General features: G+C 39.1%; 58 protein-coding genes, 5 tRNA genes and 1 pseudogene (2 of these 64 cut by a window edge). 34 read left to right on the top strand and 30 right to left on the bottom strand.

The features are described 5' to 3' along the window. A protein-coding gene (locus ACHJH3_RS03305) for a TonB-dependent siderophore receptor (RefSeq protein WP_407063565.1) crosses the window boundary here: on the bottom strand, nucleotides 1-940 show its beginning. The gene continues 1,265 nt to the left of window position 1, outside the view; only the first 940 of its 2,205 coding nucleotides appear in the window; it begins with the start codon at nucleotides 938-940; its stop codon lies beyond the left edge, outside the window. 184 nt (nucleotides 941-1,124) lie between these two features. On the opposite strand from ACHJH3_RS03305, the gene ACHJH3_RS03300 reads away from it, so the two are divergent. The 10 genes from ACHJH3_RS03300 to ACHJH3_RS03255 all read left to right on the top strand — a co-directional run bounded on the left by ACHJH3_RS03300 (nucleotide 1,125) and on the right by ACHJH3_RS03255 (nucleotide 6,807). Beyond that, on the top strand, nucleotides 1,125-2,159 hold the full coding sequence (locus ACHJH3_RS03300) for a threonine aldolase family protein (RefSeq protein ID WP_407063564.1): 1,035 nt from the start codon (nucleotides 1,125-1,127) through the stop codon (nucleotides 2,157-2,159). 79 nt (nucleotides 2,160-2,238) lie between these two features. Continuing rightward, nucleotides 2,239-2,979, top strand: a complete 741-nt coding sequence (locus tag ACHJH3_RS03295) for a TerC family protein (protein WP_169942988.1) — start codon at nucleotides 2,239-2,241, stop codon at nucleotides 2,977-2,979. Nucleotides 2,980-3,398: 419 nt separating this feature from the next. Then, nucleotides 3,399-4,739: an MATE family efflux transporter gene (locus ACHJH3_RS03290; protein WP_407063563.1), complete on the top strand. Its 1,341-nt coding sequence runs from the start codon at nucleotides 3,399-3,401 to the stop codon at nucleotides 4,737-4,739. Beyond that, entirely contained in the window at nucleotides 4,729-5,397 is a 669-nt protein-coding gene (locus tag ACHJH3_RS03285; RefSeq protein ID WP_407063562.1) for a DNA alkylation repair protein, read from the top strand. Before ACHJH3_RS03290 ends, ACHJH3_RS03285 begins: the two co-directional genes overlap by 11 nt. 155 nt (nucleotides 5,398-5,552) lie before the next feature. After that, a tRNA-Pro gene (locus ACHJH3_RS03280) sits at nucleotides 5,553-5,630 on the top strand. A gap of 8 nt (nucleotides 5,631-5,638) precedes the next feature. Continuing rightward, a tRNA-His gene (locus ACHJH3_RS03275) sits at nucleotides 5,639-5,715 on the top strand. A 5-nt stretch (nucleotides 5,716-5,720) separates the two neighbouring features. Continuing rightward, a tRNA-Arg gene (locus ACHJH3_RS03270) sits at nucleotides 5,721-5,797 on the top strand. Between the two features lie 12 nt (nucleotides 5,798-5,809). Then, nucleotides 5,810-5,886: transfer RNA gene (locus ACHJH3_RS03265), tRNA-Arg, on the top strand. Nucleotides 5,887-5,935: 49 nt separating this feature from the next. Further along, nucleotides 5,936-6,020 (top strand) — tRNA-Leu (locus ACHJH3_RS03260). 151 nt (nucleotides 6,021-6,171) lie between these two features. Then, nucleotides 6,172-6,807, top strand: a complete 636-nt coding sequence (locus tag ACHJH3_RS03255; protein ID WP_407063561.1) for a LysE family transporter — start codon at nucleotides 6,172-6,174, stop codon at nucleotides 6,805-6,807. 208 nt (nucleotides 6,808-7,015) lie between these two features. On the opposite strand, the gene bcp is transcribed toward ACHJH3_RS03255, so the two are convergent. Together bcp and ACHJH3_RS03245 are read right to left on the bottom strand one after the other, a co-directional pair. Next, nucleotides 7,016-7,552, bottom strand: a complete 537-nt coding sequence (gene bcp, locus ACHJH3_RS03250) for a thioredoxin-dependent thiol peroxidase (RefSeq protein ID WP_407063560.1) — start codon at nucleotides 7,550-7,552, stop codon at nucleotides 7,016-7,018. Continuing rightward, the gene (locus tag ACHJH3_RS03245; RefSeq protein WP_169943029.1) at nucleotides 7,549-7,749 is read right to left on the bottom strand and encodes a tautomerase family protein; all 201 of its coding nucleotides are present in this window, start codon (nucleotides 7,747-7,749) and stop codon (nucleotides 7,549-7,551) included. The genes bcp and ACHJH3_RS03245 overlap by 4 nt, the downstream gene beginning before the upstream one ends. Nucleotides 7,750-8,109: 360 nt before the next feature. On the opposite strand from ACHJH3_RS03245, the gene ACHJH3_RS03240 reads away from it, so the two are divergent. From ACHJH3_RS03240 to ACHJH3_RS03210, 7 genes are all read left to right on the top strand, one after another. Beyond that, on the top strand, nucleotides 8,110-9,669 hold the full coding sequence (locus ACHJH3_RS03240) for a flavocytochrome c (RefSeq protein ID WP_407063559.1): 1,560 nt from the start codon (nucleotides 8,110-8,112) through the stop codon (nucleotides 9,667-9,669). A gap of 18 nt (nucleotides 9,670-9,687) precedes the next feature. Next, on the top strand, nucleotides 9,688-10,125 hold the full coding sequence (locus ACHJH3_RS03235; protein WP_169943031.1) for a cytochrome c3 family protein: 438 nt from the start codon (nucleotides 9,688-9,690) through the stop codon (nucleotides 10,123-10,125). After that, nucleotides 10,122-10,733: a cytochrome c3 family protein gene (locus ACHJH3_RS03230; protein WP_169943032.1), complete on the top strand. Its 612-nt coding sequence runs from the start codon at nucleotides 10,122-10,124 to the stop codon at nucleotides 10,731-10,733. The genes ACHJH3_RS03235 and ACHJH3_RS03230 overlap by 4 nt, the downstream gene beginning before the upstream one ends. 126 nt (nucleotides 10,734-10,859) lie before the next feature. Further along, nucleotides 10,860-11,798: a DUF3137 domain-containing protein gene (locus ACHJH3_RS03225; RefSeq protein ID WP_407063558.1), complete on the top strand. Its 939-nt coding sequence runs from the start codon at nucleotides 10,860-10,862 to the stop codon at nucleotides 11,796-11,798. A gap of 15 nt (nucleotides 11,799-11,813) precedes the next feature. Next, entirely contained in the window at nucleotides 11,814-12,833 is a 1,020-nt protein-coding gene (locus ACHJH3_RS03220; RefSeq protein WP_407063557.1) for a DUF1176 domain-containing protein, read from the top strand. A 60-nt stretch (nucleotides 12,834-12,893) separates the two neighbouring features. Next, complete coding sequence (locus ACHJH3_RS03215; protein ID WP_169943035.1) at nucleotides 12,894-13,538, top strand: thiol:disulfide interchange protein DsbA/DsbL; 645 nt, start codon at nucleotides 12,894-12,896, stop codon at nucleotides 13,536-13,538. Nucleotides 13,539-13,547: 9 nt separating this feature from the next. Beyond that, entirely contained in the window at nucleotides 13,548-14,072 is a 525-nt protein-coding gene (locus tag ACHJH3_RS03210; protein WP_407063556.1) for a disulfide oxidoreductase, read from the top strand. A 116-nt stretch (nucleotides 14,073-14,188) separates the two neighbouring features. Here ACHJH3_RS03210 and ACHJH3_RS03205 read toward each other — a convergent pair whose 3' ends face one another. The 4 genes from ACHJH3_RS03205 to ACHJH3_RS03190 all read right to left on the bottom strand — a co-directional run bounded on the left by ACHJH3_RS03205 (nucleotide 14,189) and on the right by ACHJH3_RS03190 (nucleotide 17,899). After that, nucleotides 14,189-14,878, bottom strand: coding sequence for a response regulator transcription factor (locus ACHJH3_RS03205; protein ID WP_407063555.1), 690 nt, complete (start codon nucleotides 14,876-14,878; stop codon nucleotides 14,189-14,191). After that, a complete protein-coding gene (locus ACHJH3_RS03200; protein ID WP_407063554.1) occupies nucleotides 14,875-16,533 on the bottom strand; it encodes a sensor histidine kinase in 1,659 nt (552 codons plus the stop codon). Before ACHJH3_RS03200 ends, ACHJH3_RS03205 begins: the two co-directional genes overlap by 4 nt. 67 nt (nucleotides 16,534-16,600) lie before the next feature. Then, nucleotides 16,601-17,230 (bottom strand): protein-disulfide oxidoreductase DsbI, encoded by a 630-nt coding sequence (dsbI, locus tag ACHJH3_RS03195; RefSeq protein WP_170018808.1) that lies wholly within the window; start codon nucleotides 17,228-17,230, stop codon nucleotides 16,601-16,603. Nucleotides 17,231-17,239: 9 nt separating this feature from the next. Next, nucleotides 17,240-17,899, bottom strand: coding sequence for a thiol:disulfide interchange protein DsbA/DsbL (locus tag ACHJH3_RS03190; RefSeq protein WP_170018809.1), 660 nt, complete (start codon nucleotides 17,897-17,899; stop codon nucleotides 17,240-17,242). A gap of 804 nt (nucleotides 17,900-18,703) precedes the next feature. On the opposite strand from ACHJH3_RS03190, the gene ACHJH3_RS03185 reads away from it, so the two are divergent. The 7 genes and pseudogenes from ACHJH3_RS03185 (at nucleotide 18,704) to ACHJH3_RS03155 (ending at nucleotide 26,411) form a co-directional block, all read left to right on the top strand. Continuing rightward, complete coding sequence (locus ACHJH3_RS03185) at nucleotides 18,704-20,581, top strand: aryl-sulfate sulfotransferase (RefSeq protein ID WP_172197440.1); 1,878 nt, start codon at nucleotides 18,704-18,706, stop codon at nucleotides 20,579-20,581. A 74-nt stretch (nucleotides 20,582-20,655) separates the two neighbouring features. Further along, nucleotides 20,656-22,096, top strand: a pseudogene (locus ACHJH3_RS03180) (aryl-sulfate sulfotransferase); the annotation flags it as partial. A 272-nt stretch (nucleotides 22,097-22,368) separates the two neighbouring features. After that, a complete protein-coding gene (locus tag ACHJH3_RS03175) occupies nucleotides 22,369-23,283 on the top strand; it encodes a branched-chain amino acid transaminase (RefSeq protein WP_407063553.1) in 915 nt (304 codons plus the stop codon). Nucleotides 23,284-23,303: 20 nt separating this feature from the next. Further along, nucleotides 23,304-24,404: a prohibitin family protein gene (locus ACHJH3_RS03170; protein ID WP_407063552.1), complete on the top strand. Its 1,101-nt coding sequence runs from the start codon at nucleotides 23,304-23,306 to the stop codon at nucleotides 24,402-24,404. Between the two features lie 120 nt (nucleotides 24,405-24,524). Beyond that, nucleotides 24,525-25,340 (top strand): bifunctional phosphoribosyl-AMP cyclohydrolase/phosphoribosyl-ATP diphosphatase HisIE, encoded by an 816-nt coding sequence (gene hisIE, locus ACHJH3_RS03165; protein ID WP_407063551.1) that lies wholly within the window; start codon nucleotides 24,525-24,527, stop codon nucleotides 25,338-25,340. After that, a complete protein-coding gene (locus ACHJH3_RS03160) occupies nucleotides 25,330-25,857 on the top strand; it encodes a DUF2393 family protein (protein ID WP_407063550.1) in 528 nt (175 codons plus the stop codon). The genes hisIE and ACHJH3_RS03160 overlap by 11 nt, the downstream gene beginning before the upstream one ends. Further along, entirely contained in the window at nucleotides 25,857-26,411 is a 555-nt protein-coding gene (locus ACHJH3_RS03155; protein WP_407063549.1) for a DUF2393 family protein, read from the top strand. The genes ACHJH3_RS03160 and ACHJH3_RS03155 overlap by 1 nt, the downstream gene beginning before the upstream one ends. Nucleotides 26,412-26,458: 47 nt before the next feature. On the opposite strand, the gene purF is transcribed toward ACHJH3_RS03155, so the two are convergent. From purF to dapB, 3 genes are read right to left on the bottom strand one after another with little or no spacing between them, the layout of a single operon-like run. Beyond that, on the bottom strand, nucleotides 26,459-27,796 hold the full coding sequence (purF, locus tag ACHJH3_RS03150) for an amidophosphoribosyltransferase (protein ID WP_407063548.1): 1,338 nt from the start codon (nucleotides 27,794-27,796) through the stop codon (nucleotides 26,459-26,461). A gap of 20 nt (nucleotides 27,797-27,816) precedes the next feature. Next, a complete protein-coding gene (locus ACHJH3_RS03145; protein WP_407063547.1) occupies nucleotides 27,817-28,116 on the bottom strand; it encodes a DUF2314 domain-containing protein in 300 nt (99 codons plus the stop codon). Nucleotides 28,117-28,118: 2 nt separating this feature from the next. After that, the gene (gene dapB, locus ACHJH3_RS03140; protein WP_407063546.1) at nucleotides 28,119-28,886 is read right to left on the bottom strand and encodes a 4-hydroxy-tetrahydrodipicolinate reductase; all 768 of its coding nucleotides are present in this window, start codon (nucleotides 28,884-28,886) and stop codon (nucleotides 28,119-28,121) included. Between the two features lie 146 nt (nucleotides 28,887-29,032). Between dapB and ACHJH3_RS03135 the strand changes: the two genes are divergently transcribed. Next, complete coding sequence (locus ACHJH3_RS03135) at nucleotides 29,033-31,768, top strand: M16 family metallopeptidase (RefSeq protein ID WP_407063545.1); 2,736 nt, start codon at nucleotides 29,033-29,035, stop codon at nucleotides 31,766-31,768. Nucleotides 31,769-32,113: 345 nt separating this feature from the next. On the opposite strand, the gene ACHJH3_RS03130 is transcribed toward ACHJH3_RS03135, so the two are convergent. The 20 genes from ACHJH3_RS03130 to mqnP form a co-directional block, all read right to left on the bottom strand. Next, the gene (locus ACHJH3_RS03130; protein WP_407063544.1) at nucleotides 32,114-33,052 is read right to left on the bottom strand and encodes an NAD(P)/FAD-dependent oxidoreductase; all 939 of its coding nucleotides are present in this window, start codon (nucleotides 33,050-33,052) and stop codon (nucleotides 32,114-32,116) included. Nucleotides 33,053-33,061: 9 nt separating this feature from the next. Then, nucleotides 33,062-33,490, bottom strand: coding sequence for a hypothetical protein (locus ACHJH3_RS03125; protein WP_349644345.1), 429 nt, complete (start codon nucleotides 33,488-33,490; stop codon nucleotides 33,062-33,064). 20 nt (nucleotides 33,491-33,510) lie between these two features. Then, on the bottom strand, nucleotides 33,511-33,825 hold the full coding sequence (gene trxA, locus ACHJH3_RS03120; RefSeq protein WP_169943053.1) for a thioredoxin: 315 nt from the start codon (nucleotides 33,823-33,825) through the stop codon (nucleotides 33,511-33,513). A 69-nt stretch (nucleotides 33,826-33,894) separates the two neighbouring features. Beyond that, nucleotides 33,895-34,233: a YraN family protein gene (locus tag ACHJH3_RS03115; RefSeq protein ID WP_407063543.1), complete on the bottom strand. Its 339-nt coding sequence runs from the start codon at nucleotides 34,231-34,233 to the stop codon at nucleotides 33,895-33,897. Continuing rightward, nucleotides 34,234-35,499, bottom strand: coding sequence for a homoserine dehydrogenase (locus ACHJH3_RS03110; RefSeq protein WP_173031690.1), 1,266 nt, complete (start codon nucleotides 35,497-35,499; stop codon nucleotides 34,234-34,236). Continuing rightward, complete coding sequence (locus ACHJH3_RS03105) at nucleotides 35,499-36,704, bottom strand: LL-diaminopimelate aminotransferase (RefSeq protein WP_173031689.1); 1,206 nt, start codon at nucleotides 36,702-36,704, stop codon at nucleotides 35,499-35,501. Before ACHJH3_RS03105 ends, ACHJH3_RS03110 begins: the two co-directional genes overlap by 1 nt. 12 nt (nucleotides 36,705-36,716) lie before the next feature. After that, nucleotides 36,717-37,514 carry a hypothetical protein gene (locus tag ACHJH3_RS03100; protein ID WP_172197476.1) on the bottom strand — a complete coding sequence of 266 codons (798 nt, stop codon included), beginning with the start codon at nucleotides 37,512-37,514 and terminating at the stop codon, nucleotides 36,717-36,719. Next, nucleotides 37,508-38,554, bottom strand: a complete 1,047-nt coding sequence (locus ACHJH3_RS03095) for a phosphatidylglycerophosphate synthase (RefSeq protein WP_407063542.1) — start codon at nucleotides 38,552-38,554, stop codon at nucleotides 37,508-37,510. The genes ACHJH3_RS03100 and ACHJH3_RS03095 overlap by 7 nt, the downstream gene beginning before the upstream one ends. Next, nucleotides 38,547-39,227: a 23S rRNA (guanosine(2251)-2'-O)-methyltransferase RlmB gene (rlmB, locus tag ACHJH3_RS03090; RefSeq protein WP_407063541.1), complete on the bottom strand. Its 681-nt coding sequence runs from the start codon at nucleotides 39,225-39,227 to the stop codon at nucleotides 38,547-38,549. The genes ACHJH3_RS03095 and rlmB overlap by 8 nt, the downstream gene beginning before the upstream one ends. 35 nt (nucleotides 39,228-39,262) lie before the next feature. Continuing rightward, entirely contained in the window at nucleotides 39,263-40,075 is an 813-nt protein-coding gene (rsmI, locus tag ACHJH3_RS03085; protein ID WP_407063540.1) for a 16S rRNA (cytidine(1402)-2'-O)-methyltransferase, read from the bottom strand. Nucleotides 40,076-40,079: 4 nt separating this feature from the next. Further along, a complete protein-coding gene (gene rpmE / locus ACHJH3_RS03080) occupies nucleotides 40,080-40,280 on the bottom strand; it encodes a 50S ribosomal protein L31 (protein ID WP_169943174.1) in 201 nt (66 codons plus the stop codon). An 88-nt stretch (nucleotides 40,281-40,368) separates the two neighbouring features. Beyond that, nucleotides 40,369-41,025 carry a 16S rRNA (uracil(1498)-N(3))-methyltransferase gene (locus tag ACHJH3_RS03075; protein ID WP_407063539.1) on the bottom strand — a complete coding sequence of 219 codons (657 nt, stop codon included), beginning with the start codon at nucleotides 41,023-41,025 and terminating at the stop codon, nucleotides 40,369-40,371. Beyond that, complete coding sequence (locus ACHJH3_RS03070) at nucleotides 41,022-41,435, bottom strand: hypothetical protein (protein ID WP_407063538.1); 414 nt, start codon at nucleotides 41,433-41,435, stop codon at nucleotides 41,022-41,024. Before ACHJH3_RS03070 ends, ACHJH3_RS03075 begins: the two co-directional genes overlap by 4 nt. Next, entirely contained in the window at nucleotides 41,435-41,623 is a 189-nt protein-coding gene (locus tag ACHJH3_RS03065) for a hypothetical protein (protein WP_169943177.1), read from the bottom strand. Before ACHJH3_RS03065 ends, ACHJH3_RS03070 begins: the two co-directional genes overlap by 1 nt. Then, nucleotides 41,623-42,204: a 6-pyruvoyl trahydropterin synthase family protein gene (locus ACHJH3_RS03060; protein WP_407063537.1), complete on the bottom strand. Its 582-nt coding sequence runs from the start codon at nucleotides 42,202-42,204 to the stop codon at nucleotides 41,623-41,625. Before ACHJH3_RS03060 ends, ACHJH3_RS03065 begins: the two co-directional genes overlap by 1 nt. Further along, complete coding sequence (locus tag ACHJH3_RS03055) at nucleotides 42,205-42,966, bottom strand: 7-carboxy-7-deazaguanine synthase QueE (protein ID WP_407063536.1); 762 nt, start codon at nucleotides 42,964-42,966, stop codon at nucleotides 42,205-42,207. A 37-nt stretch (nucleotides 42,967-43,003) separates the two neighbouring features. Then, complete coding sequence (gene moaA, locus ACHJH3_RS03050) at nucleotides 43,004-43,972, bottom strand: GTP 3',8-cyclase MoaA (protein WP_170018830.1); 969 nt, start codon at nucleotides 43,970-43,972, stop codon at nucleotides 43,004-43,006. A 139-nt stretch (nucleotides 43,973-44,111) separates the two neighbouring features. Next, the gene (locus ACHJH3_RS03045; RefSeq protein WP_407063535.1) at nucleotides 44,112-44,624 is read right to left on the bottom strand and encodes a DUF6115 domain-containing protein; all 513 of its coding nucleotides are present in this window, start codon (nucleotides 44,622-44,624) and stop codon (nucleotides 44,112-44,114) included. Then, on the bottom strand, nucleotides 44,617-45,132 hold the full coding sequence (locus ACHJH3_RS03040; protein WP_407063534.1) for a hypothetical protein: 516 nt from the start codon (nucleotides 45,130-45,132) through the stop codon (nucleotides 44,617-44,619). The genes ACHJH3_RS03045 and ACHJH3_RS03040 overlap by 8 nt, the downstream gene beginning before the upstream one ends. After that, entirely contained in the window at nucleotides 45,129-45,995 is an 867-nt protein-coding gene (gene mqnP, locus ACHJH3_RS03035) for a menaquinone biosynthesis prenyltransferase MqnP (protein WP_407063533.1), read from the bottom strand. The genes ACHJH3_RS03040 and mqnP overlap by 4 nt, the downstream gene beginning before the upstream one ends. Before the next feature lie 94 nt (nucleotides 45,996-46,089). Between mqnP and ACHJH3_RS03030 the strand changes: the two genes are divergently transcribed. From ACHJH3_RS03030 to carB, 9 genes are all read left to right on the top strand, one after another. Then, entirely contained in the window at nucleotides 46,090-47,292 is a 1,203-nt protein-coding gene (locus ACHJH3_RS03030) for an NAD(P)/FAD-dependent oxidoreductase (protein WP_407063532.1), read from the top strand. Beyond that, on the top strand, nucleotides 47,289-48,245 hold the full coding sequence (locus ACHJH3_RS03025; protein ID WP_407063531.1) for a tRNA (adenosine(37)-N6)-dimethylallyltransferase: 957 nt from the start codon (nucleotides 47,289-47,291) through the stop codon (nucleotides 48,243-48,245). Before ACHJH3_RS03030 ends, ACHJH3_RS03025 begins: the two co-directional genes overlap by 4 nt. A 54-nt stretch (nucleotides 48,246-48,299) precedes the next feature. Beyond that, nucleotides 48,300-49,373, top strand: coding sequence for an epoxyqueuosine reductase QueH (locus ACHJH3_RS03020; protein WP_407063530.1), 1,074 nt, complete (start codon nucleotides 48,300-48,302; stop codon nucleotides 49,371-49,373). Between the two features lie 122 nt (nucleotides 49,374-49,495). Beyond that, the gene (gene fabZ / locus ACHJH3_RS03015; protein ID WP_172129404.1) at nucleotides 49,496-49,942 is read left to right on the top strand and encodes a 3-hydroxyacyl-ACP dehydratase FabZ; all 447 of its coding nucleotides are present in this window, start codon (nucleotides 49,496-49,498) and stop codon (nucleotides 49,940-49,942) included. Nucleotides 49,943-49,969: 27 nt separating this feature from the next. Then, a complete protein-coding gene (lpxA, locus tag ACHJH3_RS03010) occupies nucleotides 49,970-50,758 on the top strand; it encodes an acyl-ACP--UDP-N-acetylglucosamine O-acyltransferase (protein WP_407063529.1) in 789 nt (262 codons plus the stop codon). After that, entirely contained in the window at nucleotides 50,758-51,990 is a 1,233-nt protein-coding gene (gene clpX, locus ACHJH3_RS03005; RefSeq protein WP_407063528.1) for an ATP-dependent Clp protease ATP-binding subunit ClpX, read from the top strand. Before lpxA ends, clpX begins: the two co-directional genes overlap by 1 nt. A 15-nt stretch (nucleotides 51,991-52,005) precedes the next feature. Then, nucleotides 52,006-53,043: a rod shape-determining protein gene (locus tag ACHJH3_RS03000; RefSeq protein ID WP_169943190.1), complete on the top strand. Its 1,038-nt coding sequence runs from the start codon at nucleotides 52,006-52,008 to the stop codon at nucleotides 53,041-53,043. Continuing rightward, nucleotides 53,033-53,788, top strand: a complete 756-nt coding sequence (gene mreC / locus ACHJH3_RS02995; protein WP_173031671.1) for a rod shape-determining protein MreC — start codon at nucleotides 53,033-53,035, stop codon at nucleotides 53,786-53,788. Before ACHJH3_RS03000 ends, mreC begins: the two co-directional genes overlap by 11 nt. After that, nucleotides 53,788-56,698, top strand: the 5' portion of a protein-coding gene (carB, locus tag ACHJH3_RS02990; RefSeq protein WP_407063527.1) for a carbamoyl-phosphate synthase large subunit. 365 nt of this gene lie beyond the right edge of the window; 2,911 of the gene's 3,276 nt are visible here — the first part of the coding sequence; its start codon is at nucleotides 53,788-53,790; its stop codon lies beyond the right edge, outside the window. The genes mreC and carB overlap by 1 nt, the downstream gene beginning before the upstream one ends.

The following is a 56,698-nucleotide window of genomic DNA, read 5'->3' as shown; positions in this document are numbered from 1 at the left end:
AATCGTCACTAAAAAAATGAGTTAAATCCGCAAAAGTATTTATTTTTTGATATTTGTCTTGGCTCCAATCGGCTCCAAAATAAGATTTTCTGTCTAAATTTAATAAATTTCCGTTGCTGTCAACTGAAGGAATTCCATAAACGTCATACACTCCGGTTGTTTTTTGATATATAGTGCCGGCATTTAATACGCTATTGTCGCCTATATCAAAGCCAAGCATTACTCCCGCAGCCTCTTTTTGTCCCGAGCCCGAGATAGTATCTTTAAAAGATCCTGTTTTGTTTAAACTTCCTATAAATCTAGCCCTTATAGTCTTGCTTGAATTTAGGCTGTCCGAAATATCGAAATTTCCTCCATAGTTACTCCAGCTTGCAGCGCTTAAGCTGCCTGATGCCTGAAATTCTTTCGTAGGTTTTTTGCGTATTAGATTTATAGTTCCGCTTGGCTCCGAATTTGATTGAGTAAGACCCGCTACGCCCCTTAAAACCTCGATTCTGTCGTAAAATATAAGAGAACTCATCTCTTTTGAGTAACCAAGATCTCCTTGGAGTGAAGTTGCGACTGAAGATGCGACTCCGTCTTCTTGAACATTGTCTATATTAAAGCCTCGAATTTGCATGTTTTTTCTGCCCAGTTCGGAATTTACATAAACTCCCGTTGAGTATCCAAGAGCATCGCTTACTTCGTTTAAAGCCAAATCTTTTATAAGCTTATTGCTTACTACGCTTACCGATTGAGGGGTTTGTCTTATGGATAACTCAAGTCCTGTTGCGGTAGTCATTTGGGATGTTGTGTATGAGCCGGTTTTTTCGGTGATATCTAAATCAGCCACCTCTTCAATCTTGGATGTTTTTAAATTTACCGGCGAATTTTGATCGTTATTTGCCGATAATATAATCGGACAAACCAGTAAAATAGATAAAGCCATAGATACTTTCATTTTTTTTTTTTTTGCCTTAGTATAGATTTTAATAATCGTTGTTATTTTAGTTAATGAATTAATAAAAAAAGCTTAATGAGAATTAAATAAATGTCAAAAAATTTAATTTGATTAATTAAATTCGAAGCCTTAAAAATAATTTTGTTGTATAATTCGGGCTTGAATAAAATAACAAAGAGGAAATATGATACATTTTCAGTGCGATTATGCAAGCGGAGTTCATCCAAAAATACTTGAAAAATTTGCTTTAACCAACGATGATCAAACTCTGGGATACGGCGATGATAGATACTGCAAAAGCGCAGCGGACAAGATAAGAGCAGCTTGCGGTACGCCTAATGCGGATGTGCATTTTTTAGTAGGCGGCACACAGACTAATTCAGTCGTTATAGCTTCTATATTGCGACCTCATCAAGGCGTGCTCTCTCCTGATAGCGGACACATCGCCGTACACGAAACGGGAGCGATAGAAGCCGGCGGGCATAAGGTTTTGATCCTGCCTTCAATAGACGGCAAGATAAGTGCCGCTCAGGTTGAGGAGTATTGCGAGCTTTATGAAAACGATCCCGTAAGATGTCACACCGTAGCTCCTGGGATGGTTTATATCTCTCTTCCTACAGAAAGCGGCACGCTTTATTCTAAGGCGGAGCTTAGCGAGCTAAGTAAGGTTTGCAAGCAAAGAAATTTACCTCTTTTTGTAGATGGCGCGCGTCTTGGGTATGCACTTACTAGCAAGCATTGCGATCTAAATTTAAACGATGTCGCAACACTTAGCGATGTTTTTTATATAGGAGGCACGAAGTGCGGAGCGATGTTTGGCGAAGCTGTTGTCATCACAAATGACGCTCTTAAAAGAGATTTTAGGCATATTATGAAGCAGCGAGGAGCGCTTTTAGCCAAAGGAAGGATGCTTGGGCTTCAGTTTGACGTACTTTTTAGTGATAATTTATACTTTGAAATTTGCAAAAATGCAGTCTCTTACGCACTTAAGATAAGAGAAGCTTTTGAGGCAAAAGGCATAAAGGCTCAGGCGAATTCTTATACAAATCAGCAGTTTTTTGTCCTAACCGATGTGCAGCTTGAAAAGCTGAGTAAAAAATATCTGTTTGCAAATTTTTACAAGACGAAAGACGGGGGAAATTTTATCAGAGTATGCACAAGCTGGTCCAGCTCAAAAGAGGATGTGGAAGCTCTTGTGAGAGATATTAAGGCGCTTTGATTTAATAATAAAATTTCATAAAGTTTAAACCAAATTTTACATATAATCAAATTTAAATTTCTACAAAGGATATATCGGAATGTTTGAATGGATCAGCTCTCCTGAAGCTTGGCTATCGCTAGTTACGCTTACCGGACTTGAGATAGTTTTGGGTATCGATAACATCATATTTATAGCGATTTTAGTCGGCAAGCTCCCTCCTCATCAGCGCGATAAGGCTAGACTGATGGGGCTAAGTTTTGCGATGATTACTCGTATATTGTTGTTGCTTTCGCTATTTTGGATCATGAAGCTTACAAAACCGCTTTTTAGCGTATTTGATTTTACGATTACGGGGCGTGATTTGGTGCTTATTTTAGGAGGACTTTTCCTCATTGCAAAATCCACTCTTGAGATACACTCAAACGTAACCGGCGAGCACGGCGAATCGCACAAAGAGACGGCGAAAAAGGCAAATTTCTTAGTTATCATCACTGAAATCGCTATCCTTGATATAGTCTTTTCGCTTGATAGCGTTATAACGGCGGTTGGTATGGCAGACCATATTGAGATTATGATTTTAGCTGTTATCATCGCGGTTGGCGTGATGATGTTTGCTTCAAAATCGATATCAAATTTCGTGGACAACAACCCTACGATCAAAATTCTCGCTCTTGCCTTCCTTATCCTGATCGGATTTGCTCTTGTGGGCGAAGGACTTGGCTTGCACGTGCCTAAGGCTTATATCTACTTTGCGATGGGATTTTCGCTTGCGGTCGAGCTTTTAAATATCTATGCTCGCAAAAAAGCAAAACGACTTGAAGACGAAAGTAAAGCCTAAAATTTAAAAATCAAATTTTGCTCGCTCGCTTTTATGCGTGCGACAAATTTGAAATCTATAAAATACAAATCCGCCTTTATCTTATAGTGGTATAGCGCTTAGAAACCTACATCCGCACGGCTTAAAGCTGTATTGTCATCAAATTTAAACTATTTGCCTTATGAGTAAGACTTGATCTTTATAATCGTAAATTCGCTAGTTTTTCGCAATGATTTTTTGCAGAGTAGCTTGCTTACCGATAAATTGCAAATAGCTAAAAATGAAATCTTTATAACGCATTATTTGTGGAATTTATAAAGTCATACAGGCTTCGATTAAATTCGTTTTTAATCAAAAGACCTATATAAATTTAGAAATTTAACCCTATGGTCTGAATAAATTTGCTAAAATTTGTCCGCAACTAAGCAAAAAGGCAAAATTTGAACCTCGTAAAAGACCCGATTCGTCCGCTTATCATCGCTATAGCTACGCCTGCCGGGCTTGCCATGATGTTTAACACTCTTTATAACGTTACGGGAACTTACTTTGCTTCTACGATCTCAACGACTGCGGTTGCGGGCATGTCGATGAGCTTTTTGCTTTATCTTAGCGTCGTCGGTATCGGGCTTGGATTTGGCTCGGCTCTTACTGCGCTGATTGGTAATTCACTTGGGCAAAGAAGGGAATTTTTAGCTAAAATTTACGCTCAAAAGGGCGTTGTTTTCGTGCTTCTTTTTGCTATTTCAATGGGAATTTTAGGCTATCTTATCACGCCTAGATTGCTAATTTTCTTAGGTGCAAACGATGAGTTTTTAAGCGAAGCGCTTGAGTATATAAGAGTGATTTTTCTAGCTTCGCCGTTTTTCTTGGCTATTAAGGGATTAAACGGCGTTTTAGTCGCGCTTGGGGATACAAAAACGCTTAGAAATTGGCTGTTTGTGGGGCTTTTTATCAATGCTCTTTTTTGCTATGTCTATGTATATATTTTTGATCTTGGAGTGGGTGGGATAGCCTTTGCGACGGCAAGCGTGCAGTTTTTAGGCACTCTTTATCTGTCTAAAAAAGTTCGCGAAACGGGCATGATTGATTTTCAAAATCCGGCTATGTTTTTGCCCGACTGGCGAATTTACTCTAAGATTTTAAGGCAAGCCGTGCCTGCATGCTTAAACTATCTTTCCATGTCGCTTGGCGGACTGATACTGCTAAAATTTATAAGCCATTACGGCACAAACGCGGTTGCAGGATATGGTATCGCGCTTAGGATAGAGCAGATCGTCGCCCTGCCTACTATCGGTATAGCCGCCGCCGTTCTTAGCATCATATCTCGAAATTTCGGCGCTAAAGAGTATGAGCGTGTGATAGAGTGCTATAAATGCGCGCTTAAAATTTTACTTTATTTTTGTTTGTTTGCCTGCGCTTTTTGCGTGTTTTGCGGCACTTATATCATCTCGCTTTTTGATACAAATGCCGAGGTTTTAAGTGCGGGACAAAGCTACCTTCTTATAAATTCTTTCGCATTTTTCGGATACGGAGTCATAAATATCTCAGGCAGCGCCCTGCAAGCGATAAAAAAACCTACAATGGCGTTTGTGCTAAACGCTATGCGACTGATCGTGCTTCAAATTTGCATATTTTCGTTCGTAGTTTATGTGCTACAAGGGGTGCTTGTAGATATTTGGATCGGCATGTTTTTCAACGTCTATTTTACGGCGGGATGTTTTTTGATTTATATGTATTTTAAGCTTAAAAAATTGCTCAAAAAGGATAGCGGTGGAGTTTAAGGATAGTTTATTTGAAATTTTACAAACTCATAAGGAAGAAAAAATTAGGATTTTTTCGCAAAAATTAATATCTCAGCCTGAAATTTTGGGTGTGAGAACGCCTATGCTTAAAAAGATAGCCAAAGATTTTTCACTCAAGTTAGACGTAGAAGAAATTCGTCTTTTTAAGCCTGCTTTTCATGAGGAATTTGCGATAAAAGCGTTTTTAATCATCAATCTAAAAGATGACGAGAGTAAATTTGCTCTTGCAAGCGAATTTGTAAAAACTATGCCAAATTGGGCGATCTGCGATCAGTTTGACGCGATAAAATTTAAAGGTAGTAGATTTGTAAATTTGCTTCTTTCGCAGTGTCTTAGCTCAAATTTGGAGTATGAAAAGCGCTTTTTCTATGTCTATTTTATGAGGAATTTAGAGGCATTTGAACTTAATAAATTTTTTGAAATTTGCATAAACGAAAAAGACGAGAGATACTATGTCAAAATGGCTATGTCGTGGGCTTTGGCTGAAATTTTTATCAAATTTAAAGAGCCTGTTTTAAATTTACTTGAGAGTAAAAGGCTTGACAAATTTGTGCAAAACAAAACTATTTCAAAGATAAGAGATAGTTTTCGGGTGCAAAAGAGCGTCAAAGATGAGCTCGTAAAACTTAGAATTTGATATGTAAATTTTTGCTAATTTAGTTAAATTTGGTTGTTTTTAAGAGTTAAATTAAGATATATGGCTAAAAAATAAATTTTAATCTAAAATTTATTGACATTGAGCCGAATTTTGGTTAAAATGCGCTTTTTCAATGAAGTAGGGCACACATACTTCGGGGTGTAGCGCAGGCTGGTTAGCGCACTTGGTTTGGGACCAAGGGGCCGAAGGTTCGAATCCTTTCACCCCGACCATCTATGTGGTGAGTGTAGCTCAGTCGGTTAGAGCATCAGATTGTGGTCCTGAGGGTCGTGGGTTCAATTCCCATCACTCACCCCACTTTGGCGCTCGTAGCTCAATTGGATAGAGCGACAGACTTCGGATCTGTAGGTTATGGGTTCGACTCCTATCGGGCGCGCCACTTTGTTGTTATGCGCTCATAGCTCAGCTGGATAGAGCAACGGCCTTCTAAGCCGTAGGCCAGAGGTTCGAATCCTCTTGGGCGTACCATTTGGTTTATTTAATATTTTTTAGATAAACTTCCATTATTTATACACGTGCGGATGTGGTGAAATTGGCAGACACGCCAGACTTAGGATCTGGTGCCTCACGGCGTGAAGGTTCAAGTCCTTTCATCCGCACCATCTTCAATATACACAAACTTTCCGATACAAATATAAAACATTAATAAAAACAAATCTTTCAGCAGAAATTTAATTTTATGCCTTTATATAATATTTCATAATTTTTTTGTAATATTTTATTCGAATTTGAAGTGGTAAAGGAGTAAAATTTATGGATATTTTTAGTTATGCAAGCCAGTTTTCAGCGCTTATATTTATAATTTTTGTCATCACCGTTAGCCCCGGACCTGATTTTGTAATAACGGTTAGAAATTCTATCATGCACGGAAGAAAGGCTGGGATTTACTCGGCTTTTGGCATAGCTACTTCGATCTGGGTTCACGTAGGATACTTTATCGCGGGGCTTGCTCTCATTATATCCCAGTCTATCACGCTTTTTTCTATCATTAAATATTTGGGTGCCGCATATCTTATCTATATCGGCTATAAAACTTTTACTTCTAAATCTCTTGTTGATATTGATGCAGGCTGTGTAGAAAATGAGAAATTTTCCGCGTTTGAGGCTTTTAAAATGGGCTTTGCTTCCAATGTCTTAAATCCCAAAACGACTATTTTATTTTTTAGCATTTTCACTCAGCTTATCACTGCAAATACCCCTATCTGGGTGCAGCTTAGCTTTGGGGCTTTGATATCTTTAGTGCATTTGGTTTGGTTTGTGGCGGTTGGTTGCTTGTTTTCGACCGAAATTTTAGTAAGCAAATTTTATAAATTTAAAAAAGCCATAGAGCGATTTATGGGCGCTTTGCTAGTTGGCTTTGGACTTAAAGTCGTTTTTGCAAAGGATTGATTTTTGTTAAAATATCTGTGTTTTATACTTGCGCTTTTTTAAATTACGTTTTGTATGATATATAAAATTTAATACAAAATAGCTATTCTGGAGAGATTGAAACCCCTCCAGAACAAAATAGCTTTTTGGCTTGATTGTTGAAGCTAAATTATAGATTTCTTTTAAAATTTCAGAAAATATCTAAAATTCTTTCAAGTAAGCTAAATTTTTATATATTTTTACTTAAATCGGCAAGCACTTTTGCTGCGTGATCTTTGGCTTTTACGCTTTTATAAACTTTTAAAATTTTACCGTCTTTGCCTACAACAAATGTTGTTCTAACGATACCGAGATACTCTTTGCCGTAGTTTTTGCGAACTTGCCAAACCCCGTAGGCTTTAGCTACTTCTTTGTTCTCGTCACTGAGTAAAATATGCTTTAAATTTTGTTTTTGTATGAAGCCCGCATGGCTTTTTACGCTATCGGGACTTATTCCGATTATGACCGTATCTTGAGCGATAAAATCATCGTAAAACGCGCTAAATTCGCAAGCTTCGGTGGTGCATCCGGGCGTATTGTCCTTCGGATAAAAATAAAGCACGACGTTTTTACCGATGAAGTCTTTTAAATTCACACTTACTCCATCTTGATTTTCAAGGCTGAAATTTGGCGCTTTATCGCCTGTTGCAAGCGTTACTTTGCGCTCTATATCCTCTTTGCTAAATTCACTCTTTACTTCGCAAGCTTCTTTTTTCTTGCAACTCATTTTTTACTCCTTAAATCCTCTAAACTAAGTCCGCTTTTGCCGATACTTTCTGCTTCAAGTGTTTCTATCATCACAAGCACCGCAGCAGGGTCTTTACCCAGCGTTCTTACTAGAGTGTCCGTAACTTCGGCGATAATTTGCTTTTTTTGATCCTTGGTAGGCTCAGGTGCTGAAACTTTGATATTTACGAAAGGCATCTGTTCTCCTTATAAAATTTGAAAAATTATAGCCAAATTTGATTTATTAAAAGTAATGTCAGGCAAATTTTAAAAATATTAAATAATTTATTTTTAAAACTTAAATCTAGTTATTCATTTTAATAATATTTTAAGAAAATAAATAAAATTTGGACAAAAAATAAGAAAGACGAGAGTGTTATTTGATATTTAAATTCATAAATAAAACTCAAAAATGACGATATTGATTGTATTTTTAACGCTTAATAAATATAAAATATTTTTATTTTTTAGCATAGTTTGTTATTTCAGGATAGAACTTAAGCCATTTGATATAATTAATTTAAACAATATCTCAAACCATATTCATAGGAGGATATAATGAAAAATCAAAATCTATCTAGAAGGGATTTTGTTAAGATTAGTGCGGTAGGCGCTGGTATGCTAGCGCTAGGTGGCGTTAATGCAAATGCTGCTATGAACGCTAAAGACGTTAAATGGGATGAGGAATTTGACGTTGTGATCATTGGCTCTGGCTTTGCGGCTTTGGCTGCGGGTATAACGTCTGCTAAAAAAGGCAACAAAGTAGTCTTGCTTGAAAAGATGGGTCGTCTTGGAGGAAATTCCGTTATCAACGGAGGAATTTTTGCCGTGCCTAACAGCGACTTGCAGATAAAAGCGGGCATCAAAGATAGCACCGAGCTATTTATGAAAGACTCTTTAAAAGCGGGACGCGGCATCAATCACAAAGAGCTTTTAGAGATAATCGGACAAAGAGCTCAAGATGCTTATAAATTAACACTTGACTGCGGTGCGAAATATATCGACCAAATCACTCACGCAGGCGGACACTCGGTTCCAAGAAGTTTGCAAACCGAAAACGGAAGCGGTGCGGGTATAGTGCTTCCGATGATTGAAACATTTGAAAAAATGGAAGGCGCAACTATCAAAAAAAGAACTAAATTTGATGAATTTATCTTAGATGATAAAGGCGCGGTGATCGGTGTTATGGCAAGAGAAAACTATAAATTTGACGGCAAATTATTAAGCGATGATACCGAAAATAAAAGCGGCGACGTGAAGTATTTTAAAGCTAAAAAAGCGGTTGTTTTGGCAAGTGGCGGATTTTGCCGAGATAAAGTCTATAGAAGGCTTCAAGATCCAAGAATTACTCCTGAGACCGATTCTACTAACCAACCCGGCTCAACTGCGGGCGGACTTTTAGCGGCGTTTAGAGTGGGCGCATATCCTGTTCAACCAAGCTGGATACAATACGGACCGTGGGCTTGCGCTGATGAGCCTGGATTTGGCGTTGGATCTATGTTTAACGTAAACGGTGCGTTTATGTTTGGAATTTCCGTAAATCCAAGAACAGGCAAACGCTACATGAACGAGCTGGCAGATAGAAGAACCAGAAGTGAAGCGATGTTTAAAGTAATTTATGAAAAAGGCGAGGATGACAGAAACTATCCTATAAATTTCTGCGACTCAAGAGCGCTTACTCACATGCTTCCTGTGCATTACGAAAAAGCTCTTGAAGCGGGTCTAGTGAAAAAATTTGATACTCTTGACGCGCTTGCGGCTGAATTTAAAATCCCTGCCGATGAGCTTAAAAAGACAGTCGAGAGATATAACGGCTTTGTAAAAGAGGGTAAAGACGCAGACTTTGGAAAACCTGTAGATTCTAAAACAACAAAAGGTATAGATATCTCTGTTGCACCGTTTTATGCGGTTAGAGGGGCTCCGAAAGTTCACCACACAATGGGCGGATTAAAGATAAATACAAAAGCACAAGTTATATCTTCTATGACAAATGAGCCGATTCCAAATCTTTATGCGGCAGGAGAGGTTACGGGTGGTACTCACGGAGCAAGCCGCCTAGGAAGTAACGCTATTACCGATTGTTTGGTATTTGGTATGATTGCCGGAGAAAATATCTAATTTATCGGAGAGATATTGATGCAAAAAAAGATCTTAATATTAATTAGTATCTTTTTTATGGCTATATCGAATTTATCGGCAGCCGACGGCAATGCAACCAAGGTTGCCGATAAAAATTTAGGAATGACGAAAGAGCTTTTAGAAAAATATCCCATCAAGGATCATCACAGCGTGCTTATGTTTAACTGCTTAAATTGTCACGCAGAGCAAGGAGACGATCCTCAAAAATTTAAAGATCCGGGAGAGAGATCCTGTCTCGCCTGTCATAAGAGTAAAAAATACATGGCAGAGCGCCTTGCTTACATGGATCTGCTAAAAGCCAATCCTCACAACTCCGTTCATGACGGTCCGAATTTATACTGCGACGAGTGTCACAGAGAGCACAAAGAGTCGGTAAATATGTGCGACGAGTGTCATGAGAGGGAGGTTAAGCAGTGGATGAGGAAGACGCCATGAAAAAGATTTTATTATGGGTGGTTATCGGAGGCTTTTTGGGTCTTGCCGCTTCATACGTAACTTACGGAGCGCTGAAGGCAACTAGCGATGAGAAATTTTGCGTAGTTTGCCACGAGATGATACCTATGGCGATAGCTTATAGAAAAGATGTGCATGGCGGAGCGGGTAAGACGGGAATTAAAGTCGATTGTGTGGATTGCCATTTACCGCACGATAGCCTTGTGAATTATATCTACACTAAGGCTAGAAACGGCGTAGTAGAAGGCTATAAGCACTTTTTTACAGATGATTTTAACAAAACCAGCCCGTATTGGCTTGCCAATATGAAGCATAGAGCTAGGTATGTGTTTGATGACGGATGTATAAAGTGTCATCCAAACTACTTAACCAACGAGCAATTCTCTAAAAAAGCCATAGAGATGCACGAGCATTACGTAAGTTTGCTGGATACGGAAAATAAAATAGGTTGCGCAAGTTGCCACTTGGAAGTGGGGCACAAAGGCTTAAAAACCGTGCTTCAGTACTATTCGCCTGAATTTAAGCTTTACGAAAGAAAGGCTATAAAAGAGGTTGAGAAGCTTGAAGCTGAGTATTTTAAAGAAAAATAAACCTAACCCGATAAGCTAAACGCTTGTCGGGCTTATCCTTTATCTTTTAACAGGGCAAATTTACCCACTAAAAATCCTCTTTCAAAGCTTAAATTTGATATAATCAATCAAATTTAAAGGTTATATTTGAAAACCCTACTTGAGCTTGAAAAAGAGCGAAAGCTCATACTTTCTAAATTTTTCTCATATCGCATAGCGGCTACTTTAGCGATATTTATCTGCGTTTTTTACGTCCTTAATCAAATTTTTACTCAAATTCCGCCAAGTATGCACATAGGTTTTTTGCAAGGTAGAAATTTAGGTCAAATTTTAGCTCTTGCGATTTCTCTTTTTCTTGCTTATGTGGCTTATGATAACCTGTTTTTTTATTTTGCTCAGCAAGAAAAGCATGAATTTGCAAGCAAGTATAAGAAATTTTATCTTGAAAGCTATCTTAATTCGCTTGGGTTTAACTACGACATGCATAGCCACGTAAATTTATTTTATATAATGCAAAGCAGGCTATTTTTTATCATTACAAAAGATTACGGCAATGACCTGGTAAGCGGCGAGATAGACGGCGTTAAATTTAGCTTTAGCGACCTTACGCTTGAGGGTAAAGACAGCTTTGTAAATCCGATCACGGGCGAGAGTGACGATAGGGCTTTGATGTTTTTTAAGGGGTTATTTTTCGTAGCGAGTTTTAATAAAAAGATAGAGTCAAAGACTTTCGTGCTATCTGGCGGCAAGACCGATGAGCCTTCGGCTAAAGAAATCATCGTCGATAATGCTGAATTTAACGAGCTTTTTAAGGTATATACGACCGATATTCAAAACGCGATGTATATCTTAACTCCTGCACTAATGGAGTCCATAGTAAAGCTTGCTAAAAACATGAGAGTTCCCATCGGAATAAGCTTTGTCAAAGATAAAATTTACATCAAGATAAACAGAGGCATCGATAGTTTTGAGCCTGATATCCATCAAAGTATCGTTAGTAAAAATTTAGATAAAAGGATCGCGGCTGATCTAAACAGCCTTTTTAACATCATTAGAATTTTAAAACTAAACCACATATATAACTGAACCGAAAGGAAAATTATGAATAAATTTGCACAAATTTTAGCTTCTTGCACGTTTTGTGCGATTACTTTGCTTGGCTTTGAGGGGTTTGACGGCACGTATCTGGAGCATAAAGACTGGCTTGTAGTTTGTGATAACACCGGCACTTGCAGGATCACGGGCTATCAAAGCGATGAAGACAGGGGGCTTGTTTCTGTTATGTTTGCCACAGAAGCGGGCGAGGAGAGTGAAATTTACGGATATGTCCAGATAAATGACGATAGAGTCGATATGGATAAGGATAAAACCGCAGAGCTTTTTATAGACGGTAAAAGCTACGGCACGGTTGATATAACGCAAAGCGGAGATGATACGGCAAGGCTTGATGAAAAGCAGATAAAGACTCTCGTAAAAGCGCTTAAAGGAAACCCTAAAGTTGAGTTTAAGATAAGGGATTTTGCTCTTGTTTTATCGCCAAAGGGCTTTAATGCGGTTTGGCTAAAATCGCTTGAGTATCAAGGAAGGTTAGATGGTATGAAGCCCTATGAGCCAGCAGAAGCGCCTGTCATAAATGCGGCTGCTACGATAGGCGATGAAAAGACTATAAGGATAGGCGAAGCGAGTTATGAGCCGATATATAAGCTTCTTCAATCAACTACAAATAAAGACGACTGCTTTAGTATGTTTTATGATCACGGACACAGCGATATCTGGGTGCATAAGCTAAACGAAACCCACTCTCTTGTGCAAACTCGCTGCTCTATGAGCGCCTATAACGAATCTGATTTGTTTGCTGTCATGGATGCCGGACTTACTAAAGTGATTCAGACCTTTGATAACGACTTAAACGACTACTATAAAGGCGAGCTTAGAGCAAATCAAAAGATAAGAGGATTAGGAGACTGCTACTACTATCGAACCGAAGTTTGGGACGGAGAGAAATTTGTAAGAGCTAGCGAGGGTACAACCGGGCTTTGTAAGGGTGTAGCAGGCGGTGCGTGGCGGCTTCCAAGATATACAAGCGATGTTGTATGGCAAGATGAAAGAGAGCAATTTTAACCTCAAATTTATCATCTCTTTTGTAGTATTTTGCAAGTCATTAGTAAGAAAGGAAGTTGCATGAAAATACTAAGCAAATTTGTGCGAATTTTAGTTGTCTTTGGACTTTTGAGCTCCTTTGCGGCAGCGTTTGAGGAAAATAAGGATTATTTGGTTCTTGATAAGCCTTTAAATGTCGGACAAAACGTATTGGTAAAGGTTTTTAGCTACGGATGTAAGTACTGCTACCAGTTTGATAAATCAGTTACGGGGAAAGTTGTAGCTAGTATCCAAGGGCTTGAGTTTAAGCCTTATCATCTAAAGACTAAGGGCGAATTCGGCGAGACCGTAAGCGGAATTTTAGCCGCTATGATGGCGCTTGACGAGCAAAGCGGAGTCGGTCTTTTTGACGATAAATCAAAATTTAAAAAAGCGAAATTTGCTATTTATAGAGCTCAACACGATAAAGGTGGTTTAAAAGGCGACAAAAGCGACGTGATTAAGCTTGCTTTAAAGGCCGCGGGCGTGAGTGAAAGCGATTATGAGAAGGCTTTAAATTCGCCAAGAGCGCAAGAGATTTTAACTAGCTGGGATGACGGCTATGATATTGCCGTTATTAGCGGAGTGCCTGCGTTTGTGGTAAACGGCAAATATTTGATAAATTTAAGCTCGGCTACAAGTATCGATAAGCTAAGCGAAATCGTCAAATTTCTTATAGCTAAATAAGTCTGTGCCATGATTGATTATAATAGAGAAAACAAAGGCTTTGTCTGCTTTGTTTATAATTTGCAGCGCACGATAATTCCGTGGGCGATTTTGCTCGCGGTTGTGCTTGGTCTTTTTGCACTTAGCTTTAGCTTTGCAAACAGTTTGCTTTTAGTTCAGCTTAGATTTGCGCTTATTTTTATCGCTTTTGGCGCGATTATAGCGATGATAAATCCAAAATCATTCATCGTAAAGCTTGTTGCGTATGCGTTTATATTTTTGGGCGTGATTTTTGGTCTTAGCTACTCAAACGGCGCTGAGAATTTTAACATCCACGAGCTTACTGTGAGTTTTCCGTTCGGTCTTGAGCTCCATAAGATATTGCCTGCTGTTTTTGCGCCAGATAATGCAAATTTCTTTGGATCAAGCGAGGCAAGAGATACAATATCTCTTTTTGGATTTGGCTCTTTTGCTCTGATTGGAGCGGTGTTTTTGGTCATGATTTTAAGTTGGTTTGTTTACAACGCAAGAAGTAGCGAGATAAATCCTATCTAGCATCAAAATTTTGTATTTGATAGCCTGCTAAATTTAATTAGCTAGCGTTTTTGCCCGTTTTATTTATGAATCGGGCAAATTTCTTTTAAATTTCCAATCAAATTTTCCAAGCCATTTTACTCTTTTTGACTTGCTACTAGGATGTAGCCCGCTTCTGAGATATTTTTAAATTTTATCCCAAGCTCTCGCTTTAGACGCAAGATGATATTTTGTATAGCACCCTTGCTTACGGCTTCGTTTTCATAGACGAATTCCTCTATCATTTCGTAGCTAACGAGCTTGTTTAAGTTATACGCAAAGAGCCAGAAAAATTTATTTTGCAGATATGTCAGATAAATTTCCTCTCCGTTTTTATAAATTTTCTCCTCTTTTAAATTTATGCTTATTTCGTCGCTGATTTTGATTAATTTTTCGTCTTTTTCGTAGGTTAACGCAATTATCATTGAGCGAAGATCTTTGATGTCGATAGGTTTTTTTAAAAATAGCGCAGCGCCTTGTTCTATGCTTTTCATCAAGTTCATATCCGTATCGTAAGAAGTAAAGACGATGAATTTTTGATGAGGTTTAAGCCTTGAAATCTCTTTCATCATCTCAAATCCGTTCATTATCGGCATATGGATATCCGTTATGACGATGTCTGATTTTTGTTTTTTAAAGCATTCAAGCCCCTCGCATCCATCCGCGGCGACTCTAACGCTAGCGCAATAGGGCTTTAGTCCGCTTGCTATAAGCTCTCTTGACATATCGTCGTCTTCAACGATCAAAATCGATAGCTTTTTTAGTAATTTTAAAGATTCGTTATTCATTTATCGCCCTTTAAATCAACATCGAAATTTAACTCAAATACCGTAGGGAGCGCTCTATTTACGAGCTTAATATCGCCGTTTATCTTTCTGTTGGCAAGCTTTTTAGCAAAGTACAGTCCTATGCCGCTACCTTGTTTTTTGGTAGTTTTTGGCTCGTCAAATATCTTGTGGCTCATCGCTTCGCTCACCCCGCTTCCAAATTCGATGACATCTATATAGCACCTGTTTTCATCGAATTTTACATCTATTTGCACTCTTCTTGATTTGATATCGTCTTTAAATTTATCCACCAAAGCGTCTTTTGCATTGTGGATTAAGATAAGTAAAATTTGCTGGATTATATTTTCTATCTGATTTACTTTTTTATCTTCAAATTCGCTTAAAATCACATGTACATTGGCTCTTGTAAGCTCGGTGTGCATAAGAGTTAAGAGATTTTTAATGCTCTGCTTGACGCTAAATTCTCTTATGTTTTCGCTTGTTTTGTAAAAATTTCTAAAGATATCTATCGTATTGCTTAGTAGCAATATGGACTTTTGCCCTTTTTCAAGTATGTTTTGCAGCATCTGCTCGTCAAGATTGCCTTCTCGCTTTAGCATAAGTAACGTTGATATGGCTAAATTTAGCGAATTTACGGGCTGAATGAACTGATGATTTATCCCGCTTATGAGCTCGCCCGCTTCGCTCATCTTGGCTTTGTGCGCAAGAATTGCTTCGTATTCATCTTGACGCTTTTTGATCTTGGCATACATAAAGTTATGAAGCGAGTTTGCGATAAAGGCAAGCGCGATAAACGCAAAAAGTAACGTAAGTGCGTTTTTGGTCGTTGCTCCAAGCAGCTCTTTTGTCTCTTTTGCGTTGTCCGTGCCTGCGCCTATGAACCAATTAAGCGATGGAATTTCCGCTATGGATATGAAATTTGAATCCACAACTATACTGCTTATGTCCTCGTCTTTTAAAAACAGCTCTTGAAATTTATCCTCAATTTGCGCTTTGAACTTTTCATCTTTCATCTTAGTTAAAATTTCGCCGCTGTGCGTTACGATAAAGGAGTATGAGTTGGGAGGAAGCTTGAAGTTGCTTATGTTGTCAAATATGCTTTTTACTTTGACTACTCCGCATAAAACCGCTGCAAATTTACCGTTTTTGTAGTTTGGTACGCATAAATTTAAAGTCTCTTGCTCTAAAATCGCATGCTCGGGCATGAAATTTACCGTAGGTTTGTTGCTATTTTTTGTCTCCAGATACCAGATAAGGCTTAGTCTGGAATTTATCTCTTTGGGGCTTTTTGGAAATTTCTCGCCGTTTATATAGATCTCTCCGTCGTCTTTTAAAAGCTGAACTAGATCAAATTCGCTCAAATTGTCCAAAAAGGCTTGAGTAAATTTCTTAATACTCTCTTCATCGTCTAATATATCGGCATTTTGTATAAGCTTAGAGGCTTTAACAAGAGAATTTATTCTCTCATCAAGCCAAATTTGAAATATCTGCACGATATTTTCGCTAGTGGCTATTTTGTTTGTATTTGAAAGGGTCGCGATGTGGTGTTTGGCGTTTTTATATACGTTTGCGCCAAGAAGTATCACAAACAGGCTGGATAGGATTATGATGATATAAATTTTGAAGTTGTATTTGTTGAATATATCAATACCCACCGGACTACTCCTTGTTTAGGCAAGCAGTATATCTAAAAAGGTCTGAAAATTCAGACCTTTTATTAGATTATTTAGGGTTTTTAACTAAGGTTATGACTTTAGATACCGCCATTGCAAGCAGGATTATAAAGCATAGACCAAAGCCAAGAAGCGTGCAGTCCGCCATTGACATGAAGTGTTTTGAAGGGATTAGATACCAGCCGTCTTGATATAAGTCTACAAGGTATTTTTGTAATCCGCTTAATGCCACTCCGTCGGGAACTATAGGGTTATCGTATCCGCAATCCCCCGTAGGCAAAAACCAGTCAGGCGCCCATTTGTGAAGCGGTAGGTTAAACGGATATACGGGATCCGTTGAGCATCCTTGAACTCCAAAAGGATCGTCGCTATGAACCGCAGTGTGAATTTTGGCTAGCTTAACGCTATACATTATCCCTTGGATCGCTCCCCAAAACGCAAACACATATCCTATAAACGCAAGAACTAAATTTTTAGGATTGATAGCCGCTATCAAACCGCCAAATGCCATACATAAAAAAGCAAATCTTATATATACGCACTGTTCGCAAGGCGGCATATAGACGTACTTTTGAAAGAGCGAGTGCGCCAGCAAAACCAGCGCAATGCTCGCAAAAGCCATCAGCAGCCAAGGAAATCTAGTATCCTGCCAAGCTGAAATTTTATTTACTATATTCATCTTGAAAGCCTATTTTTTAAGCAACTCTTCTATAAGCTTGGCAAAGCCGTCTACCGAAGTGATAGTGCTTGTGTAGATAAGGTATTTGCCATCTACTACAAACGCAGGAACACCTTGAATTTTAGCCACTTCGTAAGACTCGTCCCATTTTTTAAGAAGTTCGATTACTTTTGGATTTTCAAGCTCTTTGTTGTATTCATCCATGCTCATTCCGGCAGCATCAAGCCCTGTTTTTATGAAGGCTTCTGGATTTTTGCCGTCGTTCCATCTCTCTTTTTTATCGTGATATGCTTTGTAGTAAGCAAATTTCGCTTTTTTGAACATTGAGTTATCATCAAGTAAATTTACTCCTTTTTCTTGGTCTTTAACCACCAAAACGGCAAGAACTTTGCTTGCAGCCTCTCCGTATTCGGCCTTGGTTTTTAAGTGATACGGCACGTATTTTAGGCCGGATACTTTTTCAACCACTTTTGGAGTTACGCTTTTATCGTATTTGTAGCAAAACGGGCAAGCATAGCTAAAAACTTTAGTTAGAGTTCCTTTCTCTACGCTTAGAGGTTTTTCAAGAACCATATAATCCTTACCTTCTGTAAAAGCATTAGCACTTACGGCACCCAAAAGCGCAACTGCAGCTAAAATTTTAGTTGTTTTTGTAAGTAGAGATTTCATCTAAACTCCTTTGGAATAAATTTGATATCGTAATTTTATACAACCGAACTTCCACAAAAATAACACGAAAATAAATTTAAGATAAATTTAGTAGTTAATATTAATATATAAAATTAGATTATACACTTAAAATCTATTTAAATTTTTATCGGTTTGTTTTAATGAACCCCATAGACTAGAAGTTGCTTTTTATTAATATCAAAAAAGTTTTTATGCAATGTGTAAAATTTTTAATCAACACTTTTCTCATAACTGAAATTTTATAATCTTTAATATATATAAAATTTATTTTTTAATTTAATTTTATGCCTATATATCTAAAATTTATATAATCTATCGGTAGTTATAATCATATAAACAAAAGTTTTTTAAGGAAAAAATAATATAAATTTGTTCTTAAATTTAAGATCCGTATCTGCTGATAAAGCCGCAACTATTATTTAGCAGCATTTAAATTTATATAATTTTATTAGCTTGATTATTTTTTAGATATTTTGTTGTATTAATTTATAATTAGGTATTTTAGTGATATTTTAATGATAAAATTCAGTTCAAATTTTAATAACTGTTCGCAAATTTAAATTTTATAAGAAGTTTATATTATGTAAAATTATTTAAAGATATTTTAATATTTGTGTGATTTTTATGTTAGTAAATTTTTTTAAAATTACACTAATAAAATTTTATAAGAAATAGTATTAAAAAAAGTCAAAAAATCTATCTTGTATTCTATTTTGACAGGTAGGTTTGATAAATTTTACTTTTAAAGTAAAATTTACAAAATCTATAATTAAAGGAGTCCGTATGAAGGCTAGAAATTTACTTTCATCAATTGTTGTGGCAGGGCTACTAGTCGGAGGCTTAACTACTTCTTCTCTTGCTATAGGCGGTCCAAGCGGTCCAAAGAATGATTATCAACAACAAGGCAAGCTTGGAGTTGTTAAGATGAATCCTTACGGATATGCACCTTTAACAGCTATCATTACTAACGGCGGCTATGTTTTATCAGACGTTAAAGTAACTATCGTTCCAAAACCGGGAGGTCAAACTATCAGCTATAAGGTAGATAACCAAACGGTAAAAACTTACGGCGGTATCCCGGTTTTTGGACTATATCCGTCTTATAAGAATACGGTTGAAGTTACTTATACTAAATCAGCCATGGGCTTTAAGGATGAAACTATTACCGAAAAGTATCAAGTAACGACAGGCGGCATAGGACTTACTCCGTCAGGACTTACTATGCAAACGGGAGTTCCTTTTGAAAAAGTAACCGTTGTAAAAGCCGATAAGGAATTTGCAGATAGATTATATCTTATAAACAACGTTCCGGGAAAAGCTCCGGGTAGAAGCTCTCAAGCCGTTTGGAATAACCCTTCAGGTGGCGCTTTGGAGTGGAATGACGCTTCAAATTCATTTATAGTAGATACAAAAGGCGAGGTTAGATGGTATTTTGACTCAGACAAGCTTTTGGATTTTGGCAATATCTATAGAACCGGTATTCAAATGGGATTTAGGCAAGATAATGACGGAGCTCTTGCTTGGGGCTTTGGACAAAGATATGTTAAATACGATTTGATGGGAAGACAAATTTTTGATCGCCAGCTTCCGCTTGCTTATAACGACTTCTCTCACTCTTTAAATAACGCACAAAACGGCAACTATCTACTAAGAGTCGGCTCATCTAACACAAAACGCCCTGACGGCAAAAACGTTAGAACCGTTAGAGATACGATAGTAGAGGTTGATAAAGACGGATATGTCGTAGACGATTGGAGACTTTATGAGATCATGGATCCTTATAGAGCCGATGCTATCATGGTTCTTGACCAAGGAGCCGTTTGCTTAAACGTCGATGCTTCTCAAGCTGGACATACTATAGGAGCTGACGAGCTGGCTAAGCTTGATGAAAATAATCAATTTGGCGATATAGCGGGAACCGGAATAGGCAGAAACTGGGCTCACGTAAATAGCGTTGATTATGATCCAAATGATGATTCTATAGTAGTTTCCAGCCGCCACCAAAATGCGATGGTAAAAATCGGACGCGATAAGAAAATCAAATGGATAGTCGGTCCTCACAAAGGTTGGGGTGAGAAATTTAAAAAATACCTATTGCAACCTGTCGATAGCAAAGGAAACAAAATCGTTTGCGAGGACGAGTATAGCAAATGCCCTGGATACACAAACGAAAAAGGCGGATTTGACTGGACTTGGACACAACATACGGCGTTTATTATCGATTCAAAAACAAATAAAGACATCCTTTATCTAGCCGCTTTTGATAACGGAGATAGCCGCGGTATGGAGCAACCTGCTCTTGCTAGTATGAAATACTCACGCGGTGTTGTTTATAAGATAGATCAAAACAAAATGACTATAGAGCAAGTTTGGGAATACGGCAAACAAAGAGGCGGAGATTGGTTTAGTGCGGTTACGAGCCTTACTGAATACCATGACGATAAAGACTCATTGCTAGTTTATTCTGCAACGGCGGGCATGCAGTTTGACTTGTCAAAAGGCGTTCCTGTAGGAGAGCCTGCACCTGAGCTGCTTGAGTTTAAGTGGGGATCTACCGAGCCTGGTCTTCAAATGAAATTTGAAGGAACAGGCATAGGATATCAAGCCATACCTATACATCTTGATAAAGCATTTGACCGCAAAGTTAAAAGCAAAAAATAATAACTACTAGAATTCCCTCCCCCAAGATCTTCTTGGGGGATATACTAAAATTTATAATTTAAAACATAGCATATTACGCTATTGCGCGAAAACTAGGAGAAGTTGCAGTAAATCCTTATGATAGCGCACCTTTAACGGCTGTTATTAAAAACGGCGGATACGACATAAAAGACGCCAAAGTAACTATCGTCCCAAAACCTGGCGGACAATTAATAAGCTATGACGTAGCCAACAAGCACCTTCGCACTCACGGCGGAATTCCCGTATTTGGCATGTATGCCGACTATCAAAATAAGGTCGAAGTAGAATACACAAAAACCTATAAAGGCAAAGAGGAGAGGATAAAAGAGACGTATAAAATTTACGCTCCGGCTATCTATCTTGAGGCTACGGGGCACCCAAGCCAAAAGGGAGCTTTATTTGATAAGATCGAGGTTACAAAAGCTCCAAGTAAGAAATTTGAAAATAGACTTTACTATGTAAATAACTTCTATAATAAAACGGGCAAAGGCACTAAGGTGGTTTGGAACAACCCTGCAGGCGGAGCTCTTGAGTGGAACTATACGCCTAGCAACTTCATCCTTGATACCAAAGGTGAAGTTAGATGGTATCTTGAGCCTAGCAAAATTTATGACCTTAAAAAGCCTTTTAACGCGGGCGTTATGATGGGCTTTAAACAAAATAAAGACGGAGCTATCACTTGGGGATATGGACAAAGATACGTTAAATACGATATCTTAGGACGCGAAATTTTTAACCGCGAACTTCCTGAAATGGGGCGATATCGTAAGAAGTGGACCGGGACACAACTGGGCTCACGTAAATAGTGTGGATCACGACCCAAGCGACGATAGTATCATCATAAGCTCACGCCACCAAAATGCGGTTATCAAAATCGGACGCGACAAGAAAGTTAAGTGGATAATCGGCGGACATAAAGGCTGGAGCGAGAAATTTAAAGGCGCTCTTTTACAGCCTGTAGATAAAAACGGCAAAAAGATCGTTTGTGAAGATGACTACACAAAATGCCCGGGATATGAAAGCGATACGGGCGGATTTGACTGGCAATACACTCAGCACACTGCATTTAGAATCGATAGCAAATCCAAAAAAGGATTAGTGTATCTAACCGTATTTGACAACGGCGACAGCAGAGGATTTGAGCAGCCTGCAATAGCGGGCATGAAATACTCTCGTGCGGTAGTTTATAAGGTAGACGAGAAGGCTAAAACCGTAGAACAAGTTTGGGAATACGGCAAGCAAAGAGGAGCCGATTGGTATAGCTCGGTAACCAGCCTTGCTGAGTACCAAGACGACCTTGATAGCGTATTTGCTTATTCGGCAGTTGCCGGAATGCAGTTTGACATCGCAGCGGGCAAACCTGTAGGCGTACCAAGCCCTCATATCAACGAATTTGAATGGGGTGCAAAAGAGCCTTCAATCGAGATTAAAATGACAAACGCTATGGGTTATCAAGCGTTTCCGTTTAGTATAGAAAAGGCATTCTCTAAATAATACTCCCGATTTGAGCTAAGCGATACCGCTTGGCTCTTTAATTTTCTTTTAAATTTATCTTGAATTTAATGTCCTTATTTAAATTTTTATCTTTGGAATTTTTCTTTTTTATATTCTTAAATTTTTAAATTTTATTTGCCGACGTCGTTATATGATTTTCTTTTGTATTTACAAGGTTTTAATGGAGCTTTTTCGTGTTTATTTACAAAACAATTAAATTTTAAAGATTATTTTGCTAAACTCCGTAAATTTTACAAGATGAAAGGCACAAGATGAATGCTTCGGAATTTATCTGGATGGATGGAAAATTAATAAAATGGGATGAGGCTAAAGTTCATGTTTTAACTCACTCTCTTCACTATTCAAATGCCGTTTTTGAAGGCACAAGAGCCTATAAAACTGATAAAGGTTTGGCAATATTTAGATTGCAAGATCACACAAATAGGCTTTTAAAGTCTGCAAAAATGACAATTTTAAATTGCCCTTATACTCAAAAAGAGCTTGAAAACGCACAAATAGAGCTTTTAAAGGCTAATAAATTTAACGGCAACGTATATATTCGCCCGCTTATATTTTTAGGCTACGGCATAATGGGGCTAGCTCACACAAAAGCTCCCGTTCAAACTGCAATCGCAGCTTGGGAGTGGGGCGCTTATCTTGGCGATGAGGGACTTGAAAAGGGTATTAGAGTTAAAATTTCAAGCTTTGCTAAGCTAAATCCGGCAGGACAAATGAATAGAGCCAAAGCCAGTTCAAACTATCTAAGCTCGCAAATGGCAAATTATGAGGCAAAAGATGCAGGCTACGATGAGGCGCTACTTTTAGACGGTGAAGGCTTCGTAGCAGAAGGTCCGGGCGAGTGCTTTTTCATAGTGGAAAACGGAACCATCGTAACTCCTCCAAATGACAATAGCCTAGCAAGCATTACTCAAGATACCGTTATTAAAATCGCAAAAGATTTAGGCTATGAAGTTCGCCGCGAGCGTATCACGAGAGATCAGGCTTACGTAGCCGATGAGGCCTTCTTTACGGGAACGGCTGCTGAGGTAACTCCGATAAGTAGCATCGACGCTAGAGTTATCGGAAGCGGAAGACGAGGCGAAGTTACTAAAAAGCTGCAAGATGCTTATTTTGACGTAGTTTACGGACGAAATCCAAAATACGCTTCAATGCTAACTTATATTTAAAATTCTAAACAAGGATATGAATGCCAGCAGATTTAAATGATTATTTTAAAAAACGAAACTCAAATAGCGGCGGAGGCGGCGGCAATGATAATCAAGGGCCAAAGCTAAATTTTAAAACTCCGAATTTGCCTAAAAATTTCGGCAAAATGTCAGGACTTGCTTATGTTATCATCGTGATTATAGCGGTCTTAGCCATCACTCAGCCTTTTGTGGTGATAAATTCGGGCGAAGTCGGCATCAAGGCAACCGCAGGTAAATACGATGCTTCGCCTATGCAGCCGGGCTTTCACTTCTTTATCCCGTTTATACAAAAGGTCATCATCGTAGATACGAGAGTGCGCCTTATAAACTATACTTCAGGCGAAGATATGGGTGAGGCTAAAAACTACTCAGGGCAAAGTCAAGTAGGTATCATACGCAAGAATTCTATCTCGGTTTTGGACGCTAGAAACTTGCCTGTAAGTATTGATATAACTGTTCAATACCGCCTAAATCCTGAAAATGCGCCTCAGACTATCGCGTCTTGGGGCTTAAGCTGGGAAAACAAGATCGTAGATCCTGTCGTGCGTGATGTGGTGCGAAGTATAGCGGGTAAATACACCGCAGAAGAGCTTCCTACCAAGCGAAACGAGATAGCGGCCGCGATTGATGACGGAATTCGTAAAGATATCGATTCTCAGCCAAATAAGCCTGTTGAGTTGCTTACGGTCCAACTTCGCGAGATCATCCTTCCTGAAAAAGTAAAAGAGCAGATCGAGCGCGTTCAAATAGCAAAACAAGAGGCGGAAAGAACCAAATACGAAGTAGAAAGAGCAAATCAAGAGGCTCTTAAAAAAGCCGCTCTTGCTGAAGGTACGGCAAAAGCGGCTATCATCGAAGCAAAGGGTAAAGCTGATGCCGTTAAGATAGAAGCCGACGCTCAAGCTTACGCAAACAGAGAGGTCGCAAAGAGCTTGGATGGCAACTTGCTTGAGCTAAAACAGATCGAAACTCAAGGTAAATTTAACGAAGCGTTACGCGATAATAAAGATGCTAAAATTTTCCTAACTCCTGGCGGTGCGGTGCCAAATATCTGGGTTGATACTAAAGATAAAGCCAAACAGTCGGCTATGGATAGATAAAATAAATTTTGATTTTCAGATTGCTAGTTTTTAGCGATCTGTATCAAATTTTATCGCAAGGCGACTCGATTTGTGAATTTGATATCGCTAATTTACTCTAAACATATATGAGAGGATTAAATGAAAATCGATTGGGATAAGGTTGCGGGGCTTTTGCCCGTAATCGTGCAAGAAAGCGCAACGAACGAAGTTTTAATGCTTGCATATATGAACGAAGAGGCTTTAAATTTAAGCATGCAAACGGGCTTTGCTCACTACTTTTCTCGCACTAAAAATAGAATTTGGAAAAAGGGCGAAGAGAGCGGCAATATCCAAAAGATCGAGTCTATGTGTCTTGATTGCGATAACGACACGCTTTTAATGAAAGTTAAGCAATTTGGTGGAGTGGCTTGTCATACTGGAGCAAAGAGCTGCTTTTTTAAAGAATTTGAACTTAAAGACCAAGCGGATTTTGGCTTGCAGGGAGAATTTAAAGAGGCTAAAAATTTAAACTCCGATTCAAGCTTATCTACAAAGCCAAATTACGGTGTAATCGATGAAATTTATCACACCATACTTGAGCGCAAACTAAATGCGGACACTAAAAATTCATACATTGCAAGTCTTTTTGCAAAGGGCGAAAATGCCATACTTAAAAAAGTCGGGGAAGAAGCAACCGAATTTGTGATGGCTTGTAAGGATGTCTCAAAATACAAGGACGAGATTAAAATTTTATCCTCGCAACCTAAGGAAAATCAAAAAATAGAGCAAAATTTGCTTGATGAAATGCTTGAAAAATCCAAAAACGATATGATTTACGAGGCGGCTGATCTGTGCTTTCATTCGCTTGTAGCGCTTGCACTGCACGGAATTCATCCTGAGCGCGTTAAAGCCGAACTTGCAAGACGTATGGGTCTAAGCGGGATAGAGGAGAAGAACTCAAGAGATGATAAATGAGCTCAAGCAGGGGATAAATTTTTATCTCACTCATCTTGGATGGATTGATTTTGCTTCTTATGTTTGGCTTGTTTTACTCTTTTTTACTATCGTTTTTGCTTGCTTTTATATCATGTCCAAGCATCCGTTAGCAGGCGTTTTGATGTTTGTCTTAACTATCTTTGCTTTCTTATTCGGCGCGTTTTATTTGCATAAATTTTTAGATGAAAATTTAAGGCAAAGAAGCGTGCTCATAACGGACACAAAGCAGCTTACATACTCAAATACTTTGATTGTGGATCTAAATCTTACAAATTTATCCGCAAATTCTTTTAAATACTGTAGTATAAAGCTTAAATTTTATACTCCATCATCAAATTTTATAAAAAACGAATTAAATAAACTAAAGCCTTTCTTAAAGTCAAATTTGGTGCTAAAAGAGAGCCTTAACGCAGGCGAAACAACACAAGAGCAAAGCGTGATAGATGGATTTAGATTTGAAAATTACGATATAATAGCTACTTCGGAGTGTTATTGATGGCTGGTTATTTTAATATTTTTCATATTCTTATTATTGTATCTTTACTGTTGCTTTCTGCGCTTTTGATTTATCTTTCGCAACACGAACAAAATAGAAAAATTTTTATCTCTCTTGTCGTTATAAATTTCGTAGTAACTCTTTTAATAGGCGTATTTTTAATGTTTGTTGTTGATAAATACACCAAAAAAGCCGTTCTTGAGAAAGTTACCAATCAGCGCGTTTTGATAAACGAAACTATAGTTTTTAAAGGCGTCGTGCGAAATATAGGCTCGTTTGATATAGCAAACTGCAAGATTATTATCAAGCTTATTAACGATCCGCTCAATCGAGAAAGTCTCAAGGGCGAATCTCTCTTTAAACCAAGCGGGCTTTCGCTATTTTCTTGGATGAAACTAGGCGATAGTAAAGACGAAAGACCAAATACCGTCGAGTATAAATTTAGCATCGCTAAAAATTTAAAAGCCAAAGAATTTAGAAATTTCAGCGTCTCTATGCCTTATCCGCCTTATTTTAAGAAGCCTACTTTTGTTACGAAGTTAAGTTGTAGTTAGGTTTATTATAGTTTAAATTCGGCAAATTTTTGCCGAATTTATAAAATTTACTTTATAAAATAATCCCCGTCAAAGCTTACAAGCGAGTATCTGCGCTCGTCTCCAAGGCTAGTTACCAGCTCGTCAATGCCTAAAAACTCAAGGCTGTCCGCGCCTATAAATTTACGCACCTCTTCGACGTTTTTATTTGCGCTTATCAGCTCTTCAAAGCTTGGAGTGTCTATGCCGTATCTTTCAGGGTATTTTAGCTCAGGGCAAGCAGCTTTGAAATGCACCTCTTTAGCGCCCGCCGCACGCAACAGCTCTACAACTTTTTTGGAAGTGGTGCCTCGCACGATGCTATCATCTACGACGACTATGCTTTTGCCCTCAAGAACGCTTGACATAGGGTTTAGCTTGAGCTTTACCTTAAGATCGCGTGTCTCTTGCGAAGGCTCTATGAATGTTCTTCCTACGTAGTGGTTACGCACTATGGCAAGCTCAAAGGGAATTTTGCTCTCGTTTGCAAAGCCAAGCGCCGCAGGCACACCGCTATCAGGCACCGGCACTACGAAATCGGCTTTGATTTTGCTCTTTTTAGCAAGTGCCGCGCCCATTCTTTTGCGGGCTTCATAGACGCTTTTACCTTCTATTACGCTATCGGGGCGCGCGAAATAGATGTATTCAAACGCACAAATTCTAGGCTCGGGCTCAAAAAGCTGAATGCTCTCAAATTCGTCTTTGCCGTTTTCAAAGATTATCATCTCGCCGGCTTTTACGTCTCTTATGAATTTCGCTCCCACTAGATCAAATGCACAAGTTTCACTAGCTACGATATATCCGCCGTCTTTTAGCCTTCCAAGCGAGAGCGGACGAACGCCGTATCTATCTCGTATGGCAAAAATTTTATGTCGCGACTGGATTAGCAAGCAGTAAGCGCCTACAATCTTCTTAATTGCTTCTATAATGCGCTCTTTTAGGCTTTGGCTGTTGCTTCTTGCGATTAGATGAAGGATGTTTTCGGTGTCCATATTTGATTGAAATATCGCTCCTTCATTGATAAGCGCTTCTCTTGTCTCGTCTTTATTTACCAAATTTCCGTTATGCACGAGCGAAATAGAGCCAAGACTATAGTTTGCGGCAATAGGTTGAGCATCGTCAAAAGATGCATTCCCGGCGGTTGAGTAGCGGTTGTGACCTATCGCCATATCGCCTTTTAGCAGCTTAAAACTCTCCTCGTCAAAGACTTCAGTTACCAGCCCTAGCTTTTTGAAAGTAGTTATTTGACCGTTATCGCTTGCGCTTATACCGCTGGCCTCTTGCCCTCTATGTTGCATAGCAAATAGCGCGTAATACGCAGTTTTAGCCGCATTTTTAGAATTTATTATCCCGACGATCGCACACATTTTTATCCTTTTGTTTTAAATTAATCTTTATAAATTTCAAGCACGTTGGTATGATCAAATTTTATGAGATCTCCCGCTTCAATGCTACCTTTGGTAAAAGGCTCATTATCAAGTATTCCGATAAAACAGCCGTCTTTTGCTTCATCAACCATAACCCACATTCGCTCAACTTGCGCAAAATCGCTATCCTCAAATCTAAAAATAAGCTTTACCAAATCGCCTTTTTTTAAAGCCGTTCGCTCATTTTTCGGCGGTATTTTAAATTCCTTGCCGAATTCTTTTTCGTATTCTTCGGTATTATCTAGGCTAAATTTTATCACTCTTAAAGCCCTAAGCAGTCATCAATCCCGTAAAGCCCGTTTTCTTGAGCGTTTATCCAGATGGCGGCTTTTATAGCGCCTTTTGCAAAGGTAGCGCGACTAGTTGCAGTGTGATTTAGCTCTATGAATTCTCCGTCGTTATAAAATCCCACCGTATGCCTTCCCACGACATCGCCTCCTCGCATGGCAAGCAAGGCTATCTCGTCTTTGCTTCTTGCTCCTACAAGTCCTTCTCTGCCGCTTATCATCACATCTTTTAGCTTTAAATTTCTAGCCTCCGCCACGCGTTCTCCCAAAGTCATGGCAGTGCCGCTTGGAGCGTCTTTTTTGTGCCTATGGTGCTGCTCGACTATCTCGATATCAAATTCCCTAAGCGCTTTTGAAGCTATGCTTGCAAGGCGGTTTAGCACCGCAACTCCAAGACTCATATTTGTAGCATATAGGATCGGCATGGCAAGGCTTGCGCTTTTGAGTAAATTTGCTCCCTCTTCGCCAAGTCCGGTTGTGCCTACTACTAGCGGTTTTGGGTTGGTTCTGGCATAATTTATCAAATTTATCGCACCCTCTTTGATGGTAAAATCAATCACTACATCGCAGTTATCAAACAGCTCTTTAAAATTTTCGGTCACTATGACATCTTGCGGTAAGCTAAAATCAATCGGCTCTATCGTATAAGCGGCGGTTAGTTTTGCATCTTTGTTTTCTTTCAAGCACTCTATGATCATTTTTCCCATTTTGCCGCTTGCGCCGTGAATTCCAACTCTTACCATATCACTTCCTTTTTGAAAATTTGATTGTAAAATTTAGCATAAAATTTATAAAAAGCTCATTTAGTAACCACTCTTGCGTAATACTTTTTCCTATCTTTAAAAAAACTTCTTATATAATTTCGGTTTGTTTAAATCAAAGGAAAACAATGAGGAAACTTTTACTCTTTTTATTGACGGCGGTAGCGGCTTTTGCTATGTCGTGGGATACAAATATAACTAAAGGCGAGCTTGAAAACGGGCTTAAGTACTACATTAAGCAAAATTCTCTTCCAAAAGATACGGCTTATTTTTATCTTACGATTAGAGTTGGTTCAATCGACGAAAACGCAAGCGAAAGAGGCTTGGCGCACTTTGTGGAGCATATGGCGTTTAACGGAAGCAGGGATTTTAAGAAAAATGATCTGATTAGGAAGCTTGAAAGTCTTGGCGTAGTTTTTGGTGCCGATTTAAACGCTTATACGAGCTATGACGCTACGGGCTATAACCTAAAAATAAGCGTTAATGACGAGAATTTAAATGACGTTTTTAAAGTTTTTTCAAACTGGATGGACGGCATAAGTTTTGATGCTAACGAGCTTGAAAAGGAGCGGGGTATCATCATCGAAGAGGAGCGCTCAAGAAATACCCCTTCATACAGGCTTTATAAAGAGCAAGCAAAGCACTGGTACGCAAAAAGCGCTTATGACGGCAAAGAGCCAATCGGCGATATGGACGTGATAAGAAATGTAAGCGTAGGCGAGATAAGAGCCTTTTACGAGAGACTTTATCAGCCTAGATTTATGGAATTCGTAGCTGTGGGGGATTTTGATAAAGGCAAGATAGAGCAGATGATCAAGTCAAATTTCTCAAGTGTTAAAAATACAAATTCCTATCTTCAGCCAAGCAGAAAAATCCCTGAAAAATCAGGATTTAACATCTATAACTATGATTCAAACGAAACCGGTTCGGATAGTATTAGTATAGCCTTTTTCGACGAGTATCTGCCAAGAGATAACGAGGTAAATGCACGCAAAATTTTAACTCGCATGCTTATCTCGCAACTTTTTTCAACACTTTATGAAAAGAAGATGATAGATGAGGGCTCGTCTCTTCGTGCGGGATTTTTCTCCTCATCGCTTGAATTTAGCCAAAGCATGTTTAGCTTTAGCACAAATGTGATCAAAAACGACTATGAAGACGCGCTATCAGATATGCTTGGCGTGATCGAAGGAGTGAGGAAATTTGGCTTTAACGAGAGTGACTTTAATGATACGAAGATAAATTTAAAAACTTCCATAAACGCCAGATACGCTCAGTCAAAAACGAAAAAATCGGAAGATATAGCTAATGAAATTTTAAATTCTCTTGATGCGGGAAGCATCTTGCAAAGCGAAGCCGACTCAAGAAATTTAGCGCTTAAGCTTTTAGATGAGGTTACTCTTGATGAGGTAAATGCCGAATTTAGACGAATATTGACTCTTAAAAATGAAACGGTAAGTGTTTTTAGCGTTAAAAATTTCAAGCTTGAAAAGACTAAATTTGATGAGATAAAATCTAGCGCAAAGCCTTATGATACTCGAATTTCGTCTTCAAATCTTCCTAAAAATTTGGTAGATGAAAATATAAAGCCAAAAAAGATAGTTTCAAAAATTTTTGACGAAAAGAGCGGTATCTTTACTCTTGAGCTTGAAAACGGCGCTACGGCGATCTTGAAGCCTCTTAAAACCAAAAAGGATCACATCACTTTTGCGGCGGTTAGCAAAGGCGGAGTTTCAAATTTAAGCGATCCGAAGCTTGGCAGATTTGCCGTGCAGGTTTCAAACGAAAGCGGAGCAGGGGAGTTTAATAACTATCAGCTGGCTAAAATCCTAAACGGCAAATATGTAGGATATGATAAGCGTATCGATCTGCTTTCGCAAGGTTTTTATGGACAGAGTAATCGTGCGGATATCAAGTGGCTTCTTGAGGCGATTCATCTTGAATTTAACTCGCCGCGCCTTGATCAAAAGACGCTTGAGCAGGTTAAGACCGTCGCTACAGAGAGGCTTACCAAGCGAGAAAATTTACCCGAGCACAAATTTAGCAACGAATTTACGAAATTTTTATATGACAATAACGAGCGCATGAGACCGCTTGAAAAGAGCGATATAGCCGCACTTGAGCTTGAGAGCTTAAAGCAAATCGTAAATGACAAATTTACTAATGCTAGTTCGTTTGACTTTATTTTCGTAGGCGATTTTGAAGTGGAGACTTTAGAGCCTTTAATCGCAAAATATATAGCCACTATCCCAGGCAAAAACAGCAAAGAGAATTTCGTAGATGACGGTGTGCGAAGCATAAAAGGCGTGCATAAATTTGAGCGCGATTATCAGATTACTCCTAGATCTGACGTGGTTATCAATCTTAAAAACGAAAGCGTGAAATTTTCGCAACTAAACGCCATAAAAGCTCAAGCTCTAAGTGCAGTCTTTAAAATGGCTCTTTATGAAAACATAAGAGAAGATAAGGGCGAAACTTATGGATTTTCGGTCGCGGTTAAGCTTAGCAAGGAGCCTTATGATCGTTCAAACGCAAATATATCTTTTACTTGCTCGCCAAAAAATACAAATAATGTGATAAGTGGCGTTAAGGCGATAATTAAGAAGCTAAAGAGTGAGGGTGCAACGAAAGAGCATCTTGAAAACTATAAAAAATCAGCCATTTTGCGCATTAAGCAAACTCACGATCAGCCTGAATTTTGGCTTAAAAATATCACGGCAAATAGGCTATATGACAGCGAGCTTTTTGATCTTAAGTGGCAAGAAGATGCGATAAATTCGCTAAGCAATGACGATATAAAAGAGGCGGCTAGACTTTATCTTGATGAGAGTAACGAGGTAATTAGCGTTAATAATCCTAAATAACTAGCTTTTGAGTCCGGTGGATCGCTTTAGTAAATATTAAAGCGATCTTACCCGGCTTGATTTTATTTAAATTTAGCCTAAAATTTTTCGGAGCATATTTAAGTAAAATCGAGTAAACTTTTAGTTGCTCTTTTGCGCCTATCAAATAAGTTATTACGGCAAATTTAAGCGTCTAGTTGCAACTAGAATTATCAAATTTTTAATTGCAATAGAGCTAAATTTCGCTTTTAAATTTATAAAGAAATCCGCAAAATTTGAGTCTAAAATATAACAAAAAACGACTTTTCATGAAAGTAGCTTAAAATAGGGCAAATTTGACCGAGCGAGTTCGGTCAAATTTCAATTTTAGTGTAAATTTTCTATGTAGCTTAGAGCTGAAAGAGCAGCCATTGCGCCATCTCCCGCAGCGCAAACTACTTGCTTAGGAGCGTCTATACGGATATCACCTGCACCAAACAATCCAGGCACATTCGTTCTCATCTTAAGATCCACGATCATCTCGCCGTTTTCACTCATCTCGCAAAGGAATTCGCCGTCATCTTGAAGCAAAATTTGATTATTTACGTTAAGTCCAACGAAAGTAAAAACTCCGGGTACCTTTAAGTCTCGTTCGCCTTCTTTGGTATTTAGGGTTAGTCCGCCAAGACCCATTTTATCGCCGTAAGCCTCTTTTATCGTGGCGCTTGTGACAAATTCGATCTTTTCATTTTTTCTAGCCTTCTCTACTGTTGTAGGAGCTGCGCGAAAACCGTCTCGTCTGTGCACCAAATATACTTTTGAGCAGATATTTGATAGATAAATCGCCTCTTCAAGAGCCGTATCGCCGCCGCCTAGAACCGCAACTTCTTTGTTTTTATAAAAAAATCCGTCGCAAGTCGCGCACGTACTTACGCCTCTACCGAAAAATTCGTCTTCGCCTTTAAACCCGGCTCTTTTAGGCGTTGAGCCAGTAGCTACGATAACGGCTTTTGCGTTCATCTCCTTGCCGTTTTCAAGAGAAATTTTGAAGCTTCCGTCCTCATTTCTTGATACTTTAGAGACGTTTGCCGCTTCGTGTTTAAGTCCAAAGTGCATGCACTGCTTGCTCCAAGTACTCATGAAGTCAAGTCCGCTCTCACCGGGATTTTTTTGACCCGGGTAGTTTTCTATCTCAGAGCTTCCGGTTATTTGTCCCCCGATCATTCCTCGCTCAAACATTACGACATTTCCAAGCCCGCCGCGAGTAGCGTAAAGCCCGGCACTTAGTCCGGCAGGACCGCCACCGATAATCGCTAAATCTAACATGATTTTTCCTTAAATTTTATTTATTTTTGAATCTTGTTTATAAATTTTATTATCCTGATGGATCACCTCAACACTACTTGGCAAACTTGTAATGTTTAGGAGATTCATAAGCTTTAAAATAGTATTGATGTCTGATGTTATATAGCTTAAATTTCCTTCATTTGCGAGTCGTTTTTGAAATATGTCTATAGCGACTATAGGCAAATTTTTGTTTGAAATTTCTAAAATTTCATTTAAGTTAGACATATTTGAACTAAATACGACAAGCAGGAATTTTTTCTCTTTAGGAGAAAAAATTTCACTTTTTTCGTAAAAGATCAAAGAGCTAAAATCTATAAATTTATACTTTGAAAATCTGTAATTGTTAAAAGCAAAGACCGAAGCAACTAAAAATGCACCGAAAAACGATGCGAAAACAGATGTCAGGGGGAAAGACACCCCCCGTCTTTTTGCACTCATTAAAGAAGTGAGTTGATTTTATCCGCGATTGCCTGTTTTGATTGTGCTCCGACCATTTGCTCAACTACTTCGCCATTTTTGAAAAATAGTAGCGTAGGAATAGAGCGGATACCAAATTCTACAGCTAGATCTTGCACTTCGTCAGTATTTACTTTGCAAATTTTAGCTTTACCGTCAAATTCCTCGGCAAGCTCATCTATAACAGGTGCAAGCATTCTGCAAGGTCCGCACCAAGGCGCCCAAAAATCTACCAATGCAACACCCTCTTTAGCTATGTCGAAATTTTCCGATGTTAGTTCTATGTATTTTCCCATCTTTTTCTCCTTTTGAAATTTGGTTGCAATTATACATAAATAAGTTTAAATTTAAGATAATAAGAAAAATTATAAGCTGATATTTTTTATCCAGTTTATTTTATTATTCTCAATTGTTATCAGGTCAACCTGAAAATCGCTATTAAGACCATTTTTAAGCAGATAATAATCAACCGCTTTTAATATCTTTTGCATTTTAGAGCCGGTTAGCCTGTACGCCGCTTCATAATCGCCTTGAGTTGCTTTTACCTCTATGAAATGTAAAATTTCATCTTTTTTGGCTATGATGTCTATTTCTCCGAATTTACAGCTGAAATTTCGATCTAAAATTTGACATCCCTCTTTTTGTAAAAAGTCGCAAGCATCGCTTTCTGCGCTTTTCCCAAAAAGATATTCGCTAAGTCCCACTTAAGACTCAATCCTCATCATAAACGGCTCTTCTTTTACGAATTCTTGCTCTTTTAGTATTTTTACTACTCGTTTAACATCCGCTTCAAGGCTCGTATGAGTGGTAAAAAACAGCGTTGCGTCATCTTCTTTTTTGACGTGAGGCTTTTGCAAGAAGCTATCTATCGAGAGGTTATTTTCGCTCATCAAATTTGTGATCTTAGCAAGGACTCCGACCTTATCTTCAACCTTTAATCTGAAATAATATTTCGTTCTTATCTCGTCTTGCTCAAGTAGCTCTGTTTGCATGATTTCAAGCGGAGCTTTGTATCCCAGCATCGGGAATTTGATCTCTCTTGCGATATCGATTAGATCGCTTATAACCGCACTTGCCGTTGCGCTTCCGCCTGCTCCTGGACCATAAAACATAGTTTCATTTACCGCATCGCCGATTACGCTAACGGCATTCATCACACCATCAACCTTGGCTATCATCTTGTCTTTTGGCACAAGCGCAGGATGGACGCGAAGTTCTATCTTGTCGCCCACTCGTTTTGCTATGGCAAGTAGCTTGATTACATACTCAAAATCGTTGGCGAAAAATATATCCTCTTTTGTTATTTTCTCGATACCTTCGATGAGTATGTCTTCCGGGTTTCCGTGCACGCCGTAAGCTATACTCGCAAGGATTAACAGCTTGTGCGCCGTGTCAAATCCGCCTATGTCAAACGTAGGATCAGCCTCTGCATATCCAAGCTCTTGAGCTTTTTTAAGCGCATCTTCAAATTTAACTCCGCCGTTCATCATAGAAGTAAGGATATAGTTGCTTGTGCCGTTCATTATACCGTTGATTGATAGAATTTGATTGGCGCTCAGTCCTTCTCTCAGGACTTTTATGATAGGAATTCCGCCTGCAACGCTCGCCTCAAATCCAAAAGGAGTATCGCACGCTAAATTTTGCAATTTAAAGCGATGATACGCAAGAAGAGCTTTGTTTGCCGTTACGACCGCTTTGCCTCGCTTTAAAATTTCGCTCACCACGCGGTAAGGCTCGTTTACTCCACCCATAAGCTCTACATATACGTCGATATCATCGCGATTAATTACGCTTTGTATATCATCCGTTAGTGGGATAGTCGTGTTTCTTGGCTTGTCTAAATTTCTAACCACGCCGATAACGGGCTTTATTTCTTTGCCGCTTCTTGCGGTGATTAGTTTTTGATTTTTTATCAGTATGTTGGCAACTTCTGCGCCGACAGTTCCAACTCCCAGTATAGCTACATTCATTAAAACTCTTTAAGATATTTTTTGATGTTTCTTGCCGCTTGTCTGATGCGATTTTCGTTTTCGATCATCGCAAGTCTTACGTAGTCATTTCCCGCTTCGCCAAATCCGACACCCGGACTTACCGCGACGCAAGCTTTCGTAAGAAGCTGCTTAGAAAACTCAAGACTTCCTATGTTGCCGACTTGCGGAGGCAGTTTCGCCCAGATAAACATACTTGCGCTTGGTTTGTGCATCTGCCAGCCTGCGTTTGCAAACGCATCAAGCATGATTTCGCGTCGCTTATCGTAAATTTGACGAATCTCTTCAACACAGCTTTGATCACTCTCAAGCGCGTAAGTAGCGGCAACCTGAATAGGTGTAAACATGCCGTAGTCAAACCATGATTTAATCTTTTTAAGCGCGGCGCAAAGGCGTTTGTTACCGCATACAAAGCCGACTCTCCAACCGGCCATATTATAGCTTTTTGATAAAGTGTAGCACTCAACGGCGACATCTTTTGCACCTTCTACTTCAAAAATACTCGGCGTTTTGTATCCATCAAATGTAAGATCCGCATAAGCGATATCCGAGATGATATAAAACCTCTCTTTTTTAGAAAGCGCTACTAAGCGCTCGTAAAAGCTCTTTTCAACGGTTACGGTTGTAGGATTGTGAGGGAAATTTACTACTACGTATTTTGGCTTCGGTGAGCTTGAGTTGATGGTGTGTTGTAAATTTTCAAAGAATTTATTCTCGTCAAGCTCAAATTTTTCGTTGTAAACCAATGGCATTTTGGCGACATTTCCGCCTGCGATGATGAAAGCTTGAGTGTGTATCGGATATGCAGGATCGGGCACTATGGCGACATCGCCGGGGTTTATGATGGCGTGAGCAAGATGCACAAAACCCTCTTTGCTTCCCATAGTTGCCACAACTTCTGTGTCGGGATCTAAATTCACGTCGTATTTTTTCTTATACCAGTTGCAAATTCCAAGTCTAAGCTTATAAATTCCTTGAGATACCGAGTATCCGTGAGTTTTATCCTTTTGCGCGCTTTCACAAAGCTTATCGACTATATGTTGAGGGGTTCTGCCTTCGGGATTTCCCATAGAAAAGTCGATAATATCATCTCCGTTTCTTCTGGCTGCCATTTTTATAGCATTAACTTCGGCAAAAACATAGTTTGGCAAGCGCTCGATTGTATTGAAACGAATTTCGCTAAACATAAATTCTCCTAATTATTGTAAGTAAATTTTAAGACCTCTTTTTATATTTTCAAGGCTATTTAAATCATCTATTGTTATATATTTTGCATTTTTTGGGATAGCTAAGTTCATTTTATTTGTTTTTTTGGAATTTCTTTTTTCATCGATAAGGTTTAGATTTTTATCCAAAATTCTAACCAGAGCAAACCAGCTATCGCCCGCTTGAGCGCTTATGCTGACCTTTGAAGCTCCGTTTATATCGATAAAATATGGCTCAAGCGGCTTTGAAAGCTCGATTTCCTTGCCTATTTCGACCGGGGTTAAATTTAGCGATGACTTTGAAATGTCTATCAAATACTTATAGCTAAATTCGCTTGTTCTTTCAATGCCTTCTATGAATGTGTTTGTCTCTTTTAACGCCGTGTAAAGCGATCCAGGATCAAGCATAAATTTAGTATTTAGTCTAATGCCCCAAATTGCGCTATCCGCATTTGCAAATTCCGTCGTTAAAATTTCATTATAACCCAGACGACTTAACGCGTCTTTTAAAATTTTTATCATAAGCAGCGGCGATTTTTGTTCGCTAATAAAAACTATATCAAGATTGGCTTGATTTTTATATGAGAGTGTAAGAAGTGATTTTGACTTGAGTAAATTTGAAATTTTGGCTATATCCGCATTGCCGTTTTCGTCTATAAAGTCTCTGCCGTCGCCAAACAGACTTGCTACTTTTGAGCTCTCTGAGCCAAGCAGACCGTTTGCTATACTCACTACGTTTGAAGCGAAATTTAAAGTCGCCGCTATAGCTAATATGATAAATTTTCTTACCACTTTTTGCCCTTGTTAAGCGTTACGAATTCATCAAATGTTATAAGGGTTATCTTGCCTTTTTCTACGTGAAATCGTTTCGGGTTTACCGCGTCAAATTTTATGTTTTCATCGCCTATGTTTAAAGTGATGTTTCCATGACCTGTTACTATAAGCTGTCTTTTGTTAGCTTCTATTGTTATTGGTTTCTCGCTATTTAGAGTTTTTTTCTTGCCGTCTTCAAGATTTATGATGCCGACCCAAACTTTGCTTTTAGGAGTTATTGTAAATTCATCTACATTTGAGGTTAAGTACTCATTAGAGCCGTTTTCTGCCACGCTTGCATTATTTAAATTTGTGGCATTTGTTTCATCTTTTAAATTTGTCTCAAGTGTTTCTTCTTTTGTTGCTTTTTCTTCTGTTTTTAACTCTTCTTCTTGGGTTTTTGTATCATCTTTAAGCTCTGATGTTGTATTTACCTCTTCTTTTGCCGTTTTATCGGCGATGATTAAGGCAGTTTCGGTTTGCTCGCTTATTTTTTCTTCTTTTTCGGATTCTTTTGGTTTTAAAGATGGTGAATTCGGAGTTAGGTTTGTGTCTTTTAACCCAAGGTTATTTTTAGCTTCATTTACTACTACGTTATTTGAGTAGCTTACACTGCGATTTTTATCTTCGAATAAATTTGAGATATTTCCTATGTATTTATATCCTTCAAAAAACCATATCGCAAAGCCGATTAAGATAAGTACGATGATCATCCAGAGCCATCCTCCCGATGATCTATGTCCATCTGCCGTGTATGCGGGGATTTTAGGCGATATTGTTATTGTTTTGTGCTTAACTTCTTCACCGCGCTCCGCCATAAAGGCGTTGTATTCGTTTAGCCACTGCTCAAAATCAATATCGTATTCGCGCTTTAAAATTTTAATAAATCCATGCACATTTAGTCTTGCCAATTTTTCAAAATTTTTATCGGTTATATAGCCCAAATACTCCGCTTCGATATGTGTTTTTCTACTTGCTTCGCTTAGCCCTATCTCTCGTAAGATACTAATTTCATTCATTTATAATCCTATTGCAAATTATGGCGAAAGCTGCACTTACATTTAGAGAATCCCAGTCGTTTTTCATCTTTATGCCGACACACTCGTCGCACTTTAGGATCGCTTTTTTTGTCATTCCTTCGCCCTCACTGCCCATTATGAGAGCCGTTTTTGAACCAAATTTCATCTCATTTACGTTTTTACCGCCACTTGCCGTCGCATATAGCTTAAATCCGCTTTGTTTTAGCTCATTTAGCGCACTAAGACCGTCTTGAGCAAGTGCGATATCTATCTCGTATGCCGCACCGCTACTTGCTCTGATGACGCCTTCTATCGCAAGATTTTTAGCTATGATTATCACTCCCTCACACCCCAAAGCGTGAGCGGTTCTGATGATAGCTCCTATGTTTCCTATATCGCTAAGTCCGTATAGCACGGTTATAAAACTTCTCTTTTTCAGCTCGTCAAATTGCTTGAATTTAAACTCTTCAACTTCGGCCACAAATCCTTGATGGTTGCCTCCGCGTGCAAGAGCTTGAGCTTTTTGATTATCCACTCGCTTGATAGGCACTCCTGCTGAGGCTATTTGCGAAAAGGTAGCCTTATCGCACTCTTTTGCAAGATAGATAGTTTTGACGCTTTTTTTGTAGCGTTTTATGATGTGTAAAAATAGCTGTTTTCCATATATAATCATCGGCTCATAATAGCTAAAAATCAGTAAAATTTAGCTTATTTGTTCAAATTTTCATATATTTTTTTGACATTTTCGCCAGTGATTTTGGCGATTAGTTTTGCCTTGGTTTTTGGAGGTATATCAAGAGAGGCGATATCTTCTATGGTTATTTTTTCGTTGCTTTGATGTGGGCTTTTGTCAATGACTATAGACCACTCGCCTTTTAAATTGGAGCTTTTAAGAATTTGGCTTAACTCTTTTGCGGTTGCGCTAAATTTGGTTTCAAATTTTTTAGTCGCTTCTTTGATCGCAAAAAGCTCTCTTTGCGGGTCTAAATTTGCTATTTGCTCCACTAGGGCAAGCACTCTTTTGGGACTTTCGTATATGATGACCGGATAGGGCGAATTAAGCGTATTTTGTATCGCTACTGTGCGTTCTTTGCCCGTATTTGGTAAAAAGCCTAAAAACGTAAATTCCTTATCGCAAAGCCCGCTTGCCACGATCGCCAAAAGTAGAGCGCTTGAGCCGCTTAATACCTCATACTCGATATTATTTTTTATCGCAAATCTTATTAATTCAACTCCCGGATCGCTAATCGCAGGCATTCCCGCATCACTTACATAAGCAACAGTTTTTTTGAAAATTTCTGTATCTAAATTTGCAAGAATTCGAGCTTCGTTGTGAGAGTGAAGTGAGATAAATTTTTCTATTTTTATATCTGAGTTAAAGCGAGAATTTAAAAGGGATATAAGAGCTTTGGTAACTCTTGTGTCTTCGCAAAATATCACTTCACATTCACGCAAAATATTTAATGCGTGAAGTGAAATGTCCTCTAAATTTCCTATTGGGGTAGGAATAAAATAGAGCAAAGTATTATTTCAAATTATATTTTTTCTTAAATTTATCAACTCTACCTGCAGAATCGACTATCTTCTCGCTTCCTGTGAAGAATGGATGACACTCGTTGCAGATATCTACTCTGATTTCGTTTTTGTTTGATTTAGTCGTAAAAGTATTGCCGCAAGCGCAGGTTACTTTGCACTCAACAAATTCCGGATGAATCTCTTTTTTCATTTTTTATCCTTTTTATAGCCTATTTTATTATCTGTTTCGTTCATAGAGTAAGGCGTGATTATACAAAAAAACTTTTTAAAAATCAAATTTAGACTAAAACCTTTGCCGCAACGCTTAAAATCGCAGTTTGAGATCGAAGTATATTTTTAGAATTTAGACTGTATTTTTTACCTGTTTTTTCACGCTCGATTTGGCTAAATCCGCCTTCCGGACCAATTATTAAAAGCTCACTTTGCTTATAATTTTCAAAATTTTCTCCGTCAAAATCAACCAGCGCAATATCCTTGTAAGAGTTTAAAACCTCATCTAAATTTTTATAAATTTCAATTTGCATAAGAGAATTTCGTCCGCATTGCTCGCAAGAATTTATTAAAATTCTCTCAAGTCTATCTCTATCGATTTTAAAGTTTTTTTGAGAAAAATCGGAGTAGAAAAATATAAGCTTGCTAACTCCGATCTCATTTAAGCTAGGCAGAGTTTTTTCTATCACTTTAGTATCTATGATGGCCCAGCCAAGGCTGAAATTCAGCTCTTCGTCCTCTAGGCTATGCTTAAAAACCAAAGATAGCTCGGCACTTTTTCTATCTAAATTTGCAATTTCATAGATATAATTTTGTCCGTCTTTTAAATTTCTAACGTCAATTCGCTCGCCAAGTTTCGCTCGCCTTGCTTTAAGATGTAAAAACTGCTCGTTTTGAAGGCAAATTTGCTCCTCTCCCGCCTGCCTTGAATAAAGAAATTTCATCTCACGCCGCTTGCTATTAAAACCAAGGCAAGATCAAGTAAAATTTTAAATCTCATCTTTTTTCTAAAATCTATAAAATTTTTACTCTTCATGGCCACTTTTAATTTTTTAAACTCCATTGCGCCAAGTCCGATTAAAAGTACCCAAACGACTATCATCACTACCGCCCTGAAGCTTAAATGAAAGTAAAAAACACTCATCAATAAAAGACCAGTTAAAAGCATAGCCGCCAAAAAGCTATAGTAAGTCGGCAAGAAAAGTCGAATTCGCTTTGCATAAGATGGCGAATTTACGCCAAATTCTATAAGGCAAAAGTGTATTATGATGAGTGCTATTAATATAACGGCAATCGCCAAATGAAGACTAAGCACCATTTCGTAAAGCTCTTTTAAACTCTCGTTAAATTCCATTATTTCCCTTCGACTACCGGTTCAGGCGGTAAATTTTCATCTATGGTTACGTTAGCATCAGGCGCAGCAATCGGCACATCGCTTGGAGGAGCTTCGTTTAGATCAAGTAAAATTTGCTTTTTTTCATCCTCGCAACCTGCGAAAAACAGTGCCGAAATCAAAGCCGAAATCCAAAAAATTCGCCTCATCATACCTCCTTTGGATTTATGATTTTTTGCCCGAGTTTTATCTTGTCAAAGAGATCTTTGTCGTCCCATTCGCTTATGATTTCAGGTGAAAATATAATATCTTTTAAATTTATCTCACCCATTTTGGCGTTATATGCGTCATCTCTAAAGCACTGCGCGTAGCCCGTGTCGGTTTCATGAACGATTACGCTGTGGATTTTTACTTCCCGCTCGCCGTTTTGCATAACGGTTGATTTTAAAAGTCTGTCGATTAGTACGAAAAATATCCTACAAAACTGCTCTGCTGAAGGATTTACGGGAATTTCTATCCAGCGTTTTGAATGCTTTTTCATGTCATCTAAGTACTCTTTATCATCACTGCTAAAAAGCGTGGTTGTGTGATCGAAGCTGTCGATTATACATTTGATATTTTGCTTCATCAAACCAAAGTCATAAACCATGCCCGCATTGTCTAAGAAATTTGACTCAAGCAGGATTTCAGCCCTGTAAGAGTGCCCGTGGATGCTTGTTCTGCATCTTTTTGAGCTGCAAAATCTCACGATGTGAGCGTTTTCAAATTTAAAAAGTTTTCTAATTATCATTTAAACTCCATCCTTATCGCCCCAAAGCCTTATGTGCACGCGATCCGTATAGTTAAAGCCAAATTTTATGCAAAATTCAGCCACGCTTTTAGCATTGTTTTCAAGGCTTATTTTATCATAACCTTGCGGCATGCAAAAAACGTCATTATCGCAAATTTCAAGGATTTCAAAAATTTCAGACTCCGCTTGTGCGCTTTGAATCATCTCTTTATTTATCACAAATTTATAAAAGCTCTCTTTTGCATTTTCTTTTATAGCTTTTAAAGCCGCTTGATTTATGCGTTTGGCCTTGTTTTCAGCGCTTGAGCTGAGCTTGACGCTTATGGCAAAAGCGCAGTTTTTATAAATCTGAAATTTGCTAAAATCAATCTCGATCGTGCCGTTTGTCTCAAAATGCACCTCGTATTTTTCATCAAGCAAAATTTGAACCAAATTTATGAAATCTTCGTTTTTGTGATGTAAAAGCGGCTCTCCGCCGGTTATGACGACGATAGGTTTTTGGCGTAAATTTTGATCGTATTTTTTAACGAGGGTTAAAATTTCTTGATAGGTTAAATTTTCGTATTTAAAGTGGCTTATGTAAACAGCTCTAATAGTATCGCAACCCGTTAGCTTTTCGCCGGTTTTTGGCGAAATTTTACTCACACCAAAGCCTTTGCAGGTTAAGTTACATCCCGCAAATCGTAAAAATATGGCGACTTTGCCGCTGTTTGCGCCCTCGCCTTGTATACTTAAAAAGCTCTCGACCAAATTTAAACCCAAATTTTACCTTTCAAATTTGGCGAGATTATATCAAATTTCAGCCGCCCGTTTGGTAAAAGGCTCTGCTTGAAGTTTCGTTTGCCACTCCCGCTTCCCATCTGTTTTTTTCGGGTTTGTTTTGAAGCACCTTGCGTAAAATTTCGCTTGCACCCTTTACATCGCCCGCTTTTACGGCGTCTTTGATACTCATAGCATCTTCAAAATACAAGCACGGTATCAAAAACCCTTCGGCTGTTAAGCGAATTCTATTGCAACTCTCGCAGAAGTCATGCTTGTGCGGATCTATGATGCCGAATTTATATCCATCCTCAAGCATATATATACTAGCAGGGCTTGTAGGTAGCTTGCCATCGCTTGTAATTTTATATTTTTGTCCGATAACGTCTAAAATTTCAGCCGCTTTCATGCCCTTAAGCTCGTCGTCTGCGTGCATGTTTTCCATGTATTCGATAAAGCGAATTTGACAACCTCTGCTCTTTGCAAACTCAAGCAAGCTTACCAGTTCATCGTCATTTACGCCTTTTAGGGCGACGGTATTTATCTTTACTTTAAGTCCTGCGTCAAGTGCGGCTTCAAAACCTGTCAAAACTTCGTGAAGCACGCTTTTTTGCGCGATAAATTTGGCTTTTTCGATTTTGAGGCTATCAAGCGACATGTTTAGTCTTTTAAGCCCAGCATCTTTAAGCGATCTTGCGTAGTGCTTTAGCATGTAGCCGTTTGTAGTAAGGGCTAAATCTATGTCGTTTTTATAATCGTGTATCATCCTTATGAAGCTGTCAAGATCTTTTCTTAAAAGCGGTTCGCCACCTGTTATTCGGATCTTTTTTACACCCTCGTCAATTGCGACTTTGACAAATAAAAACAGCTCCTCAAAGCTAAGCAAATTCTCTTTTGGTGTCCATTCAAAAGGGGTTTTTGGCATACAGTATTTGCATCTAAAATTACAGCGTTGTGTTACTGAAATGCGCAGATAATCAACAACTCGTCCATGCCCGTCTATTAACATCTTTCACCCTTAAACCGCTCAAAAATTGAGCAAAATTTATGAGTATTATATGTGGCTTAGCTTTATTTTTTTTTAAATTTGACCTATTTTTGTGATGTTTATTTTTTATATTTTATATGTGTGATTAGTATTTTTTATATTAAATGAGTCTGTTTAGCTTTAAGACAAGTTCGACTTTACCGACTCCAACGCGTAAGCTTTTAGCTATGCTTTCTATGCTTTTGCCGGTGTTGTATAGATCAATGATACGCATCTCATCGCTTTCTTCGCCAAAAGATGAAATTTTATTTATATCTTTTGTGCGCTCTTCAAGAGAATAAAGCCTATTTTGCTGCTCGACTTGAAAATTTCCTATCGACTCTTCGATACTTTGTAAAGTTTTAATGATAGGCGTGATTTTAGAGTTTATTACGTTGTTTAGTCTTTGCTCCAGTCTACCTTCTATCTCTTCTGCGTCAAGATCTGCGATGCCTGAGGTTTCTATATTTTTAAGCTGTTTTTTTATCAGGTGATTTTCTTGTATGACGCTTTCGATTACCTTTTCATAGCGAGCGAATTTTTTTGAAGCCTCGGCATCTTTTACGAGTATAAGTATAAAAAGAATGAGTAAAACCAAGCCAAATCCGCTGTAAATTAAGATTTCATTATCCATTTGTTCCCTTTAATTCGCGTATCATCACGCGCTCTCTAGCGGTTACATAGCCGTTGTAGTCGCTCTCGTCACTTTCGTGCATTCTAGTTATCCTTGCCGTTTTTTCATCAACCGCTTCAAAATATATCGCCACATCTCGTTTTGGAAATATAGGCATTGAAATTCTAGCGTAATAATTGCTATTTGGCTTAAATTTAGCCTCTTTTATCGCAAAATTTTCAAAACCTATGCCCTCTATCACCGAGCTTTCATTAAGCTTAAGCTTTAAAATTTTTTCGTTTTTCAAATACGCATTTAGCTCGTCAAATTTGCGGTGAAGTTCTGTTATGAGCGTTAGCAATACTTGATCGCTCTCTTTGGTTTCGCCCTTTGCTTTAGCGCGCTTTAGCCACTGTCCCAGCGGATCGTCCTCGCTTCCGCTTAGCTTATCGAATTCAATCGCAAATTCATCTTTTCTATCTAAAATTTCTTCAAAAACGATATCTAAATTTGCAGGATAAAGCCTCATAAATCTATCCATATAAATATAAAAAACATAATTCCAAGATAGCCGTTTAGCGTGAAAAAGGCTCTATCTATCTTGCTAAAATCCTTGCGAACGATTTTGTGTTCGGCAAATAAAATCACTCCGCTTAATAAAACCCCAACAAATGCCCAAGTGCGCAAATTTGCAGCCCAAGCAAAGAGTAGCCAAAACAAAACCGCATTTACATGAAAAAGTGCGGAGATAAACATCGTAGCTTTTTGCCCGTAAATGGAAGGTATGCTAAAAAGCCCCTTTTGCTTATCAAATTCCATATCTTGAAGCGAATAAAGCAGGTCAAATCCCGCCACCCAAAACATCACTCCAAGGCACAGTAGCGCGCTCCAAAGCGGTATGCTCGCACTTATCGCCACCGCTCCTGCGATCGGAGCTAAACCAAGCGATAAACCAAGCACCAAATGCGCAAGCTCGCTGAAGCGCTTAAAGAGCGAATATCCGCCAAGAATGATTAAAATCGGAAAAGATAGCCAAAATGCAAGATCGTTTATAAGCCAAGCGACTATGACAAAGATCGCCGCATTTGCGATGATAAAAACAAGCAAATTCCCCCTGCCTATGCGTCCGTCAACGCTTGGACGATTTGCCGTGCGAGGGTTTAGCTTGTCGATATCTTCATCCATGTAGCGGTTAAAAGCCATTGCGAAATTTCTGGCACTTACCGCGCAGATTATGCCTAAAATCAACAGCTTCCAGCCAAACCAAGCCGAGTTATTTATCTGTTTGCTTGCAACTATCATCGCCGTAAAGATAAACGGCAACGCAAAAATAGAGTGCTTAAATACGATTAGTTCGCCGATATCTTTTAGTGTCGTTAGAAATTTTTGCATATTTTTCCATAAATTTAAGTTTGGCGTTATTTTATCTTAAATTACAAAAATTTGCTAAAATTAAGCCGCTCAAGATAAATTTAAAGGAAAACCTATGAAAGACGTAGTGGTTATAGGAAGCGGAATTTCAGGGCTTTTTAGCGCTTATTGGTGTGTTAAAAACTCTCTTAGCGTAAGCGTGGTATCTAAATCGCAAAAGCCTAAAACTAACGGCTTAAATACGCTAAATTTATTTTTAGGCGCACATCGAAGTTTGTTTGACGAAGTTTTAAAATTTGCTAGAGGAGACGGCTTTGTAGGGTTTAAAAATTTAGCCGATAAAGCGTTTTTAAATTGGCTTTTAAAATTTGGCGTAAATCAAACTAGACCTAGTAAAAAGCTTGAAATTTTAACTCGTAGATACGGATTAAAAAGTTATGAAATTTACCAAAATTTAGCAAGCGAAATAGGGGAATTTGAATTTGAAAACAGAGGCGAAGCGCTTGTGTTTTTTGACGATAAAAAATACAAATTCATGCTTGAAAATATAAAATTTAACGATGAAAATTTCGAAATTTTAGATATACACGACGAAAATACTTTGGGTCTTGTTAAAAACGGCGTAAAGGGAGCTTTAAATTTAAAGAAAAACGCAAGACTGGATGCGCAAAAACTATATGAAAATTTAAAAGCGTTTTTAGAGCGAAGCGGAGTTGCTTTTATAACCGATGAGATTGTTGATTACGAAGTTGGTGCAGATGGCGTAAGATCGGTAATCGGAAGGCTTGGCAGATATGAGGCAGGCAGCTTCATCCAAGCAAGCGGAGATGATAAGAATTTGGTTAAAAAATTAGGCGTGAATTTCGATCTCATTAGTGCGAAAATTTATGAAGTAAGTTTTGAAGCAAATGAGGATATATCGCCTAAAATGCCGCTTATGATTGATGATTTCGGATTGAATATAGATGCTAAAAACGGTCTTGTAAACATCGTTACAAAGCCTCAAATAAATGCAAAAGATGCGCTTGTGGATATAAAAGAGATAAATGAAAATTTAGCCAAGCTAAAGCCTTATACTTCATTTTTTGAGCTTAAAAATCCGACTTTTAAGGCTAAAAATTTAGCGTTTACGCCCAATTCGCTGCCGATATTTGGACGCGATGAGAGTTATAAAAATCTGCTTTATATAAGCGGTTTTGGGCTAAATGAGAGCCTATTTGCTCCGTGCGTTTCTCAAATTTTAACTGATATGATAGTGCGTGGCGTCTCAAATGAAAATAGCGATGACGTGCTGCTTTTTTCAGGAATTTACGCTTGAAAGAACTTGCTATCATAGGCGCTACGGCAAGCGGCAAGACAGATCTTGCGCTTAAGCTTGCAAGCGAGTTTAACGGCATTATCTTAAGTCTTGACTCGCTTTGCGTCTATAAAGAGATCAATATCGCAAGTGCAAAGCCAAGCGAGGCAGAGCTTGCTAGCGTGAGGCATTTTGGGATAAATTTGATATATCCAAACGAACATTTTGACGTTGGGATGTTTTTTGAGGTTTATAAGCAAGCCCGTGCATTTGCTTTAGAAAACGGCAAAAAATTATTTATAACGGGTGGAAGCGGATTTTATCTAAAATCCTTAATCTCGGGACTCTCGCCGAAATTTGAGCGACTTGAAAGCGGACTTAGTAACGCTGAAATTTACGAATTTGTAAGTAAGACAGATCCCGTTTTTGCCGCTAAATTTAGCCAAAATGACACATATAGGCTAAATAAATGGCTTGAAATTTACGTTCATATTTTAAAGACTGAAAATCCCGTCCAAGAGCTTGGGCTTGAAAATTTGATTAAAATCGTGCAGGGTAAGGCGGTGCAAAACTTGCAAATTTCAACCGCTCCAAGTGTTTATTTGCAAAAAAATACTTATGAGCCTATCATCTCAAATTTAAAGATTTTTGAGATGGTTTGGGAGAGGGAAATTTTGCGTCAGCGCATAAAAATTCGCACAGAAAATATGCTTGAAAAAGGGCTTTTAGCTGAGGCGAAATTTCTTTTTGAAAAGTACCCTAGCGAGCCAAAACCGCTTAAGTCAATCGGGCTTAAAGAGTGCGGCGAGTTTTTAAAAGGCAAGATCAATGAAAGCGAGCTTTTTGAGCTGATTTCAACGCATACGGCTCAGCTTGCCAAGCGTCAGCGCACCTTTAATCGCTCGCAATTTGAAAAGAAATTTAGCGGCTCTATCCAAGAGTGCGAAACAAAAATTCGCGAATTTTTAAGCTGATTTAAAATTTGCGGCTAAAATTGCCATAAAATCACAAGTAAAAAAAGGAAAAATTTGCTAGTTCATATCTGCTGTTCTGTCGATAGCCACTACTTTTTGCGCCGTTTGCGCGAGGACTTTCCAGGTGAAGAGCTGATCGGCTATTTTTACGATCCAAACATCCATCCATATAGCGAATTTTTGATGCGCTACGAGGATGTTAAGCGCTCGTGCGACGCTATGGATATCAAGCTGATATGCGGAGAATACGACTATGAAAGCTGGCTTGCTGGAACCAAGGGGCTTGAGGATGAGCCTGAAAAAGGCAAGCGTTGTAAATACTGCTTTGATTTTCGCGTGGGAAGCTCGGCTGCTAAGGCGATTGAGCTTGGGCAAAAGTCCGTTACAACTACGCTTTTAATGAGTCCAAAGAAGGATTTTAGCCAGCTTGAAGCTTCGCTAAAAGAGGCGGTAAGCGGCTATGATCTTGAAGCTGTGGCGGTTGATTACCGAAAAAATGGCGGCACGAACGAGCAGTTTGAACTTGCTAAAAAAGATAAGCTCTATCATCAAAATTACTGTGGATGTATCTTTGGTCTTAGTAAGCAGAGAGAAGCGCAAAATTTGCCGTTAAGCGAGCTTGCAAGCGAGATAAACGGACGCGTTTTACCCGGCAGCATCGAAGAGCGGCTTGAGCTTTATAAAAGAGTGCGAGAGTGCGAAGAAAAGGGCGTGAAATTTCATCTTTCGCGCAAATATTTTTTAAACTACCGACTGCTTAGGGGATTTGTTAGAGTTGGCGGCGAAGTTGCGCCTAGCTACTTTTTGCTCTACTCAAATTTTAAGCGTGCAAGCGTGAAATTTAGTGTAAGCAAGGCAAAAGATCTGCTTGATGAGCTTCGAGATGGGGTAACGATGATGAATTTAGCTAAATTTAATGAAATTACGGGGCGTAAATACACTAGCGTTAGCGAGCTTTGCAAAAATCCGCCAAGCGTGGAGGCTGAGCTAAATTTAAGACGAGAAATTTGCGGGGATTTTAGCCAAAATCCAATAATCGTGCTTGATCAAATTTTAGAGGGTAGATATGAAATTTATGGCAAAAGCGTAACTTATAACGACAGCAGGGAAATTTTGGTTTTAGAGTGAATTAATGCTTAAAATTCGGCTTAAAATTTCCTGCTTAAAAAGCTAAAATTCAACTCAATAATCTTTCTCTTAGCAAAAATTAGCTAAAATCGGGTCTATATTTTAATAATTAAGGCTTAGTAGTGATAGACATAATGCAAATTCAAAAGATACTTCCGCATAGATATCCGTTTTTACTCATCGATAGAGTCGTAGAAATCGAGCCCGCAAAACACATAGTGGCTTATAAAAACGTAACAATCGGCGAACCGGTTTTCCAAGGACACTTCCCCGATCATCCGATATATCCGGGTGTAATGATAATAGAAGGCATGGCGCAAGCGGGCGGAGTGCTCGCGTTTAAGAGTATGAGCGATGAACATCAGGCGGGCATTGAAAATAAGGTTGTCTATTTTATGAGCATAGATCGCGCGAAATTTCGCCATCCGATCCGCCCTGGCGACAGGCTGGAGTACCGCCTTGAAGTGCTAAAACACAAAGGAAATATCTGGGTGCTTGACGGCAAGGCTTATGTGGACGGAGTGCTTGCTTGCGAGGCGGAGTTAAAAGCCATGATAGTTGATAAGTAAGAAAAGTAGATAAATAGGCGAAATTTGATGAAAAATATCCATAAAACGGCGGTCATAGAAGACGGCGCCAAGATCGGCGAAGACGCGATAATTGAAGCCTATGCCTATGTCGGAAAGGACGCGGTGCTTGGTAACGGCGTGCTGGTTAAGCAGGGTGCCAGAATCGTGGGAGATACTCATATAGGCGATTTTAGTAAAATTTATAGCTACGCGATCGTAGGCGACATACCTCAAGATATCAGCTATAAACCTGAAAGCAATACAGGCGTGCGCATAGGAAAGAATGCCACAATCCGTGAATTTTGCACGATAAATTCGGGCACGCATAAAGGTGATGGACTAACTAGAATCGGTGATAGTGCATTTATCATGGCGTATTGCCACATAGCGCATGACTGTATAATCGGCAGCAACGTAATCCTAGCAAACAACGCTACTTTAGCCGGACACGTTGAGATGGGAGATTTTGCGGTAGTTGGCGGACTAACTCCCGTGCATCAGTTCGTGCGAATCGGCGAAAGCTGCATGATCGCAGGCGCAAGCGCGCTTAGTCAAGATGTGGTGCCGTTTTGTCTAGCAGAGGGCAATAGAGCTTACATAAGAGGGCTAAATTTGGTTGGAATTCGCAGAAGATTTGATAAAGAAAATGTAGAAGAGATAAATAGGGCTTATAAATTTTTATTTAGACACGAAGGCGGGTTAAAAGAGGCTGCAAGCGAGCTTATGCAAACCCAAAATAACGAAAATGTAAAAAAAATGTGCGAATTTATATTAAGCACGACGCGGGGAATTCCGCTGGCAAAAGGAAGAGAATAATGGCGAAAAAGTGTAATTTCTGTGGCGAAGTCGAGTCAAACGACAGAAGGTTGTTGTCTGATATACAAGGACACGCTTTCATATGCGAATACTGCATAAATGCCGCTTACAATATGATTTATGGCGATACCAGCCTTGAAAAAAGCGAAGAAATTTTAAAGCATGATTATAAAAATTTGACTCCAAAAGAGTTAAAAGAGGTGCTTGACGGTTATGTTGTCGGTCAAGATAAGGCAAAAAAGGTATTTAGCGTAGGTGTTTATAATCACTATAAGAGAATTTTCAAACAGAGCGAGATTGAAGATGATACCGAAATTTCAAAGTCAAATATCTTGCTTGTAGGACCTACGGGAAGCGGTAAAACGCTTATGGCTCAGACTCTGGCTAAATTTCTTGACGTGCCTATCGCAATTTGTGACGCGACAAGCTTAACTGAGGCCGGATACGTGGGCGAAGACGTGGAAAACATCTTAACAAGACTGCTTCAGGCGGCTGACGGCGATGTAAAAAGAGCTGAGCAGGGGATTGTGTTTGTAGATGAGATCGATAAGATAGCCAGAATGAGCGAAAATCGCTCGATAACGCGCGATGTTTCGGGCGAAGGCGTGCAGCAAGCGCTTCTTAAGATAATCGAAGGAAGCGTTGTAAATATCCCTCCAAAAGGCGGTAGAAAACATCCTAATCAAGAGTTTATCCAGATAGATACTTCAAACATCTTGTTTGTTTGCGGCGGCGCATTTGACGGGCTTAGCGATATAGTCGAGCGCAGGATAGGCAAAAACGTGCTTGGCTTTAATCAAGATAAACGTAGCAAAGAGGAGAGGTCGAATTTATTGCATTTACTTGAGCCTGATGATTTGGTGCATTTTGGGCTTATCCCAGAACTAATCGGAAGGCTTCATGTAGTAGCAACGCTTAACGAGATCACCAAAGATGATATGGTGAGAATTCTTACCGAGCCGAAAAATGCGATTTTAAAGCAGTATCAAAAGCTTTTTGCTATCGATAAGGCGACGCTTAAATTTGACGATGAGGCGCTTAAGGAAGTTGCGGGGCTTGCCATTGAGCGAAAAACCGGGGCAAGAGGTCTTAGAAGTATAATGGAAGAGGTTATGATAGATATCATGTATGAGCTTCCTGACCTTGGCGGATATGAGGTAGTGATAACAAAAGATGTCGTAAACGGCGATGCTAAGCCGATTTTAGTCAAACAAAACAAACTAAGTGCATAATATAAAAGGTAGAAGATGATTTTAGATCAAATTATTGGATTTTTCTCAAGTGATATGGGTATAGATTTGGGCACGGCAAACACGCTTGTCTTGGTAAAAGATAAAGGTATCATCATAAATGAACCTTCGGTTGTCGCCGTGCAGCGTGAAAAATACGGTAAGCAAAAAATTTTAGCCGTAGGGCACGAGGCTAAGGATATGGTCGGTAAGACTCCGGGCGATATAGAGGCTATAAGACCTATGAGAGACGGCGTTATAGCGGATTTTGACATGACTGAAAAGATGATAAGGTATTTTATAGAAAAGACTCACAGACGCAAAAGCTTCATCCGCCCGCGTATCATCATATCAGTTCCTTACGGACTAACTCAAGTTGAAAGAAAAGCCGTTCGTGAAAGCGCTCTAAGCGCAGGCGCTAGGGAGGTCTTTTTGATAGAAGAGCCTATGGCTGCGGCAATAGGAGCAAATTTGCCGGTTCGCGAGCCACAAGGAAATTTGGTTGTGGATATCGGCGGCGGAACGACTGAAATCGGCGTAGTTTCACTTGGTGGCTTGGTTATAAGCAAATCAATCCGAACCGCAGGCGATAAGCTAGATACGAGCATAGTAAATTACGTAAAAGAAAAATACAATCTTCTAATCGGTGAAAGAGCCGGCGAAGACATTAAAATAAGCGTAGGTTCTGCTATCCAGCTTCCTCAGGAGCTTTCAATCGTAGTAAAAGGACGCGATCAGATAAGCGGTCTTTTAAGCAGGATAGAACTAACAAGCGAAGATGTACGTGAGGCGATGAGAGAGCCGCTTAAAGAGATAGCGGATGCCTTAAAAACCGTGCTTGAGATGATGCCGCCTGATCTTGCGGGCGATATCGTAGAAAACGGTGTCGTGCTAACCGGCGGCGGCGCTTTGATAAGAGGTATAGACAAGTATCTAGCCGACATCGTGAAGCTTCCTGTATTTGTCGCGGACGAGCCTTTGATGGCGGTTGCAAGAGGCACGGGCAGAGCGCTTGAAGAGATCGGCTTGCTTCAGCAGCTAACAAATGAAGAGTAAAATTTTATTTGTTTTTATAATTGGTTTTTTGGTGTCGGCTTCTCTTTATAAGAGCGAGCTTATCACCAAGGAAGTTATAAATTTTAATAGCTCTATCGTTAAAATTTACGATGATAGCGTTAATTTTATAAGAGATAGTGTAAATGAGTATTTTAGACAAAAAGAAGAAATTCTATCCCTCAGAGCTCAAAACGCGGAGCTTGAAAAATCAGCCGTTTTGCTTGCGAATTTCGCAAATGAATTAAATGAAATTTTGCTTGATAAGAACTCAAGCGTTTATGAGCCGAAAATTCAGCTCGTTCGGGCTTTAAGTTACGTTAATATAAGCGATTATAATAAAATTTGGCTGGATAAATTTGAGGATTTTAATAGCTCTAAAATTTACGGACTTATTTATCAGGGCAAAAGTGCCGGTATCGTAGTTTCTAAAGACGATAGGCCTATGGCGCTTTTACAAAACGACCCTAAAAATATATTTGCCGTTTATATAGGTAATGAAAAAATTCCAGGCATAGCTCACGGAAACAAAAACGGACTTATTATCAAATTTATCCCTCAATGGCTTCATCCTAAAGAGGGCGATGAGGTCTATACAAGCGGGCTTGACGGGATATTTTTTAGCGGAATTTCGGTAGGAAAAGTTACAAAAGTTATAGAAGAGAGTTTGTATAAAAGCGTTTTGGTCGAACCATACGCAAAAGTTACCATCCCATCATATTTGTATGTTGTTATAAAGGAAAAATAATGCCAAAAAGAGAAGATATAAATACTATTTTGTTGATCGGCTCAGGCCCTATCGTGATCGGTCAGGCTTGCGAATTTGACTACTCGGGCACTCAAGCGGCTAAGACGCTAAAAGAGCTTGGCTACCGCGTTGTGCTTATCAACTCAAACCCTGCTACCATAATGACGGATCCGGATTTTGCGCATGCAACTTACGTAGAGCCTATAACAAAAGAAAGCATTAAAAGAATAATACAAAAAGAAAAGGTCGATGCCATACTTCCTACTATGGGCGGGCAGGTTGCTCTTAATGTAGCTATGGAGCTTTATGAATCGGGCATGCTTGATGGGGTTAAATTTCTTGGTGCAAGACCTGAAGCTATCAAAAAGGGCGAAGACAGACAGGCGTTTAAAGACGCTATGATAAAAATCGGCATGGATCTTCCAAAGAGCCACTACGCATACAGCATGCAAGACGCTATGCAGGCGGCGTCAATGATAGGTTTTCCTATTATTATCCGCGCAAGCTATACTCTTGGAGGTGCGGGAAGCGGTGTGGCTTATAATATCGACGAATTCAAAGAGCTAGCCCAAGCGGGACTTGACGCGAGCCCGATACATGAAATTTTAGTAGAGGAGAGCTTGCTTGGTTGGAAAGAGTACGAAATGGAAGTTATCAGAGATAGAAAAGATAACTGCATTATCGTCTGCTCGATTGAGAATTTCGATCCGATGGGCGTTCATACGGGTGATAGCATAACGGTTGCGCCGGCTTTAACTCTAACGGATAAAGAGTATCAGGTGATGCGTGACGCCAGCTTTAAAATTTTGCGTGAGATCGGCGTAGATACGGGCGGAAGCAACGTTCAGTTTGCGGTAAATCCAAAAGACGGTCGCATGATAGTTATCGAGATGAATCCGCGCGTAAGTCGCAGCTCTGCGCTTGCCAGCAAGGCTACGGGATATCCTATAGCTAAGGTTGCCACACTTCTTGCGGTCGGATTTAGCTTAGATGAGATCAGAAACGACATCACGGGCACGCCTGCTAGTTTTGAGCCTGTGATTGATTATATCGTTACTAAAATTCCTCGCTTTACCTTTGAGAAATTCCCCGGATCAAATCCGCATCTTGGCACCGCTATGAAATCAGTAGGCGAAGTTATGGCGATAGGACGAACCTTTAAAGAGAGTATCCAAAAGGCACTTTGCTCTATGGAGAAGGATTATTTCGGGTTTAATTTTTTAAATTTAGATAGAAACGACCTGATTTACGGGCTTAGAAACGCAAATGAAAGTAGAATTTTATACATAGCTCAAGCTTTTAGAGATGGATTTAGCATGCAGGAAGTGCATGAATTTAGCAAGATAGATCCTTGGTTTTTGGATCAAATTCGTCAAATCGTGGAATTTGAAGATAAGATCGATATGGATATATTAAATGACGAAAACCTGCTTCGCACCGCTAAAACAATGGGCTTTAGCGATAAGATGATAGCTCATCTGATAAATTTAAAAGACAATCTTGAACTAAGCCAAAACGATATATATTTCGCCAGAGAAAAGATGGGCGTTAGGCTTGAATACAACGAAGTAGATACTTGCGCAGGCGAGTTTAAATCAACCACCTCTTATCTATACTCTACGACCAATATAACCAAAATAGACAGCGATGAAAATTTGGACAAGTCCAAAAAAGTTATGATCATAGGCGGCGGACCAAACCGCATAGGTCAAGGCATAGAGTTTGACTACTGCTGCGTGCATGCAAGCTACGCTTTAAGAGATCTTGGCGTAAAAACCATCATGTATAACTGCAACCCCGAAACGGTATCAACCGACTATGATACGAGCGATATACTTTACTTTGAGCCGATTGATTTTGAGCATGTACGCTCAGTCATCGAGCGCGAGAAACCCGATGGAGTGATTGTGCATTTTGGCGGTCAAACTCCGCTAAAATTCGCTAAGCGCCTAAGTATAGCGGGAGCTAAGATTATAGGCACTACCGCGAGGGTTATAGATATCGCCGAAGATAGAAAGAAATTTAGCGAATTTATAAATAAAATCGGCGTAAAACAGCCTACAAACGACACTGCAACCAGTCAGAAAGAAGCCATAGAAAAAGCTAACGCGATCGGCTATCCGGTGCTTGTGCGCCCTAGTTACGTGCTTGGCGGACGAGCCATGAGGCGTGTGCATAGCGAAGATGAGTTAAAGCAATATATGAACGAAGCGGTTAAGGTTAGCAACAACTCTCCCGTACTGCTTGATAAATTCCTTCAAGATGCGACCGAGCTTGACGTGGACGCTATATGCGACGGCAAAGATGTCTATATCGGAGCTATCATGCAGCATATCGAAGAGGCTGGAATTCACTCGGGAGATAGCGCGTGCATACTGCCGCCGATGAGTTTAAGCGCCGAGATGATAAAAAAGGTTGAAGCTCAAACTCGCGATATAGCTCTAAATTTAGGCGTTGTAGGACTTATGAACATACAGTTTGCTATCTATAAAAGCGATCAAAACGATGCCGAGGGCGAGCTTTATATGATCGAAGTAAATCCTCGCGCAAGCCGCACCGTGCCTTTTGTAAGCAAGGCTACGGGAATTCCTATGGCAAAAGTCGCAACGCGCGTGATGTGGCAGGGGAATTTGCGCGAAGCTCTTGAATTTTACGACAGTTACAAAGTGGTGTTTGAAGAAGACGGAATCTTAAAGCCGCGCGTGAAAAATCACGTCTGCGTAAAAGAGGCGGTATTTCCTTTCAATAAGCTAAGCGGAGCTGATTTGATACTTGGTCCTGAGATGAAAAGTACCGGCGAAGTTATGGGCATAAGTAATGATTTTGCAAAGAGTTTTGCCAAGTCTCAAATCGCCGCTAATAACTCATTGCCAACTAGCGGAACGGTCTTTTTAACACTTGCGGATAACG

The organism is Campylobacter canis, from assembly GCF_045504005.1.
Classification (GTDB): domain Bacteria; phylum Campylobacterota; class Campylobacteria; order Campylobacterales; family Campylobacteraceae; genus Campylobacter_A; species Campylobacter_A canis.
Note: the sequence above shows the minus strand (reverse complement) of the source record. Positions and strands in the feature narration are given on the sequence as shown.

What these genes read in the sequence shown, in the direction of transcription:
- ACHJH3_RS03045 (WP_407063535.1), bottom strand. Translation starts at nt 44,624, where the DNA reads ATGGATAATGAAATCTTAATTTACAGCGGATTTGGCTTGGTTTTACTC.
- mqnP (WP_407063533.1), bottom strand. Translation starts at nt 45,995, where the DNA reads ATGCAAAAATTTCTAACGACACTAAAAGATATCGGCGAACTAATCGTA.
- ACHJH3_RS03240 (WP_407063559.1), top strand. Translation starts at nt 8,110, where the DNA reads ATGAAAAATCAAAATCTATCTAGAAGGGATTTTGTTAAGATTAGTGCG.
- ACHJH3_RS03245 (WP_169943029.1), bottom strand. Translation starts at nt 7,749, where the DNA reads ATGCCTTTCGTAAATATCAAAGTTTCAGCACCTGAGCCTACCAAGGAT.
- rpmE (WP_169943174.1), bottom strand. Translation starts at nt 40,280, where the DNA reads ATGAAAAAAGAGATTCATCCGGAATTTGTTGAGTGCAAAGTAACCTGC.
- ACHJH3_RS03205 (WP_407063555.1), bottom strand. Translation starts at nt 14,878, where the DNA reads ATGAATAACGAATCTTTAAAATTACTAAAAAAGCTATCGATTTTGATC.
- ACHJH3_RS03130 (WP_407063544.1), bottom strand. Translation starts at nt 33,052, where the DNA reads ATGTTAGATTTAGCGATTATCGGTGGCGGTCCTGCCGGACTAAGTGCC.
- ACHJH3_RS03190 (WP_170018809.1), bottom strand. Translation starts at nt 17,899, where the DNA reads ATGAAATCTCTACTTACAAAAACAACTAAAATTTTAGCTGCAGTTGCG.
- ACHJH3_RS03075 (WP_407063539.1), bottom strand. Translation starts at nt 41,025, where the DNA reads ATGAAATTTCTTTATTCAAGGCAGGCGGGAGAGGAGCAAATTTGCCTT.
- ACHJH3_RS03040 (WP_407063534.1), bottom strand. Translation starts at nt 45,132, where the DNA reads ATGAGGCTTTATCCTGCAAATTTAGATATCGTTTTTGAAGAAATTTTA.
- rlmB (WP_407063541.1), bottom strand. Translation starts at nt 39,227, where the DNA reads ATGATTATATATGGAAAACAGCTATTTTTACACATCATAAAACGCTAC.
- moaA (WP_170018830.1), bottom strand. Translation starts at nt 43,972, where the DNA reads ATGTTAATAGACGGGCATGGACGAGTTGTTGATTATCTGCGCATTTCA.
- trxA (WP_169943053.1), bottom strand. Translation starts at nt 33,825, where the DNA reads ATGGGAAAATACATAGAACTAACATCGGAAAATTTCGACATAGCTAAA.
- mreC (WP_173031671.1), top strand. Translation starts at nt 53,033, where the DNA reads ATGAAGAGTAAAATTTTATTTGTTTTTATAATTGGTTTTTTGGTGTCG.
- ACHJH3_RS03160 (WP_407063550.1), top strand. Translation starts at nt 25,330, where the DNA reads ATGATAAATGAGCTCAAGCAGGGGATAAATTTTTATCTCACTCATCTT.
- ACHJH3_RS03110 (WP_173031690.1), bottom strand. Translation starts at nt 35,499, where the DNA reads ATGAATGTAGCTATACTGGGAGTTGGAACTGTCGGCGCAGAAGTTGCC.
- ACHJH3_RS03215 (WP_169943035.1), top strand. Translation starts at nt 12,894, where the DNA reads ATGAAAATACTAAGCAAATTTGTGCGAATTTTAGTTGTCTTTGGACTT.
- ACHJH3_RS03220 (WP_407063557.1), top strand. Translation starts at nt 11,814, where the DNA reads ATGAATAAATTTGCACAAATTTTAGCTTCTTGCACGTTTTGTGCGATT.
- ACHJH3_RS03155 (WP_407063549.1), top strand. Translation starts at nt 25,857, where the DNA reads ATGGCTGGTTATTTTAATATTTTTCATATTCTTATTATTGTATCTTTA.
- bcp (WP_407063560.1), bottom strand. Translation starts at nt 7,552, where the DNA reads ATGAGTTGCAAGAAAAAAGAAGCTTGCGAAGTAAAGAGTGAATTTAGC.
- ACHJH3_RS03210 (WP_407063556.1), top strand. Translation starts at nt 13,548, where the DNA reads ATGATTGATTATAATAGAGAAAACAAAGGCTTTGTCTGCTTTGTTTAT.
- ACHJH3_RS03000 (WP_169943190.1), top strand. Translation starts at nt 52,006, where the DNA reads ATGATTTTAGATCAAATTATTGGATTTTTCTCAAGTGATATGGGTATA.
- dapB (WP_407063546.1), bottom strand. Translation starts at nt 28,886, where the DNA reads ATGGTAAGAGTTGGAATTCACGGCGCAAGCGGCAAAATGGGAAAAATG.
- ACHJH3_RS03030 (WP_407063532.1), top strand. Translation starts at nt 46,090, where the DNA reads ATGAAAGACGTAGTGGTTATAGGAAGCGGAATTTCAGGGCTTTTTAGC.
- ACHJH3_RS03095 (WP_407063542.1), bottom strand. Translation starts at nt 38,554, where the DNA reads ATGAATGAAATTAGTATCTTACGAGAGATAGGGCTAAGCGAAGCAAGT.
- ACHJH3_RS03185 (WP_172197440.1), top strand. Translation starts at nt 18,704, where the DNA reads ATGAAGGCTAGAAATTTACTTTCATCAATTGTTGTGGCAGGGCTACTA.
- clpX (WP_407063528.1), top strand. Translation starts at nt 50,758, where the DNA reads ATGGCGAAAAAGTGTAATTTCTGTGGCGAAGTCGAGTCAAACGACAGA.
- dsbI (WP_170018808.1), bottom strand. Translation starts at nt 17,230, where the DNA reads ATGAATATAGTAAATAAAATTTCAGCTTGGCAGGATACTAGATTTCCT.
- lpxA (WP_407063529.1), top strand. Translation starts at nt 49,970, where the DNA reads ATGAAAAATATCCATAAAACGGCGGTCATAGAAGACGGCGCCAAGATC.
- ACHJH3_RS03170 (WP_407063552.1), top strand. Translation starts at nt 23,304, where the DNA reads ATGCCAGCAGATTTAAATGATTATTTTAAAAAACGAAACTCAAATAGC.
- ACHJH3_RS03235 (WP_169943031.1), top strand. Translation starts at nt 9,688, where the DNA reads ATGCAAAAAAAGATCTTAATATTAATTAGTATCTTTTTTATGGCTATA.
- ACHJH3_RS03175 (WP_407063553.1), top strand. Translation starts at nt 22,369, where the DNA reads ATGAATGCTTCGGAATTTATCTGGATGGATGGAAAATTAATAAAATGG.
- purF (WP_407063548.1), bottom strand. Translation starts at nt 27,796, where the DNA reads ATGTGTGCGATCGTCGGGATAATAAATTCTAAAAATGCGGCTAAAACT.
- ACHJH3_RS03105 (WP_173031689.1), bottom strand. Translation starts at nt 36,704, where the DNA reads ATGTTTAGCGAAATTCGTTTCAATACAATCGAGCGCTTGCCAAACTAT.
- hisIE (WP_407063551.1), top strand. Translation starts at nt 24,525, where the DNA reads ATGAAAATCGATTGGGATAAGGTTGCGGGGCTTTTGCCCGTAATCGTG.
- ACHJH3_RS03065 (WP_169943177.1), bottom strand. Translation starts at nt 41,623, where the DNA reads ATGAGGCGAATTTTTTGGATTTCGGCTTTGATTTCGGCACTGTTTTTC.
- ACHJH3_RS03300 (WP_407063564.1), top strand. Translation starts at nt 1,125, where the DNA reads ATGATACATTTTCAGTGCGATTATGCAAGCGGAGTTCATCCAAAAATA.
- ACHJH3_RS03230 (WP_169943032.1), top strand. Translation starts at nt 10,122, where the DNA reads ATGAAAAAGATTTTATTATGGGTGGTTATCGGAGGCTTTTTGGGTCTT.
- ACHJH3_RS03135 (WP_407063545.1), top strand. Translation starts at nt 29,033, where the DNA reads ATGAGGAAACTTTTACTCTTTTTATTGACGGCGGTAGCGGCTTTTGCT.
- ACHJH3_RS03295 (WP_169942988.1), top strand. Translation starts at nt 2,239, where the DNA reads ATGTTTGAATGGATCAGCTCTCCTGAAGCTTGGCTATCGCTAGTTACG.
- ACHJH3_RS03060 (WP_407063537.1), bottom strand. Translation starts at nt 42,204, where the DNA reads ATGATAATTAGAAAACTTTTTAAATTTGAAAACGCTCACATCGTGAGA.
- ACHJH3_RS03070 (WP_407063538.1), bottom strand. Translation starts at nt 41,435, where the DNA reads ATGGAATTTAACGAGAGTTTAAAAGAGCTTTACGAAATGGTGCTTAGT.
- ACHJH3_RS03255 (WP_407063561.1), top strand. Translation starts at nt 6,172, where the DNA reads ATGGATATTTTTAGTTATGCAAGCCAGTTTTCAGCGCTTATATTTATA.